The organism is Oceanimonas sp. GK1 (genome assembly GCF_000243075.1).
Classification (GTDB): Bacteria; Pseudomonadota; Gammaproteobacteria; order Enterobacterales; family Aeromonadaceae; genus Oceanimonas.
Map to the genome: position 1 here is coordinate 2501881 of NC_016745.1, position 55867 is coordinate 2557747.

At 60.3% G+C, this 55867-nt stretch carries 55 protein-coding genes, 1 pseudogene and 1 riboswitch (1 of these 57 cut by a window edge); of the genes and pseudogenes, 20 read left to right on the top strand and 36 right to left on the bottom strand.

The window, feature by feature from the left end; translation table 11 throughout:
- Nucleotides 1-504 precede the first annotated feature (504 nt).
- The 6 genes from GU3_RS11805 (at nucleotide 505) to GU3_RS11830 (ending at nucleotide 4745) form a co-directional block, all read left to right on the top strand.
- Complete coding sequence (locus GU3_RS11805) at nucleotides 505-1377, top strand: tetratricopeptide repeat protein (RefSeq protein WP_014292769.1); 873 nt, start codon at nucleotides 505-507, stop codon at nucleotides 1375-1377.
- A 132-nt stretch (nucleotides 1378-1509) separates the two neighbouring features.
- The gene (maoP, locus tag GU3_RS11810; protein WP_014292770.1) at nucleotides 1510-1848 is read left to right on the top strand and encodes a DUF413 domain-containing protein; all 339 of its coding nucleotides are present in this window, start codon (nucleotides 1510-1512) and stop codon (nucleotides 1846-1848) included.
- A gap of 112 nt (nucleotides 1849-1960) precedes the next feature.
- Nucleotides 1961-3376, top strand: a complete 1416-nt coding sequence (gene sbcB, locus GU3_RS11815) for an exodeoxyribonuclease I (RefSeq protein WP_014292771.1) — start codon at nucleotides 1961-1963, stop codon at nucleotides 3374-3376.
- A 9-nt stretch (nucleotides 3377-3385) separates the two neighbouring features.
- A complete protein-coding gene (locus tag GU3_RS11820) occupies nucleotides 3386-3724 on the top strand; it encodes a CidA/LrgA family protein (RefSeq protein WP_014292772.1) in 339 nt (112 codons plus the stop codon).
- A complete protein-coding gene (locus GU3_RS11825; protein ID WP_014292773.1) occupies nucleotides 3721-4410 on the top strand; it encodes an LrgB family protein in 690 nt (229 codons plus the stop codon). The genes GU3_RS11820 and GU3_RS11825 overlap by 4 nt, the downstream gene beginning before the upstream one ends.
- A gap of 95 nt (nucleotides 4411-4505) precedes the next feature.
- Entirely contained in the window at nucleotides 4506-4745 is a 240-nt protein-coding gene (locus tag GU3_RS11830; RefSeq protein WP_014292774.1) for a hypothetical protein, read from the top strand.
- Nucleotides 4746-4826: 81 nt separating this feature from the next.
- Here the strand turns inward: GU3_RS11830 and recR are convergent, their stop codons facing one another.
- The 5 genes from recR to GU3_RS11855 form a co-directional block, all read right to left on the bottom strand.
- Entirely contained in the window at nucleotides 4827-5432 is a 606-nt protein-coding gene (gene recR, locus GU3_RS11835; protein ID WP_014292775.1) for a recombination mediator RecR, read from the bottom strand.
- Nucleotides 5433-5621: 189 nt separating this feature from the next.
- Nucleotides 5622-5951 (bottom strand): YbaB/EbfC family nucleoid-associated protein, encoded by a 330-nt coding sequence (locus tag GU3_RS11840; RefSeq protein WP_014292776.1) that lies wholly within the window; start codon nucleotides 5949-5951, stop codon nucleotides 5622-5624.
- A 13-nt stretch (nucleotides 5952-5964) separates the two neighbouring features.
- Nucleotides 5965-8247, bottom strand: a complete 2283-nt coding sequence (dnaX, locus tag GU3_RS11845) for a DNA polymerase III subunit gamma/tau (protein ID WP_014292777.1) — start codon at nucleotides 8245-8247, stop codon at nucleotides 5965-5967.
- Between the two features lie 4 nt (nucleotides 8248-8251).
- Entirely contained in the window at nucleotides 8252-8797 is a 546-nt protein-coding gene (gene apt / locus GU3_RS11850; protein ID WP_014292778.1) for an adenine phosphoribosyltransferase, read from the bottom strand.
- Between the two features lie 67 nt (nucleotides 8798-8864).
- Complete coding sequence (locus GU3_RS11855) at nucleotides 8865-9257, bottom strand: YbaN family protein (protein WP_014292779.1); 393 nt, start codon at nucleotides 9255-9257, stop codon at nucleotides 8865-8867.
- Nucleotides 9258-9417: 160 nt separating this feature from the next.
- Between GU3_RS11855 and GU3_RS11860 the strand changes: the two genes are divergently transcribed.
- Nucleotides 9418-10359 (top strand): tRNA-dihydrouridine synthase, encoded by a 942-nt coding sequence (locus GU3_RS11860; RefSeq protein ID WP_014292780.1) that lies wholly within the window; start codon nucleotides 9418-9420, stop codon nucleotides 10357-10359.
- Nucleotides 10360-10411: 52 nt separating this feature from the next.
- Here the strand turns inward: GU3_RS11860 and GU3_RS11865 are convergent.
- A protein-coding gene (locus tag GU3_RS11865) for an IS3 family transposase (protein ID WP_148265849.1) occupies nucleotides 10412-11589 on the bottom strand; the annotation gives its coding sequence in 2 pieces (ribosomal slippage) (nucleotides 10412-11298 and nucleotides 11298-11589; 1179 coding nt in all).
- A gap of 494 nt (nucleotides 11590-12083) precedes the next feature.
- Complete coding sequence (locus tag GU3_RS11875; RefSeq protein ID WP_014292781.1) at nucleotides 12084-13097, bottom strand: IS110 family transposase; 1014 nt, start codon at nucleotides 13095-13097, stop codon at nucleotides 12084-12086.
- On the opposite strand from GU3_RS11875, the gene GU3_RS11880 reads away from it, so the two are divergent.
- Both GU3_RS11880 and GU3_RS11885 read left to right on the top strand, forming a co-directional pair.
- Nucleotides 13090-13356 (top strand): hypothetical protein, encoded by a 267-nt coding sequence (locus GU3_RS11880; protein ID WP_041543179.1) that lies wholly within the window; start codon nucleotides 13090-13092, stop codon nucleotides 13354-13356. The two genes, GU3_RS11875 and GU3_RS11880, sit on opposite strands and share 8 nt — an antisense overlap.
- A 2-nt stretch (nucleotides 13357-13358) precedes the next feature.
- Nucleotides 13359-13730, top strand: a complete 372-nt coding sequence (locus GU3_RS11885; protein WP_014292782.1) for a conjugal transfer protein TraR — start codon at nucleotides 13359-13361, stop codon at nucleotides 13728-13730.
- A 123-nt stretch (nucleotides 13731-13853) separates the two neighbouring features.
- On the opposite strand, the gene GU3_RS11890 is transcribed toward GU3_RS11885, so the two are convergent.
- Nucleotides 13854-14915: a porin gene (locus GU3_RS11890; protein ID WP_014292783.1), complete on the bottom strand. Its 1062-nt coding sequence runs from the start codon at nucleotides 14913-14915 to the stop codon at nucleotides 13854-13856.
- Nucleotides 14916-15170: 255 nt separating this feature from the next.
- Here GU3_RS11890 and dinG point away from each other — a divergent pair, with 255 nt between their 5' ends.
- Both dinG and GU3_RS11900 read left to right on the top strand, forming a co-directional pair.
- Nucleotides 15171-17225, top strand: coding sequence for an ATP-dependent DNA helicase DinG (gene dinG / locus GU3_RS11895; RefSeq protein ID WP_014292784.1), 2055 nt, complete (start codon nucleotides 15171-15173; stop codon nucleotides 17223-17225).
- A 110-nt stretch (nucleotides 17226-17335) separates the two neighbouring features.
- Nucleotides 17336-17971, top strand: coding sequence for a DUF2057 domain-containing protein (locus tag GU3_RS11900; protein WP_014292785.1), 636 nt, complete (start codon nucleotides 17336-17338; stop codon nucleotides 17969-17971).
- A 155-nt stretch (nucleotides 17972-18126) separates the two neighbouring features.
- Here the strand turns inward: GU3_RS11900 and GU3_RS16830 are convergent, their stop codons facing one another.
- The 5 genes from GU3_RS16830 to GU3_RS11920 form a co-directional block, all read right to left on the bottom strand.
- Nucleotides 18127-18576, bottom strand: a complete 450-nt coding sequence (locus GU3_RS16830; RefSeq protein ID WP_014292786.1) for a transposase — start codon at nucleotides 18574-18576, stop codon at nucleotides 18127-18129.
- A gap of 201 nt (nucleotides 18577-18777) precedes the next feature.
- Entirely contained in the window at nucleotides 18778-19314 is a 537-nt protein-coding gene (locus tag GU3_RS11905; protein WP_014292787.1) for a DUF924 family protein, read from the bottom strand.
- 54 nt (nucleotides 19315-19368) lie between these two features.
- Entirely contained in the window at nucleotides 19369-20733 is a 1365-nt protein-coding gene (locus GU3_RS11910; RefSeq protein WP_014292788.1) for a YjiH family protein, read from the bottom strand.
- A 262-nt stretch (nucleotides 20734-20995) separates the two neighbouring features.
- Nucleotides 20996-21646 (bottom strand): thiopurine S-methyltransferase, encoded by a 651-nt coding sequence (locus GU3_RS11915; RefSeq protein ID WP_014292789.1) that lies wholly within the window; start codon nucleotides 21644-21646, stop codon nucleotides 20996-20998.
- Between the two features lie 56 nt (nucleotides 21647-21702).
- Nucleotides 21703-21897, bottom strand: coding sequence for a DUF4250 domain-containing protein (locus GU3_RS11920; protein ID WP_014292790.1), 195 nt, complete (start codon nucleotides 21895-21897; stop codon nucleotides 21703-21705).
- A 139-nt stretch (nucleotides 21898-22036) separates the two neighbouring features.
- On the opposite strand from GU3_RS11920, the gene GU3_RS11925 reads away from it, so the two are divergent.
- On the top strand, nucleotides 22037-22429 hold the full coding sequence (locus GU3_RS11925; protein ID WP_014292791.1) for a hypothetical protein: 393 nt from the start codon (nucleotides 22037-22039) through the stop codon (nucleotides 22427-22429).
- 74 nt (nucleotides 22430-22503) lie between these two features.
- Here the strand turns inward: GU3_RS11925 and hemH are convergent, their stop codons facing one another.
- The 3 genes from hemH to htpG all read right to left on the bottom strand — a co-directional run bounded on the left by hemH (nucleotide 22504) and on the right by htpG (nucleotide 26315).
- On the bottom strand, nucleotides 22504-23472 hold the full coding sequence (hemH, locus tag GU3_RS11930; protein WP_041543182.1) for a ferrochelatase: 969 nt from the start codon (nucleotides 23470-23472) through the stop codon (nucleotides 22504-22506).
- A 68-nt stretch (nucleotides 23473-23540) separates the two neighbouring features.
- Nucleotides 23541-24185: an adenylate kinase gene (gene adk / locus GU3_RS11935; protein WP_014292793.1), complete on the bottom strand. Its 645-nt coding sequence runs from the start codon at nucleotides 24183-24185 to the stop codon at nucleotides 23541-23543.
- Nucleotides 24186-24398: 213 nt separating this feature from the next.
- On the bottom strand, nucleotides 24399-26315 hold the full coding sequence (gene htpG / locus GU3_RS11940; protein WP_014292794.1) for a molecular chaperone HtpG: 1917 nt from the start codon (nucleotides 26313-26315) through the stop codon (nucleotides 24399-24401).
- 186 nt (nucleotides 26316-26501) lie between these two features.
- Between htpG and GU3_RS11950 the strand changes: the two are divergent.
- Nucleotides 26502-27680 (top strand): annotated as a pseudogene (locus GU3_RS11950) (IS3 family transposase).
- A 50-nt stretch (nucleotides 27681-27730) separates the two neighbouring features.
- Here the strand turns inward: GU3_RS11950 and fadJ are convergent.
- Entirely contained in the window at nucleotides 27731-29839 is a 2109-nt protein-coding gene (gene fadJ, locus GU3_RS11955) for a fatty acid oxidation complex subunit alpha FadJ (protein ID WP_014292795.1), read from the bottom strand.
- Nucleotides 29836-31149, bottom strand: a complete 1314-nt coding sequence (fadI, locus tag GU3_RS11960; RefSeq protein ID WP_014292796.1) for an acetyl-CoA C-acyltransferase FadI — start codon at nucleotides 31147-31149, stop codon at nucleotides 29836-29838. Before fadI ends, fadJ begins: the two co-directional genes overlap by 4 nt.
- Nucleotides 31150-31376: 227 nt before the next feature.
- On the opposite strand from fadI, the gene GU3_RS11965 reads away from it, so the two are divergent.
- From GU3_RS11965 to GU3_RS11985, 5 genes are all read left to right on the top strand, one after another.
- A complete protein-coding gene (locus tag GU3_RS11965) occupies nucleotides 31377-31892 on the top strand; it encodes a sigma-70 family RNA polymerase sigma factor (protein WP_014292797.1) in 516 nt (171 codons plus the stop codon).
- Nucleotides 31885-32610 (top strand): DUF3379 domain-containing protein, encoded by a 726-nt coding sequence (locus GU3_RS11970; protein ID WP_014292798.1) that lies wholly within the window; start codon nucleotides 31885-31887, stop codon nucleotides 32608-32610. The genes GU3_RS11965 and GU3_RS11970 overlap by 8 nt, the downstream gene beginning before the upstream one ends.
- Before the next feature lie 161 nt (nucleotides 32611-32771).
- Complete coding sequence (gene putP, locus GU3_RS11975; RefSeq protein WP_014292799.1) at nucleotides 32772-34235, top strand: sodium/proline symporter PutP; 1464 nt, start codon at nucleotides 32772-32774, stop codon at nucleotides 34233-34235.
- A gap of 170 nt (nucleotides 34236-34405) precedes the next feature.
- Nucleotides 34406-35683 (top strand): outer membrane protein transport protein, encoded by a 1278-nt coding sequence (locus tag GU3_RS11980; RefSeq protein WP_014292800.1) that lies wholly within the window; start codon nucleotides 34406-34408, stop codon nucleotides 35681-35683.
- A 134-nt stretch (nucleotides 35684-35817) separates the two neighbouring features.
- The gene (locus GU3_RS11985; RefSeq protein ID WP_014292801.1) at nucleotides 35818-37044 is read left to right on the top strand and encodes an EAL and HDOD domain-containing protein; all 1227 of its coding nucleotides are present in this window, start codon (nucleotides 35818-35820) and stop codon (nucleotides 37042-37044) included.
- A 98-nt stretch (nucleotides 37045-37142) separates the two neighbouring features.
- Here GU3_RS11985 and GU3_RS11990 read toward each other — a convergent pair whose 3' ends face one another.
- Entirely contained in the window at nucleotides 37143-38693 is a 1551-nt protein-coding gene (locus tag GU3_RS11990) for a Na+/H+ antiporter NhaC family protein (RefSeq protein WP_041543184.1), read from the bottom strand.
- 70 nt (nucleotides 38694-38763) lie between these two features.
- Nucleotides 38764-38937, bottom strand: a riboswitch (Lysine riboswitch).
- A 370-nt stretch (nucleotides 38938-39307) separates the two neighbouring features.
- On the opposite strand from GU3_RS11990, the gene GU3_RS11995 reads away from it, so the two are divergent.
- A complete protein-coding gene (locus GU3_RS11995) occupies nucleotides 39308-39715 on the top strand; it encodes an H-NS family nucleoid-associated regulatory protein (protein WP_014292803.1) in 408 nt (135 codons plus the stop codon).
- A gap of 173 nt (nucleotides 39716-39888) precedes the next feature.
- Here GU3_RS11995 and GU3_RS12000 read toward each other — a convergent pair whose 3' ends face one another.
- The 7 genes from GU3_RS12000 to cmk form a co-directional block, all read right to left on the bottom strand.
- Nucleotides 39889-40137 (bottom strand): DUF3820 family protein, encoded by a 249-nt coding sequence (locus GU3_RS12000; protein WP_014292804.1) that lies wholly within the window; start codon nucleotides 40135-40137, stop codon nucleotides 39889-39891.
- Nucleotides 40130-40843 (bottom strand): orotidine-5'-phosphate decarboxylase, encoded by a 714-nt coding sequence (gene pyrF, locus GU3_RS12005; protein ID WP_014292805.1) that lies wholly within the window; start codon nucleotides 40841-40843, stop codon nucleotides 40130-40132. Before pyrF ends, GU3_RS12000 begins: the two co-directional genes overlap by 8 nt.
- Nucleotides 40844-40944: 101 nt before the next feature.
- The gene (gene lapB / locus GU3_RS12010; RefSeq protein ID WP_014292806.1) at nucleotides 40945-42114 is read right to left on the bottom strand and encodes a lipopolysaccharide assembly protein LapB; all 1170 of its coding nucleotides are present in this window, start codon (nucleotides 42112-42114) and stop codon (nucleotides 40945-40947) included.
- A gap of 8 nt (nucleotides 42115-42122) precedes the next feature.
- The gene (locus GU3_RS12015) at nucleotides 42123-42410 is read right to left on the bottom strand and encodes a LapA family protein (RefSeq protein WP_014292807.1); all 288 of its coding nucleotides are present in this window, start codon (nucleotides 42408-42410) and stop codon (nucleotides 42123-42125) included.
- Nucleotides 42411-42500: 90 nt separating this feature from the next.
- Nucleotides 42501-42782, bottom strand: coding sequence for an integration host factor subunit beta (ihfB, locus tag GU3_RS12020; RefSeq protein WP_014292808.1), 282 nt, complete (start codon nucleotides 42780-42782; stop codon nucleotides 42501-42503).
- A 65-nt stretch (nucleotides 42783-42847) separates the two neighbouring features.
- Entirely contained in the window at nucleotides 42848-44518 is a 1671-nt protein-coding gene (gene rpsA, locus GU3_RS12025) for a 30S ribosomal protein S1 (protein ID WP_014292809.1), read from the bottom strand.
- A gap of 112 nt (nucleotides 44519-44630) precedes the next feature.
- On the bottom strand, nucleotides 44631-45311 hold the full coding sequence (cmk, locus tag GU3_RS12030) for a (d)CMP kinase (protein WP_014292810.1): 681 nt from the start codon (nucleotides 45309-45311) through the stop codon (nucleotides 44631-44633).
- 204 nt (nucleotides 45312-45515) lie between these two features.
- On the opposite strand from cmk, the gene ribA reads away from it, so the two are divergent.
- Nucleotides 45516-46115, top strand: a complete 600-nt coding sequence (gene ribA, locus GU3_RS12035) for a GTP cyclohydrolase II (RefSeq protein ID WP_014292811.1) — start codon at nucleotides 45516-45518, stop codon at nucleotides 46113-46115.
- Nucleotides 46116-46140: 25 nt separating this feature from the next.
- On the opposite strand, the gene GU3_RS12040 is transcribed toward ribA, so the two are convergent.
- From GU3_RS12040 to hypB, 10 genes are all read right to left on the bottom strand, one after another.
- Nucleotides 46141-46425 (bottom strand): acyl carrier protein, encoded by a 285-nt coding sequence (locus GU3_RS12040; protein WP_014292812.1) that lies wholly within the window; start codon nucleotides 46423-46425, stop codon nucleotides 46141-46143.
- On the bottom strand, nucleotides 46422-47561 hold the full coding sequence (locus tag GU3_RS12045) for a dihydrolipoamide acetyltransferase family protein (RefSeq protein ID WP_014292813.1): 1140 nt from the start codon (nucleotides 47559-47561) through the stop codon (nucleotides 46422-46424). Before GU3_RS12045 ends, GU3_RS12040 begins: the two co-directional genes overlap by 4 nt.
- A complete protein-coding gene (locus tag GU3_RS12050) occupies nucleotides 47558-48541 on the bottom strand; it encodes an alpha-ketoacid dehydrogenase subunit beta (RefSeq protein WP_014292814.1) in 984 nt (327 codons plus the stop codon). Before GU3_RS12050 ends, GU3_RS12045 begins: the two co-directional genes overlap by 4 nt.
- Complete coding sequence (gene pdhA, locus GU3_RS12055) at nucleotides 48538-49536, bottom strand: pyruvate dehydrogenase (acetyl-transferring) E1 component subunit alpha (RefSeq protein ID WP_014292815.1); 999 nt, start codon at nucleotides 49534-49536, stop codon at nucleotides 48538-48540. Before pdhA ends, GU3_RS12050 begins: the two co-directional genes overlap by 4 nt.
- On the bottom strand, nucleotides 49514-51298 hold the full coding sequence (acsA, locus tag GU3_RS12060) for an acetate--CoA ligase (protein WP_014292816.1): 1785 nt from the start codon (nucleotides 51296-51298) through the stop codon (nucleotides 49514-49516). Before acsA ends, pdhA begins: the two co-directional genes overlap by 23 nt.
- A gap of 99 nt (nucleotides 51299-51397) precedes the next feature.
- Nucleotides 51398-52702: a Ni/Fe hydrogenase subunit alpha gene (locus GU3_RS12065; protein WP_014292817.1), complete on the bottom strand. Its 1305-nt coding sequence runs from the start codon at nucleotides 52700-52702 to the stop codon at nucleotides 51398-51400.
- Nucleotides 52699-53496, bottom strand: a complete 798-nt coding sequence (locus GU3_RS12070) for a sulfhydrogenase subunit delta (protein ID WP_014292818.1) — start codon at nucleotides 53494-53496, stop codon at nucleotides 52699-52701. Before GU3_RS12070 ends, GU3_RS12065 begins: the two co-directional genes overlap by 4 nt.
- A 112-nt stretch (nucleotides 53497-53608) precedes the next feature.
- Nucleotides 53609-54427: an FAD/NAD(P)-binding protein gene (locus GU3_RS12075; protein ID WP_014292819.1), complete on the bottom strand. Its 819-nt coding sequence runs from the start codon at nucleotides 54425-54427 to the stop codon at nucleotides 53609-53611.
- On the bottom strand, nucleotides 54420-55532 hold the full coding sequence (locus GU3_RS12080) for a sulfite reductase subunit A (RefSeq protein ID WP_014292820.1): 1113 nt from the start codon (nucleotides 55530-55532) through the stop codon (nucleotides 54420-54422). Before GU3_RS12080 ends, GU3_RS12075 begins: the two co-directional genes overlap by 8 nt.
- On the bottom strand, nucleotides 55529-55867 hold the final stretch of the coding sequence (gene hypB / locus GU3_RS12085) for a hydrogenase nickel incorporation protein HypB (RefSeq protein ID WP_014292821.1). Its footprint extends 414 nt past the window's final position; 339 of the gene's 753 nt are visible here — the last part of the coding sequence; the start codon falls outside the window, past its right edge; it ends in the stop codon at nucleotides 55529-55531. Before hypB ends, GU3_RS12080 begins: the two co-directional genes overlap by 4 nt.

Below are 55867 nucleotides of genomic sequence, written 5' to 3' on the forward strand. Positions count from 1 at the left end.
GCAAGGCGAACTGTGTGAATTTAATTTGAACCACATACATTATTACCGCAACCGGGCATGGGGATCCCGCCCGGCAGACAGGCCCCCTCATTCCCTTTAATCCCCTGCCACCAAAGGCCTGAACGGCACCCACCCCTGCAAAGGGGAATGCCGACCAGCGGCACATTGCACCGCGATAAATTTTGTCACACCATGGTATTAACAGGGCCACCAAAACACTCGCCGCAGGCCCTCCATTCTCTTTTCACCGCTCGTCACCAACCCGCAACCTCACCCGGCACCACCCCTCCACCTGACTTTCCACCGAGCCACACCCACGCCCCAGCATTACTCACAACCCGAATCAATCAACATCATGACCACAGCACCGACAAACTCATTAGATCACTAAACAGAAGACTAAGATCCTTTTCAGGGCGATAATTTGAAAGCGAACGATTGGCGGGGTATCCTTGACGCCCTTGTTCACGTTTCGCTCACCCTTGGCATTCCCACGGTACCCTCATGCTCAAACACCTTACCGCCCTGCTGTTATTGTGCTTTTCCTGGCCGCTGCTCGCCGCCGAGCCCGCTCCCGAGCCAGGCGAGGCCACCGAAGAAGTGCGTACCCGGCTCACGCCCTTTATGGAGCGGTACATGCTCGACGAGCTGAAGGCGCTGCGCACCGAAATGGCCCAGTTCCGCGTCAACGTAAAGGAAGAGGTGGTACAAAAGGAGCTGGGCGTGGCCGACAAGGCCATGAGCTACGCCAATATCACGGTGACCTATTTTTTCTACCTGCTGGCGGGGGCGGCCTCGGTGCTGGCCATAGTAGGCTGGCAGTCGCTGCGCGAGCTTAAGAAATCGGCCCGGGAGTACGTGGAAACCCAGATGAAGCAGATCACTGACAACTACGAACGCAAGCTGCGACAGATTGAGCGTGAACTGCAGAGAAAAACCAAAGTCATCGCGGAAAACTACCGGGAAATTGAACGATTCCAGGAAGTACACGGGCTCTGGCTGCGCGCCAGCCAGGAGCAGAGTCCCCAGGCCAAGATGGAAATTTACGATCAGATCCTGCACATCAAGCCCGGTGATCTCGATGCCCTGACCCACAAGGCCGATGCGGCCCTGATGATGAACGAACGCCAGTGGGCCCTGAGCCTGTGCAACCGGGTGATGCAGGTGGATCCGCAAAACGCCCATGCGCTCTATCAGCGCGCCTGCGCCAATGCCGGCATGGGTCACGAGGAGCAGGCCCTGAGCGATCTGGAGCTGGCGGTAGCCAACAACGTACACCTGCGCCATGTGGCGGCGGAAGACGAAGAATTCGAGCCCCTGCGCCAGCACCCGCGGTTCCTGGAGCTGACCACGGATGCACTCGAGCCGGCCCAGTAACTTGTCGGGGATTGTTCACTAAAAGCTCATAAAACAAATTTGCACAACTCGTGAAAAAAATTGATTTTGCGTGCCGGGCCCCAGTGCCATACTTTCCGCGAATATCAATGCCACGTTAGAGTGAGAGTGCATATGAGCTTTGAGTCAGCCAAGCCGTTTCAGGACTTTACCCACTTCCCGCGCGGGCTGCGCCGCTGTGGCGAGTTCACCGTGACCGAAGCCCAGCTGCTTGAACAATGCGGCCATGCCATGCTGGGACTGTATACCGGCCAGCGGGCACCGATGACCGATGAGGAGCAGCGCTTTGTGGAGCAGGTGCAGCAGCAGGCCGCCCCCGAACTTCGCCACGCCAAGGTATGGATGAAGTACCTCAAGGTGATCGGACCGCGCCGGGTGCACCGCCTGTGCTCTCCCATGAGCGGCGGCAACAGTGAAGACGACTACGAGCCGGTGGAAGACACCGCCGACTGATGCCAGAAGGCCGGAGCTGCTCCGGCCTTTTTGTTTTCCCGGTCATTCACTTGGGTTCCCCGCCCGAGTCACGCATAATGAACGGCAAACACAGCCAAGTGCATAAAGAACGATGAGCGAGCAGAGCCTGCCCACCTTTTACTTCTACGACTTCGAGACCGCCGGTGTCAGTCCGGCGAAAGACAGACCGGTGCAGTTTGCCGGCATTCGTACCGACGCCGACTTCAACGAGCTGGGCGAGCCGCAGATGTTTTACTGCCGGCTGCCCGCCGACTACCTGCCCTCGCCCGAGGCGACGCTTATCACCGGCATCACGCCGCAAAAGGCCCAGCAGGACGGCCTGTGCGAGGCGGACTTTATCGCCCGCATTCATGAGCAGTTCAGCCAGCCACAAACCTGCATACTGGGCTACAACAACATTCGCTTCGACGACGAAGTCACCCGTTACGCCCTGTACCGCAACTTTCATGATCCCTACGCCTGGAGCTGGCAGCAGGGTAATTCCCGCTGGGATCTGCTCGACGTGGTGCGCGCCTTTTACGCCCTGCGCCCCGAGGGCATTCAGTGGCCGGAAGACGAGGACGGCCGGCCCAGCTTTCGGCTGGAGCGGCTCACTCAGGCCAATGGCATCGATCACGGCCAGGCGCACGATGCCCTGGCCGACGTCCGCGCCACCATTGCCCTGGCCCGGCTGCTGAAACAGGCCCAGCCCCGGCTGTTTGACTATCTGTTTGAGCTGCGCCGCAAACACAAGGTCAAGGCGCTGATCGACATCATCAACAGCAAACCCCTGGTGCACGTGTCGGGCATGTTCTCCCCCTGGCAGGGCTGTGCCAGCTGGGTGGCGCCCCTGGCCTGGCATCCGGAAAACGCCAACGCGGTGATTTGCGTGGATCTGGCGAAAGACCTCTCGCCCCTGGTGGAGCTCGACGCCGACACCCTGCGCCAGCGCCTGTACACCAAAAAAAGCGAGCTGGGCGAGCTGCCGCCGGTACCGCTGAAACTGGTGCACATCAACAAGTGCCCGGTGTTGGCCAAGGCGGCGGCCCTGTCCGAGCAGCGGGCCGACGAGCTGGGCATCGACCGGGCGCAATGCCGGAAAAGCCTGGATTTGCTGAGAAAGCACCCGGAAATACGGGAAAAGGTCGAAGAAATCTATCAGCAGGACGGCGGGTTTGAGGCCGATGACGACGTCGACACCGCCCTTTACCGCGGCTTTTTCAGCGAGGCCGACAAGGCCGCCATGGCCCTGGTACGCAGCAGCCAGCCCGAAGCCCTGGCGGAGCTGCCGCTGCAGTTTACCGACGCCCGGCTGCCGGAGCTGCTGTTCCGCTACCGGGCGCGCAACTATCCCCACACCCTGAGCGAGCAGGAATGGCAACGCTGGCGCCTGCACTGTCAGGATAAACTCTCGGCTCATGCCGAGGCCTATATGCACCGGCTGGAGCAGCTGGTGGTCGAGCATCAGGATGATGACACCCGGCTGGCCCTGCTACAGGCAGTGGCCCGTTACGTACAGTCCCTGTAAGATTTCCGTATGAAACTGATTCGTGATTTTGCGGTGATCCTGGCCTGCCTGCTGGCGGGCAAGGCCATTGCCGCCCTGCTGCCCTTTGCCTTTCCTGCCAGTATCATCGGCCTGTTGCTGTTGTTCAGTCTGCTCAGCTCGGGACTGGTGCGGCTGGCGTGGATCTTTGCCGGCGGCCAGCTCATTTTGCGCCACATGGCCCTGCTGTTTATTCCGGTGGCCGCCGGCCTGCTGAGTTATGTGGACGTGCTGAGCGCCGGTCTTGGCTTTATTCTGGTGGCCGCCACCACCGGGCTGGTGCTGACCCTGCTGCTGGTGGGCTGGCTGTATCAGAGGCTGGTGTCATGATGCTCTGGCTGGCCATTCCCCTGACCGTGCTGTTTTACCTGCTCACCCGCAAACTGGCGCGCCGGCTGCACAGCCCCCTGGTCAACCCCATTATGATACCGGCGCTGCTGGTCATTGGCCTATTGCTCGCCACCGGCCAGGATCCCGCCGCCTACCAGGCCGGCACCAAGCCCCTCAGCCTGCTGCTGGAGCTGGCGGTGGTGGCCTTTGCCCTGCCGCTGTATCAGCAGGCCGCCAAAATTCGCAGCCAGCTAATGCCCATTTTGCTGTGCTGCAGCCTGTCGGTGTTGATCTCGGTGGGTACCACCCTGCTGATTGGCAGCGTCATTCATGCCAGCCCCGAGCTGCTGGCGTCGGTGGCCACCAAGTCCATTACCACGCCGCTGGCGATGAGCGTGAGCGAAGCCATGGGCGGCATTCCCGCCATTGCCGCCGGCCTGGTGATCATCGTCGGCATGATGGGGGCCATTATCGGGTTTCCGCTGATGCGGCGGGCGGGTATTCATCATCCTGAAGCCCAGGGGCTGGCCATGGGCGCCGGGGCCCACGCCATCGGTACCGGCGCCGCCGCCGAAGTGGGCACCACGCAAGGGGCTTTTTCCTCCCTAGCCATGGTAGTGTGCGGCGTGGTCACCGCCCTGCTGGCCCCGCCGCTGTTTCATCTTTACCTGTGGCTAATGAGCTGACTGCGACCTTTGGCTAATGGCCGGGCCCGCAGGCGCCCGGCTACACTGCCAGCAACAAGCCGTTAACACGCGGAGCCACAAGGGAGTGCAAGGGAATGAAGCTCTGGCTTAACATCGTTGAACCGCTGCTGCTGCTGGCAGGGCTAGTGCTGGTACTGGTGGGTTGCTGGCGTTATGGTCGGCGCAAAAAAGACTGGCTGGCGCTGCCGCGCATTGTGTTTAACCGGGCGAAGGATCTCACCCTGCAGGAATACCGCTGGTTGCGCTACGGCGGCATCTTGCTGTTTGCCGGTGTATTGGTGCGCATTGCCAGCCTGACGTTTTATCCGGTTTGACCCTCTCCCGGCCTCCCCCTGAACAGGGGCACTGTCTGCTCCCTCCCCTTTTTAAGGGGAGGGTTGGGGTGGGGTTTGCCTTCAGTCGCTGAACGCCTTGCGGCCCATAAAGGAATGGCTGAGGGTGTTGCCGTCCACCAGTTCCAGCTCGCCGCCGATGGGCACACCGTGGGCGATGCGGCTGACCGCCACGCCCTGGCTGCGGGCGATGTCGGCAATAAAGTAGGCGGTAGCTTCCCCTTCCACCGTGGGGTTGGTGGCCAGGATTAGCTCGTCAAAATGCTCGGCTTCCAGCCAGCCTTCCAGCACGTCCAGCCCCAGATCTTCCGGCCCCACGCCGTCCAGTGGCGACAAATGCCCCATCAGCACGAAATAACGGCCCTGATACTGGCCGGTCTGCTCAATGGCCACCACGTCGGCGGGGCTTTCCACCACGCACAGCTGGCCCGAGACCGCCCGCTTGGGGCTGGCGCAAATGGCACAGACCGCTTCTTCGGTAAAGGTACGGCACTGGCGGCAGTGGCCGATGTTATCGAGTGCCTGCTCCAGCACATGGGCCAGTTTGCGGCCACCGGCACGCTGGCGCTCCAGCAGCGCAAAGGCCATGCGCTGGGCCGACTTGGGCCCCACGCCCGGCAACACCTGCAGGCTTTTGATTAATTCATCCAGTAACGGACTGAAACGCATGGAAAAATCTCGGGAAGGTATTCGGAGCTCTGTGAAGCCCTTAGTCAGTGCGTTATCGGCACCATCTTTTGAAGCGCCTATGGCGCTCATGCAGGCTGGCAGCCTGCGCTCCACAGAATCGAAGCCTTTTGGGAGCGCGGGGGCTGCCTTCCCTCCTATTGCCGCTGAAGCGACAACGAGCCTGGAGGCTTAAAACGGCATCTTGAAGCCCGGGGGCAACTGCATGCCGCCGGTCAGCTCGCCCATGCGGGACTTGTTCTGCTCTTCAATACGGCGCACGGCGTCGTTGACGGCGGCGGCCAGCAGATCTTCCAGCAGCTCCTTGTCGTCTTCCAGCAGGCTGTCGTCCAGCTCAACCCGGCGTACCGAGTGGCTGCCGGTCATGGTGACCTTTACCAGGCCGGCACCGGCCTCACCCACCACTTCCATCTGGGCCAGCTCTTCCTGCAGCTTCTGCATTTTTTCCTGCATCTGCTGGGCCTGTTTCATGATATTGCCAAGTCCACCTTTACCAAACATAGGTTGTCACTCTTTATTGATGGGTTGATACATTCGCCATGGGCTCGATGCTGTCGGCATCCAGCTCGGCGGCAAAGCGCGCGATAAGGAATTGTACCGCATCATCGGCCTCAATTTCATCTTTGGCGCGCGCCCGGGCCGCCGCATACAACTGCTGCTCCACCTCGGCCGGGGTCTGGCCCCGCTCCCCCAGGGCCACGGCCAGGGTGATAGCGCGGCCCGCGTGCTCGGCCAGCATGGCTTGCAGCTCTTCCCGGGTCTTGTCATTCAGCAGGTGCTTGTGCGCGGGGCGCAGCCACAGCTGCCACTGGTCGCCATGTTGCTCCAGGGTGCTGTGCATGGCCAGCTGACGCAGCAGACCGCCCACCGGCAGTTTCGATACCAGCCGGGCCCAGTCGTCTTCGGCCTGGGGCAGCAGTTGCGAGGGTCTCAGCGGCTCGGGGCCGTCGGTGATTTTCCAGTTTGCCCGCGGCACCGAAGGCGATACCGCCGGTGGGGCGGGATCGGCCTTGGGTGGTGCGCGACCTGCTGCCGTTCGAGCGGGAGCGGGCGCCGGCTTAACGGGCCGTGACGGGGCGGCGGGCGGCGGTGCACTTTCCGACTCCCAGGGCGGGGCGTCGCTGTCGTCCCAGGCCATGTCGCTGTAGGCGTCCAGGGGCGGCAGCTCGTTGTGCTGCTCCGCTGCCGGCGTCTCGAATACCGGCGGTGTCCGCCGGGGCTCGGGGCTCGCCTCGGGTGCAGGCGCAACCGGACGCTCGGCCGCCGCAACGGCCATCGCCGGCCGCGCCGGCGCGGTGCGGACTTTGGGCTCGGGGGGCGCAGCGGTGTCAGTGCGCTCCTGGCTCAGCAGCCGGTTACGGGTTTGCAACAAGCGGCGAATACGCGCCGCCTGCTCGGCGGCTTCGTCCACCAGGGGCGCGGCGTGAGTCTGCGCTTCGGGGACGACGGCCTGCGGACTGGCCGCCTGCGCCGCCACAGGCGCAGCGTCAGGCTCGACCACTGGTGGCACCGGGGCCGGCTCACTGACGGGGCTGTCCATCTCCTTGCCCATGCGCGCCGCTTCCTGCCAGATCTGTGCCTGCTCCTGCTCCAGCCGGGCGGTCATGGCCTCATCGCTTTCTGCCTGCATGACTGCCGCCGGCGTGGCTGCAGGCTCAGGCTTTTTTGCGGGGGCCGGCTCCGGCCGGGGGGCGGCAATCGTCGGCGCGCTGGCGGCGGCGCTCTGAGGCACAAAGGCCAGGGTGCGCAGCAGGGTCATTTCCAGCGCCGAGCGGCCGTCGGGGGCAAAGGGCAAGTCCTTTCGCCCCTGCAGGCAAATCTGGTAATAGAGCTGAATTTGATCCGGGCTCACCAGGGGCGCGAGGCGGTTCAGCTCATCGGCATGGGGCACGCCCTGGGCCGGCACCACCTGGGCCAGGGCCAGCTGGTGCCAGAAGGCAATCAGCTCCTTGTGCACGTGGTCATAATCGGGCCCCAGGCTGGCCAGCTCCGCCACCCGGGCCAGCAGGGCGGCGCCGTCGCCGGCCAGCACCGCCTCCACCAACGCCAGCAACTGCTCCCGGTTAAGGTTGCCGAGCATGCGCTCCACTTCCGCCAGGGCCAGCCGGCCATTGCCAAAGGCCAGGGCCTGATCGGTCAGGCTCAGGGCATCCCGCAGGCTGCCGTCGGCGGCCCGGGCCAGGGCCGCGGTGGCCTCGGGCGCAAAGTCGAGCCGCTCCTGCTGCAAAATGTGCTGCAACTGGCCGTCGATCAGCCCCGGCTCCAGGCTCTTGAGATGAAACTGCAGGCAGCGGGACAAAATGGTGATCGGCAGCTTTTGCGGATCCGTGGTGGCCAGCAAAAACTTCACATGGGGCGGCGGCTCTTCCAGGGTTTTGAGCAGGGCGTTAAAGCTGTGGCGGGACAGCATGTGCACCTCGTCGATGAGGTACACCTTGAACCGGCCCCGGGCCGGCTGGTATTGCACGTTGTCGAGCAGCTCGCGGGTGTCTTCCACCTTGGTGCGGCTGGCGGCGTCAATTTCCAGCAGGTCAACAAAGCGCCCCTGCTCAATTTCCTGGCAGCTGGCGCACTGGCCGCAAGGGTCAGCGGTCACACCGGTTTCACAGTTAAGCGCCTTGGCCAGCAGCCGGGCGATGGAGGTTTTGCCCACGCCGCGGGTGCCGCTGAACAAATAAGCATGATGTAGCCGGCCCTGGGCCAGGGCATTCACCAGCGCGGTCAGCACATGCTGCTGCCCCACCACCTCGCCAAAGCGGCGCGGGCGCCACTTGCGGGCCAGAACCTGATAAGTCATCCGCTTAATGGCCGTCAAATTCAACCAGGCTGGTGACCTTCACGCCCAGCTTGTTCAGCCGCTGCATGCCGCCCAGGGCCGGCAGGCCAATCACAAAGGCGGCATCCTGCACCTCGCCGCCACAGCGGCGCACCAGCTTGACCGCCGCTTCCACGGTGCCGCCGGTGGCCAGCAGATCGTCGATGATCAGCACCTTTTCACCGGGCACAATGGAGTCGGCATGAATTTGCAGCTTGTCGGACCCGTATTCCAGCTCATAAGACACTTCCACCACTTCCCGGGGCAGCTTGCCCGGCTTGCGCGCCGGCACAAACCCTACCCCCAGGGCCGCCGCCACCGGCGCCCCAAAGATAAAGCCCCGCGCCTCGGTGCCCAGCACCTTGCGCACGCCGGAGTGGCGGTAATGCTCCACCAGGGTTTCTATGGTCAGGCGAAAGGCCTCGCCGTTTTCCACCAGGCCGGTGATATCACGAAACACAATGCCGGGCTTGGGGTAATCGGGAATGGAAACGATGCTGTTTGCAATCAGCTTGAGGGTGTCTTGTTTCATTGAAGTCTGGCTGCCTCGTCGGGCCCGGCCAAAAGGCGGGCATGGCATTGAATTAAGGTGTGAAATCTTAGGGCCTCGACTGCTCCATTGCAACCACGGGGCGCTCGGGCACCACCGGCAGCCGGCACATCCACCACGCCAGCGCCATAAAGGTGCACAGCAGCAGGCCACGCACCCACCACAGGGGCACCAGGTAGATGGACAGGGCAAAGCTTGCCGCCATCAGCCACAGCGCCCGCCGGCGCACCGGCAAGCGCAGGCCGCCATGGGTTTGCCAGTCCTGGATCATGCCGCCAAACCAGCGATGGTTCACCAGCCAGCGGTGCACCCGGGGAGACGACTTGCCAAAGCAAAACGCCGACAGCAGCACAAAGGGCGTGGTGGGCAGCACCGGCAAAAAGGCGCCGAGCAGCCCCAGCCCCAGTGAAATACCGCCAAGCAATGCAAACAACAGACGCATGGCGCTCTCCTGCACGTCGAAAACCGTTACGCGCACTATAGCAAAACTCGCCCACAAAAACCGGACCGGCCTGGCCGTGCCCTCATCAATATGGACACCGGCTTCACGCTTTGGGCCCTAGCCTGTACACTGCCCGCTTTTATTTGCCGTAGTCATTGCCATGCGCCTGATCCTGGCCCCGATGGAAGGGGTGCTCGACCATTTAATGCGGGATCTGCTGACCCGCCTCAACCCCTTTGACCTGTGCGTGACCGAGTTCGTGCGGGTGGTGGACATGCGCCTGCCCCCCCGAGTGTTTTACCGGCTCTGCCCCGAACTGCACCAGGGCTGTAACACTCCGGCGGGCACCCCGGTGCGCATTCAGCTGCTGGGCCAGGCGCCGGAGTGGCTGGCGGAAAACGCCGATCAGGCCTGCCGGCTGGGGGCGACAGGCATTGACCTCAACTTTGGCTGCCCGGCCAAAACCGTGAACAAACACAGAGGCGGCGCCGCCCTGCTGGCCGACAGCGAGCAGCTTTACCGCATCGGCCGGGCCGTGCGCGCCGCCGTGCCCGCCCATTTGCCGGTGAGCGCCAAAATTCGCCTGGGGCTGGAGGCGCGGGACAGCTACCTGGAAAACAGCCAGGCCCTGGCGGAAGCCGGCATCAGCGAGCTGGCGGTGCATGCCCGCAGTAAAAAAGACGGCTACCGGCCGCCGGCTTACTGGCCACTGGTGGCGGAAATACAAAAACGACTGGCCATTCCGGTGATCGTCAACGGCGAGATCTGGAACGCCGGGCAAGCGGCCCAGGCCCGGGCCCAGAGCGGCTGCGCCGATGTGATGCTCGGCCGGGGAGCCCTGGCCCTGCCCAACCTGGCCGCCACCATCAAGACCGGCGCCGCTCCCCTGCCCTGGCGCGAGGTGATTGCACTGCTGCTGGATTATTCGGCGCTGGAAGTGGAAGGCAACAAGGCCATCTATTACCCCAATCGCATCAAGCAATGGCTGAATTATCTCAAGCTACAGTACCCCGAGGCCCGGGAGCTGTTCGCCGCCATTCGAATCCTCAAGCACACCAGTGAAATCCGGGCGGTGCTGGAGGGCGTTAGGCGTGAGGCGTGAGGCGTGAGGCGTTATTTTGGATGGAGTGGCCCCGATAAAGTAGACACTTAAGTTAAGCGGCAGCTGCGTAGGCATTGGGAGTTATTCCTCCCAGCGCCATGTGGCGCCGCACTTTCGGGTAATACTCGTCCGTATAATACCGGACTTCATCTGCCATTTCGTCTCTTCCGAGCATTCCTAATGGATGTGTCCATTCCTTCTTGAGCAGCGCGAAGAAGCTTTCCGAACAGGCGTTATCCCAGCAGTTACCTCGCCGAGACATGCTGATGGTGATTCCCCGTGTAGTGAGCCATCTCATCACCTCTTCGCTGCGATACTGACTCCCCTGGTCAGAGTGGAACAACAACTGTGTCCCATCTGGCCGCTGATGTTGCCATGCCTGCTCAAGGGCCTCCAGCACCAGCTGGGCGCTATTGATGGCACCCATGGCTCGGCTCACCACGCGACGTGTACCCAGGTCCAGGACTACTGCGATGTAGAGCCAGCCTTCGTGGCACCGGATTTGAGTAATATCTGATACCCAGACTCGATTTGCCGCACCAACCGAGAAGCGGCGATTCAGCAAGTTCGGTAGCACAGGCAAGAATGATGTCGGCTTTTGATACCCTGCTTTAAGAGCCGTGCATGAATGGTAACCAGCGTCTCTCAGCAAGCGCTGAACCTGGTTCTTGCCGCAGCAGAACCCGGCATCCCGTGCTTCCAGCCACAGCTTGCGATAACCCGGCACATTCTTCTGTTGCCTGGCTCGCTCGAGCAGGAAGGTTTTCAGAGTTTGTCGCTTGATGACACGTTCTCCCGGAGCATGCTGACGTGCTCGCCAACGATAATATCCCGCTCGTGACACATTGAGTACTTCACACATTATCGAGACCCGCCAGCGTTGACTTCGGTGAGCCTCGATAAAGGCAAACCTTACTTGCTGTGCTTGGCGAAGTACTCTTGCGCCTTTTTTAGGATTTCGTTCTCCAGCTCTTTTCGTTCAAGCAGCTTCTTCAGTCGAGCATTTTCACGCTCCAGATCCTGCAAACTTTTTTCTGGTCCGATGTTTTCAACTGCTTTGTCAGATGATTTCTTGGTCATGATCCACTCTCTGCGCCAGCGACTCAATTGGTTAGGATGGATCCCGAGTCTGCCAGCAAGCTGAGCTTGTGTCTCTGTGGTGGATAGCGAGGCCTCGACGGCCTCACGTTTGAATGCATCGCTAAAGTGACGGTGGGGTTTGTACTTCATAACACCTTCTCATTAAATGAAGGTGTCTACTTTTTTCGGGCCAGTCCATGGAGCGCGGGCGGCGCGTCGCGGCCAGCCTGGTCGCAACTTGCCGCAACGCGGCAACCTTGGCACGCTATCCCGCGAATCAGCAGTGCGGCTGCACTTCACGACACGCTTCAAGTACCTCCCTGTAACGCTCGAAAATGCCATATATGGACACCTCGCTTTTCGCAAGTGGGGTTTCCGTGTTTTGGCGACCAGGATTAACTGCACCCGTATATTCGGCCTGTCTTGATGAGGGAGTCATTGGCTCACTCTGGCCCTAATGAGAACCGCGCCCTTGCTGCCTATCGTCCCTACGGAGTTCAGACTCCTGACATTTTCTCGGCGTTTGCAAGGGCCGGTTTAACCTGTTGCCTCATTCACGTTTTCCACATCGCGTTTCGTCGGGGTGATAACCTCTTGTTTTCCTTCCTGCCAAACGAGGGTTAATTCGGTTTCTTTAGGTCAGCTCAGGCTGCCCGATAGCGCTCCTGCCGGAACAGCATGACCCAGATAATCCGTGCCAGCTTGTTGGCCGTGGCCACCGCAGCGCGTTGCTTGCCTCTGCGCTCGGCCAGCTGTTTGACCCACAGCGATAACCGGTCGGTGGCCTTGTTCAGGTGCCGGATAATCGACCAGGCACCTTGTATCAACAGCTTGCGCAAGTACCCATTACCACGCTTGGTGATACTGCCCAGCTTTTGTTTGCCGCCACTGGAATGCTCTTTCGGTACCAGCCCCAGGTTGGCAGAAAAGTGCCGGGCATTGCGGTACTGACTGCCGTTGCCGACAAAGGCGACCATGGCGGTCGCGGTCACCGCGCCTACACCTCGAATGTCAGTGAGTCGGGCGCAGGCCTCGTTATCGCGACATTGCTGTTCGATGTCTTTATCCAGGCACCGAATAGCCTCATCCAGTTGCTGCCATTCTTCCAGGATGTCACAACAATAGGTCCGAGCCCGTGGCGTCAGTTCGTTACTAGCATCCTCCAACAGCAAGGGCATGGCTTGCTTTAACGTCTCTTTACCGCCAGCCAGAACGATGCCGTACTCATTGAGCAAGCCCCGTAACTGATTAATCAACCGGGTTCGCTCGCCGATGCGGCGCTCTCGCAGCCGGTGTACCAGGCTGATGTCGGTCTGCTCCAGCGTGCGCGGCGGTACAAACGTCATGTTGGGGCGCCGTGCCGCCTCACAGATAGCAAAGGCATCATTACGGTCGTTCTTGTTCCCCTTGACGAAGGGTTTCACATGCTGGGGCGGCAGCAACATCACTGGGTGACCCCGCTGCTGCAGGGCTCTGCCCCAGTAATTGGAGCCGCTGCAGGCTTCCATCGCAATGGGCACCTGAGGGTACTGACTAAGCAGCTCCAGTACCTTGTGACGGGTCACGCTGCGATTGAATACCGCCTTGCCAGCTTGATTAACACCACAAATCTGAATCACATTCTTTGCCAAATCGAGACCAATGAGCGTAATGTTCATAGTGGACACCTTTTGTGGTTATTTGAGCTTCAACCCAAATATGGCGCATTACGACGCTGCTTACCCAAGAGGTGTCCATCTCATCATCCATGGCATTTTATGGTCGACTCCGGCAATCCCCACTGCAGCTTCGAAAAACATCGGCGTTGTCTGCCAGCGCCGGGCCACTTACGGCTTAAAGCTTTCTGTTGACTTGCATCATGATGTTAACAACTGGCCAACCCTATACTGGCCGGCATACTTCATTCAACGGATGTGATCATGAGCAGCAACATCACCGAGCAAGAGCTGGAGCAACGACTGCTGGCGGTGGCGGAAGACCGCCGTCACCACTTTTTGTGCGCGCTGCGGGAGCTGGATGCCGGGCTCGCCACCCGGCTGCAACACCTGCCCCCGGATGAATGGGCCGACCATTCAGCCCTGGCGGCCTGGCCGCAGCTGCTGCCGCAGCTGAAAGCCCTGCGCCAGGCGGACGCCGCCCTGTGCCAGTGGCAACTGGGGCTGTACGGCCTGTGCAGCGACTGTGAAGCCGAGCTGACGCCGGCGCAATTGCTGGCCGACCCCTGCCGCCAGCGCTGCGACCACTGCGAAGCGAAATACCGAAAAGCCCAGCACGGCAGCTGGACGCTGTGAGGCGTGGACGTGGGACGTGAGGGGTGAGGGGTGAGGAGAAGTGGACCGCAGAAAGCCTGAAACACAGGCATTAAAAAGCCGGCTTTCGCCGGCTTTTTGCTTCTAAATCAGATGTTTAGCTGCTTAGAAGTTGTACTGAATACCAACGCCGTAAAGGTCGTCTTTCTTGGCGCCAGAAGTATCCACTTCGGAGTCAGAGATTACGTACTCAGCATACAGTTTGGTCTTGGAGGTCAGGTCATACTGAACACCCAGAGTAATGTCGTCGATGCTGTCGTATTCTTCAGTGGCACCGGCGGCATCGAACTCTTCCTTGGAGTACTGAGCCATCAGGGTCCAGGCGTCTACATTGTACTGAGCGTGCAGTTCGTAGGCGGTACCTTCATCGTCGCCGGCAGCAGTACCGGTGTCACGCTGACGGTCGGAGTACAGGGCAGCGAAATAGAAGCCGTCCAGGGTGTAGTGAACACCGGCGTACCAGACGTCCTGATCGATGTTTTGTGAAGTCAGACCAGTTTTTTCATAACCATTCTGCTGCTCATAAGCGGCAACCAGGCCCAGGCCGAAGGGGAAGGTGTAACCGGCAGATACGGCCCACTGGTTCTCAGCGACATCACCATTAGCTTGGTTTGCAAAATCAGTTCTGTCGTCATCGGCAAAAGCGTAGGCGGCACGCAGATCAACACCATTGGCGGCATAGGTGGCCATGATCTGGTCATCGGCTTTGTCGCTGATGGAAAACTCACTGCCGTAGGTGATGCCGGCACCGAAGATGTTGAATACATCAGTCAAGTAGATGGCTTGTGCCAGCGGATCCACGCTGCGGCCAAAGGTCAGCTCGGTAGTATCCATAAAGCGGAAGCCGGCCCAGGCGTAACGGGCATCAAACTTGGAGTCGTCACTCGCTTCAGCAGCAACCTGCCATTCCAGCTTACCAATCAGGTCTACATCGTTATTCAGGGCATAACTCATGTTGACACCCAGACGAGCAGAACCATCGGTACCGAAACTTTCAGATTTTACTTCTTTACCGTTGGAGTCATTCTGGTGGTCAAGCTCACCACCGTCGAACTGAACGCGGCCGTAGATATCTACCTGGGCGCCTTCGTCGGAGTATACGGTCACAGCGCTGGCAGAGGTAGCGAACAGCGCAGGGATGGTCAGTGCAAGAATCGTTTTTTTCATGATTTTATTTGCCTACTGTAATTAAACACTAAGTCCTTGTTATTCCCTGTGTTAGCAACGCTAGCGTTACTATGGCGAGCAGCCTATCACCGGGTTTTTTACCTTGCAACAAAATCGCGGGAACTTTTTATGACAATAACGCTCGCCTGATAATCAACTGTGATCCGTGCCGCTTTTTCACCCTTGTTTATTGCAAGTGGCATATAACCGTCTACCGGGTATACTTGTGGCCGCATTTTATCCCGGACATTTGCCATGCCCAGCGCCGATTACCGCACCCTTGTGCGGGCCAATTACCGCCAGTTAAGCCAGTCCATTCAGGGGTTTAGGCCCAGGCGGGAGCAAAACTTCCTGGTGGCGGAAATCGGCAAGGTGCTGCTGGGCCACTACGACGCCGCCCGCCGCATTCTGGTGGCCGAGGCCGGCACCGGCATCGGCAAGTCGCTGGCCTATTTGCAGGCCGCCATTCCCTGGGCCCGGCTGAATAATAAAAAGGTGGTGATCTCCACCGCCACCTTGGCCCTGCAGGAGCAACTGGTCAATAAAGATCTTCCGCTGTTCCAGCCCCACTGCCAGCCTGCCTTTACCTTTACCCTGGCCAAGGGCCGGGCCCGCTATTGCTGCCGGCAACGCTTGCAGGCGCTGGTGCAGGGTAACGGTCAGATCGGCATGTTTGAGGCGGTCGATGCACTCACTCCGGCGCAGCAGGAACAACTGACCGAGCTGTGGCAGGCACTGGTCGAAGGCCGCTGGGCCGGCGATCGCGACAGCTGGGCCGAGCCCATCAACGATGCGCTGTGGCAACAACTGCACACCGAGCGCCACAGCTGTCAGCCTCAGCTGGGCCATGGCCACTGCCCCTTTCACCTGGCCCGGGCCGAGCTCGACAAGGTAGATGTAATCGTGGTCAATCACGCCCTGTTGCTGGCTGACCTGGCCATGGGCGGCGGCATTATTCTGCCCGAGCCGGAAAGCTGCGTGTATGTGCTGGACGAGGCCCACCACATCGCCCACATTGCCCGGGAGCAGGGCTCGGCAAAATTGTCGCTGCGCGCGGCCCGGCGCAATCTGGAGCAGTTCAACAAGCAGGTGCCAACCCTGGCCGCGGTACTCAAGGATGACGGCCACAACGCCGTTAACCGTACCCAGCAGGCGTTGCAGCAGCTTATTCCTTCCCTCGGCGAGCTGTATAAACAGTTGCAGGCGGCCCAGCGCCGGGGCGAGCTAACTCCCGATGAACAGGGCTGCTCGCGCTTTGCCGCCGGCGAGTTGCCGGAGCTGCTGAGCCACTCCCTGACCGCGCTCAAGGATGAACACAAGCAACTGGCCCAGGGCTTGAGCCGGCTGCAAAGTGCCCTTGCGGAGGCCCTCAAACAGCAACCGGGCAACAGCGCGGTGTCGGGCGCCATGGCGTCCGTCAGCCTGCAACAACTGCACGCCGACGAGGCGTTGGGGTTGTGCGAGCTGATGCTGAAAGCAGTGGGCCCCAAGCAAACACCGCCGGCGCGCTGGCTGGTGCAGGGCAAGCACGACACCACATTGTGCGCCACGCCGCTGGCGGTGGGCCATTTGCTGGAGCAATGGTGCTGGTCCCGGGCGGCGGCGGTGATCATGGTGTCGGCCACTTTTACTGCGCTCAACGACTTCAGCTATTTTCGCCGCTCGGTGGGCCTGCGCGCCGACGACGGCAGCCAGTATCTGCGGCTGAACTCGCCCTTTGACTACCCGGCATCGCGGCTGATAATCCCGCCCCTGCCCCTGGAGCCCCAGGAGGCGGGGTTTGATGAGCTGCTGGTGGAGGAAATTCCCCGCTGGCTAAAGGATGAACAGGCCAGCCTGGTGCTGTTTTCTTCCTACCGGCAGATGAACGCCGTGGCCAAGGCCCTGCGCGGCCAGGGCCATTCCCTGCTGGTGCAGGGGGAAGCGGGCCGCCAGGCATTGCTGGAGCTGCACCGCATGAAGTGCGACGGCGGCCAGCCCAGCGTGCTGTTTGGTACCGGCAGTTTTGCCGAAGGGCTGGATTTGCCCGGCCATTACCTCACCAACCTGATTATCACCAAGCTGCCCTTTGCGGTGCCCACCTCACCGGTGGAGGAAGCCATGGCCGAGTGGATAAGCTTAAGCGGCGGTAACCCTTTTATGCAGCTCACCGTGCCCGAGGCCTCGCGCAAGCTCATTCAGGCCTGCGGCCGGCTGCTGCGCACCGAAACCGACCGGGGCCGCATTGTGCTGCTGGACCGGCGCCTGCTGACCCGCCGCTACGGCCCGGCGCTGCTCAATGCCCTGCCCCCCTTTACCCGGGAAACGTGAGCACGGGGCGGGTTTGCCAATTGCGTCCGGTTTTATAAATTGTCACAATCGACCGGTTTAATGCATAACGTGATGCCCGCAACGGGCAAATGGCTCAGGAGCCCTTATCTATGAAACTGCGTGTTACCCTTGCCGCCCTGGCCGCGGCTGGTCTGTGTTTTGGCGCCACCGCCGCCACCTTTGAAGCCGAGCAGCCCTATCAGATTTTTCTGGTGAACGGCGAAAAAACCGCCAACACCATTACCAAAAACATTCATAAGGTCACCCTGAACGAGGGCAAGAACCAGCTGGCCATCGGTTACACCAACGACTATTCCAACCGCTCCGAAGTACGGGTGCTGAACGGTGAGCCGGTGATCATCGAGCTGGATAACGTGCCCGCCGATGCCGAGCTGACCATTGAATATAACAAGCCGCTCAACTACCAGCTGGCCAGGCAGTTTCTGCGTGAGCAGGCAGCGCAGCTGACCGTGGTGGACAAGCGCACCGGCCAGCCCGTTGACGCCGAACTCTCCACTATTCCCATGCCCGCCGGCCTGGACACCGCCGGTGGTATTCAGCAGCACCTGAAGGAAAGCCGCCAGGCCTTTAACGGCCGCACCGAGGCCGCCGTGGCCGCCGCCCAGGAAAAATTCGGCGACGCCGTGGTAGACGCCGATGCCATGGAAATGCTGCAGCACTGGTGGAACGCCGCCGATGCCGACACCCGCCGCGCCTTCCAGATCTGGGCCATTCAGCAGCAGTAACATGTGAACGTGGCGACTATGGCCCAAGACCCGGGCTGTAGGCGCCGCTTTAGCCGGCGCGTTTGTCAGTTAACGGCCTGCGATGCAGGCCCTGCCTGCTGAAGCGGCAGCTACCCCAACCCGGATGACCGTAGGTGCCGGCTACAAATATCGCGTTATACCCAGACTGCATCCCATAACGGATAATCCCCCACCCGCTTCACCAGACCCGCCCTTAATGGATTGGCAATAATGTATCTGGCAATTTGCTGTACATCTTCTTCCTGCCTGATGGCATGGTCATAAAACCCTCTCTGCCAACAGGCACCGGTTCGCCTCAGATAACAATTAACAATCCTGGCCGAACGTCCCTTGAAGGTATGCACTACTCCTGACAGTGAGGCTGAATGATTTAACTGAAATAACCAATGCAGGTGATCGGGCATCAATACCCAGGCCATTGAGTGAGCGAGTTGCTGTCTTTCAAGGTGACACAGTGTCTTCACCACCTGACGACCAGCCCAATAATTGTCGAAAAACGGATAACGACGCCAAGTGCAGATAGTCACATGATAAATCTGCCCTTCTAATGAACATCTGCCAGCCAATGCATCTTGATAAGTCATGAAAACAGTGTAACTCAAAGGCTATCCGCTCAAGTCTGGAACCGGGCTGTAGGCGCCGTTTTAGCCAGCGCATTTGTCAGTCAACGACCGCGTCAACGGCCTGCAACGCAGGCCCTGCCGGCTGAAGCGGCAGCTACCCTAACCCGGATGACCGTAGGTGCCGGCTACAAATATCAGGCTACACCCAGGCGCAACTACCCATTAAAACCCCGAGCCCGGCTGTTTCAAAAATGCCTGCTCTTCAGGGGTGGAGGGGCGGCCAAGAATGGCGTTGCGGTGGGGGTAGCGGCCAAAGCGCTCAATAATATTGCGATGGCGATGCTCGAAGTCCAGGTTGTCGGCCAGCCCCAGCCGCTCAAACAGGATCAGGGCCTGGTCGTGAATCTTGAGGGATTCGCTGTGCATAAAGGGCATGTACAGAAACAGCCGCTGCTCGCGGCTGAGTGCACGCTCGGCATCCTGGCTGATGGCCTCCTGAGTCAGTGCCAGGGCCATGCCATCGGCGGCAAACGACGCCGGCCGCCCCCGGTGAATGTTGCGGGAAAACTGGTCGAGCACAATGATCTCGGCCAGCCTCCCTGGCGCGCGACTGCGCCATTCAAACAACTCCCCCCGGCAGGCCCGCTCATGCAGGCCGCCAAACCGTTCGGCAATGGCCGTATCCAGCGCCGCATCCTTATGCCACCACTGGGCGGGAGTCAGCTCTTCAAACCAGAACTGCAGTACCGACTGATACATGGGCTTCTCCTGTCCACTGTTGGTGTGGCAACAGTATAGAAGAGCCCACGCCCATCAGAATACCCAGTGGGCCACCAGGGCGATCACCGGCAGGGTGACCAGGGTGCGCATCAGGAAGATCACAAACAGCTCAACAATGTTCACCGGGATCTTGCTGCCCAGCAGCAGGGCACCCACTTCCGACATGTAAATCAGCTGAGTCACCGACAGGGCGGCAATCACAAAGCGAGTCAGTTCGCTCTCGATGGAGGTGGCCAGAATGGCCGGAATGAACATGTCGGCAAAGCCCACCACCATGGTCTGGGACGCGGCCGCGGCCTCGGGAATCTGCAGCAGCTCCAGCAGCGGCACAAAGGGCATGCCCAGCCAGGCAAACAGCGGCGTGGTTTCCGCCACTATCAGCGCCAGGGTGCCAAAGGCCATGACCACCGGCAGCACGCCCAGCAGCATGTCGAGGGCATTGTGCACCCCGGCGCGCGCCACCTGAGCCAGGCTTTCCACCTTGCCGGCCCGGGCCAGCGCAAGCGTCAGGCCATGCCCCAGGCGGGAATAGCCCGGCGGCGTGGCCTCGGCATTGGCCGGGCGCGGCTCGCCATTGATAAAGGTGTCTTTTTTCCAGCACAGGGGCGGCAACCGCGGCACCACTATGGCCGCCACCACCCCCGCCAGACACACGGCACCGTAAAAGGGCAGGAACATGTGCTCCAGCTTCACCTGGGCCAGCACCACCAGGCTGAAGGTAATGGACACCGCCGAAAAGGTGGTGCCGATCACCGCCGCTTCCCGCTGGGTATAATGATGCCCTTCATACTGCTTGCTGGTCAGCAGAATGCCCACGCTGCCGTCCCCCAGCCAGGAAGCCATGCAGTCCACCGCCGAACGTCCTGGCAGACGAAACAGCGGCCGCATAATACCGGTCAGCAGGGTGCCCACCAGCTCCAGTAGACCGAAGTCAAGCAACAGCGGCAGCAACAGGCCGGCAAAAATAAACACGGCAAACAGCACCGGCAGCAGATCGTTCAGCACCAGGCCGCCGGTATCGCCGCTGTAAAGCAGTTCGGGCCCTGCCTGAAAGTGCACCAGCAGCACAAACACCGCGCCCAGCAGCCGGCTGGCGAGCCATACCGGACGCACATTGAACAGGGTGTTGAGAAAGGCATGGTTCAGCAGCCAGGCCGGCCTGAGCAGGCTGCCGAGCAGCGACAGCAACGCCGACAGGGTAATCAACCCGGTCACCATGGCGGGCAGTTGCTCCCCCAGGGCGCCCTGCACGCTCTTGGCCAGCACCGCTATCATGATGGTGATATTGCCCTGCCAGGCAACCGGGGTCATAAACAGCAAAATGCCCGCCAGCGAAGGCAGCAGAAACATCAGCCAGTTACGGGTGCCACCGGCTTGCCCCGTCAGCGTTTTTTCCATGAATACTCCTTTGCGCCGGCCCCGGGGCCGGCGGCATCAATACCGTTATCGTGTGCCGGCTGTCCCGCCCTTGCAAAGTGCATAAAAGAGCAGGAAACAGCGCATAATGCCGCACCGGATAAGGTGCGCGATGAATAGTTATTTTACAGGCAAAGATTTTGCACTGAAATACACAATTGGAATATTACACTGAAGAAACAGGAAAAAACCGGAGCTACACCCAAATTATTTAACCAATGCGAAAACACCCGGTAACATTTTGTCAGCGGCGAGTCAGCAAAAAGCACCATTCATCAAAAAAAGTACACTCCCCCGCCGCCACCCGGCGGTTGCGCGCTCCTTCTTCAAGATGCGCCAGCAAAGCCACCTCGAAACAAGGTTCGAACAGGGTGCGCACTTCGGCCTCATTCACCGCAAAAGGCGGCGACGGCGCTTGCGCATCGTGATCAACCGTGACCAGCAACACACGGCCACCGGGGTTGTTCAGGCGGGCCAGCAAGGCGGCATAGGCGGGCCGCATGGTGGCGGGCAGAGCAATCAGGGCCGCCCGATCATAGGCGAGGTCAAACTGCCTCCCAAGGGCATCGGCATGAAAAAAGTCCCCTTCGTAGAGGCGGAAGGGCTCGTGCTGCCAGCACACAAAGAGGCCGCTGGGCTCGCGCTTCGGCGTAAGCTTTGCCTCGGCAAAAAAGTCTGCTATCGCCAGCGGCGACAGCTCAAACCCGGCCACGGCATGGCCCTGCTCCGCCAGCCAGTACATATCCCGGCTTTTGCCGCACAAAGGCACCAGTACCTCGGTGTTTGGCGGCGCGCCGGTATGCTGCCAGCAGGCCCGCAGGTGGGGGTTAATCTCCCGCTGGTGAAAACCGATGCGGGCGCTCTGCCAGCGCTGATGCCAGAAATGTGGTTCCATGATGCCTCCTCACATCAAAAAGCCGGACCATGACAGCCCGGCTTTCCCTTTTCAAGTCATGCCGCCCTAAACTGATTGCTCTGGCTGTCGTAGCGGTAGCCGATTTGCGCCATGCGCGCGCTCAGCCAGCCCCTGTCGAGCTCGTAGCGGGACAGCAAGGCGTCCAGGCTGTCGCATTCAATGCGCAACTTTTCATTGAGAATGCTCAGTACCATGTGGGTGTCCATGCGTTCCAGTTGTGCTCTGTCCATGTTGCTCTCCTGCAGGTAACAGGCCGGTGATCTGCCGGCCCGATCAGAATACTGTAAATTTAACCAGTTAAATATTGACCAGCCCGCCTCAAGTGAATACTGTATATATAAACAGTATCACCACAGGCAGGGCCGACCCATGATGAACCTTTCGCTAATCCGCAAGCAGGCACTGATCTCCCGGCAGGACTCCCTGCCCCACTGCGCCGCCTCCTTCGCCCATAATGCGCCCCAGGCCGGACTGCTGGCCCGCCTGGCCGCCCTCAGCCACGGCAACACCGGCTGGATCCTGATCGCCAACGCCCCGGGCCGGCTGTGCCGCCGCACCCTGGCCGCCGCCGGCATTAATCCCGCCCGCATTGTGGATGCGCACCGCCTGAACCCGGGCCAGTTGCAGCGGGCCCTGTCGAGCCCGGCCATCGCCGCCGTGGTGTGCTGGCAACAGCAAGATGAAACCTTTTCGCCCCAGCGGCAAGCCGGCGGCCGTCTTTTTGTGATCGGGCCGGCAGTGCCAGCCAGCCCGCTGCACTGACTCTTCGGCCCATAAAAAAACCGGCGCTGCTATTAAAGCAACGCCGGTTTTTCAGGTTTTAACCCCTGTCAGGCTTACACCAGCTCGCGACACACCAGATCCACCAGCATGCGAATGTGGGCGGGGTTGTCGTTCAGGGCAGGAATATAATGGTATTGCTCTCCCCCGGCCTTGATGAAAATCTCCTGATTTTGCTCGGCAATCTCTTCCAGGGTTTCCAGGCAGTCGGCGGAAAAGGCCGGGCAGATCACGTCCAGCTTTTTAATGCCTTCACCGGGCAACTGCTCCATGGTTTTGTCGGTATAGGGCTTGAGCCACTCTTCCCGGCCAAACCGCGACTGAAAGGTGGTGCGCCACTGGTGCGGCTCCAGCCCCAGCTCAGCCGCCAGCAGCTCGGAGGTGCGGTGGCACTGCTGGCCGTAAGGGTCGCCCTCATTCTCATAGCGTTTGGGAATGCCGTGGTAAGACAATAACAACATGTCCCCCCGCCCATGCTCCTGCCAGTGGGCCCGCACCGAGTCGGCCAGGGCGCCGATGTAGCCGCTGAAGTCGTGATAATCGTGCACAAAGCGCAGGGCCGGCACCAGCCGCTCCTGCTTCATCAGCTTGGCCCAGGCATCGAACACCGAGGCGGTGGTGCTGACCGAATACTGCGGATACAGCGGCAGCACTATCACCCTGTCCACGCCCTGATCTTTAAGCTGCTGCCAGGCCGAGCCGATGGACGGCTCGCCATAGCTCATGCCGAGCACCACCGGCACATCAATGCCTTCATCCTGCAACGCCTGTTGCAGCGCCGCCTGCTGGCGACGGCTTATCACCATCAAGGGCGAGCCTTCCGGCCACCAGATGGACTGATAGAGCTTGGCCACCCTGGGCGAGCGGAACGGCAGGATAATGCCATGGAGCAGCGGGCACCACAGCGAGCGGGGCACATCCACGACTCTGTGGTCGTGCAGAAACTGACTGAGAAAGGCCTTTACCGCCGCCGACGTCGGCGCGGAAGGCGTCCCCAGGTTGACCAGCAAAACGCCTGTTTTCACTTTGTTACCTGTCCTTCACAAACAACAAAAAGCCGGACCTGTTCGGGCCCGGCTTGAACCATGCCGGCTTACGCCAGAATGTCGGTCAGCTCGCGGCTGACGGCGTCCACCGACTGGGTACCATCCACCTTATGGTGCTGGGTACGGCCGGCTTCGGCTTCTTTCTTGTAGTAGTCGATAAGCGGCGCGGTCTGCTCGTGATACACCGCCAGACGCTTGCGTACGGTGCTTTCTTCGTCGTCGGCGCGGATCACCAGGTCTTCACCGGTCACGTCGTCCTTGCCTTCCACCTTGGGCGGGTTATACACCAGGTGATAAACCCGGCCGGAGCCCGGATGCACCCGGCGACCGCTCATGCGCTTGACGATTTCCTCGTCGGGCACGGCGAATTCCAGCACAAAGTCCACCTCCACACCGGCTTCCTTCATGGCATCGGCCTGGGGAATGGTGCGGGGGAAGCCGTCGAGCAAAAAGCCCTTGGCGCAGTCGTCCTGGCTGATGCGCTCCTTGACCAGACCGATAATGAGGTCGTCAGACACCAGCTGGCCCTGATCCATCACTTCCTTGGCCTTCAGGCCCAGGGGAGTGCCGGCCTTGATAGCGGCTCGCAGCATGTCGCCAGTCGAGATTTGCGGAATACCGAACTTCTCCATGATGAACTGAGCTTGCGTTCCCTTACCCGCGCCCGGAGCACCCAGCAAAACGATGCGCATAACAGCGTCCTCTTTTTGATTAGTCATTCACAATTGGGGGCTGATTGTGTCATGACACCGAGATGGGGACAAGTAACAGCACGGCCAGTTAGACCTATTGATGATATAAGCAGCGAAAAAAAGAAGGGGGCACAAACAAAAACTCCCCCGGTAAAGGGGGAGTTGATTTCATCCCTTCCCCTTGTCAGGGAAGGGTCAGGGTGGGGCTGTGAATTAGCCCAGCAGCAGGCGGTTAACCCGGGCCACGAAGGCGGCGGGGTCTTTCAGGCCGCCCTGCTCGGCGAGCTGGGCCTGCTCCAGCAGCAGCTGGGACCACTCGTTGAACTGCTCACCCTCGCCCAAGCTTTCGAGCTTTTTCACCAGACTGTGGTCGGGGTTGAGCTCCAGAATATACTTTTGCTCCGGCACCGGCTGGCCGGCGGCGCGCATCAGCTTGATCATCTGGGTGCTCATGTCGTGCTCACCGGCCACCACGCAGGAGGGCGTGCTGGTCAGGCGGTGAGTCAGGCGCACTTCCTTCACCTCGTCGCCCAGGGCGATTTTCACCCGCTCCAGCAGCGGTGCCAGGGCTTCCTTGGCTTCTTCCTGGGCCTTTTTGGTCTCTTCGTCGTCAAGCTCGCCCAGGTCCAGCTCACCCTTGGTGACCGACACAAACTGCTTGTCTTTATAGTCGCTGAGGTGGTTCATCAGCCACTCGTCCACCCGCTCCCACATCAGCAGCACTTCAATGCCCTTCTTCTTGAAGATTTCCAGGTGCGGGCTGTGGCTGGCGGCGGCGTAGCTGTCGGCGGTGATGTAGTAGATCTTGTCCTGGCCGTCCTTCATCCGCGCGATGTAGTCATCCAGCGACACGGTCTGGGCGTCAGAGTCGGCGTGGGTGCTGGCAAAGCGCAGCAGGCCGGCAATCTGCTCCCGGTTGGCGTAGTCTTCCGCCGGGCCTTCCTTCAGCACGTTGCCGAACTCTTTCCAGAAGCCCTGGTATTTGTCGGCTTCGTTCTTCGCCATCTGCTCCAGCATGGACAGCACCCGCTTGGTGCAGGCCTTGCGCAGCTGGGCGGTAACCTTGTTGTCCTGCAGGATCTCCCGGGACACGTTGAGGGGCAGATCGTTGGAGTCGAGCACGCCCTTCACAAAGCGCAGGTAGGTGGGCATGAACTGCTCGGCGTCGTCCATGATGAACACCCGCTGCACATACAGCTTGAGGCCGTGCTTCTGCTCCCGGTTCCACATGTCCCAGGGCGCCTTGGCGGGCACATAGAGCAGGCTGGTGTATTCCTGGTTGCCTTCCACCTTGTTGTGGCTCCAGGCCAGGGCGTCCTGCCAGTCGTGGGAGATGTGCTTGTAGAACTCCTGATATTCCTCGTCGCTCACCTCGCCCTTGGCGCGGGTCCACAGGGCGGTGGCCTTGTTGACCTGCTCCCACTCGCCCTCGGTGGCCGGTGACGTGACATTGCCGTCTTCGTCGGTCTGCTCCGGCTCGCCGTCCTTCCACATTTCCACGGCAATGCTGATGTGATCGGAATATTTGCCCACGATGCTGCGCAGGCGCCAGTCGTCGAGAAATTCCAGCTCACTGTCGCGCAGGTGCAGGATCACGTCGGTACCACGACCGGTTTTCTCGATGTCGGCCACGGTAAAGCTGCCGTCACCGTCCGATTCCCAGCGCACGCCGCGATCACTGCTTTCACCGGCGGCCCGGCTCAGCACGGTGACCTTGTCGGCCACGATAAAGGCGGAGTAAAAGCCCACCCCGAACTGACCGATGAGCTGGGAGTCCTTGGCCTGATCGCCGGACAACTGGCTGAAAAAGGCCTTGGTGCCCGACTTGGCAATGGTGCCCAGGTGCTCAATCACCTCGTCCCGGGTCATGCCGATGCCGTTGTCGGAAATGGTCAGGGTCTTGTTGTCCTTGTCGATAACCAGGCGCACCCGCAGGTTGCCGTCATTCTCGAACAGATCACTGTTGGACAGGGCCTTGAAGCGCAGCTTGTCGGCAGCATCGGCGGCGTTCGACACCAATTCGCGCAGAAAAACCTCTTTGTTGGAGTAGAGGCTGTGCGCCATCAGGCTGAGCAGCTGTTTGACTTCGGTTTGAAAACCATGAGTTTCGGTATGCACGGCTTCGGTCATCTTGATGTTCCTTGCTTGGTTTAACCTACAGCGAGAAAGATGGGGGTGGATGCTGGAGTTTCAAGAGACGAGGGGAAAAAAGCGTGAGGAGTGAGGGGTGAGGAACGTTATACGTAAAACGTGAGACGCCTCCCTCCTTGGACTGGCCCGAAAAAAGTAGACACCTTCATTTAATGAGAAGGTGTTATGAAGTACAAACCCCACCGTCACTTTAGCGATGCATTCAAACGTGAGGCCGTCGAGGCCTCGCTATCCACCACAGAGACACAAGCTCAGCTTGCTGGCAGACTCGGGATCCATCCTAACCAATTGAGTCGCTGGCGCAGAGAGTGGATCATGACCAAGAAATCATCTGACAAAGCAGTTGAAAACATCGGACCAGAAAAAAGTTTGCAGGATCTGGAGCGTGAAAATGCTCGACTGAAGAAGCTGCTTGAACGAAAAGAGCTGGAGAACGAAATCCTAAAAAAGGCGCAAGAGTACTTCGCCAAGCACAGCAAGTAAGGTTTGCCTTTATCGAGGCTCACCGAAGTCAACGCTGGCGGGTCTCGATAATGTGTGAAGTACTCAATGTGTCACGAGCGGGATATTATCGTTGGCGAGCACGTCAGCATGCTCCGGGAGAACGTGTCATCAAGCGACAAACTCTGAAAACCTTCCTGCTCGAGCGAGCCAGGCAACAGAAAGAATGTGCCGGGTTATCGCAAGCTGTGGCTGGAAGCACGGGATGCCGGGTTCTGCTGCGGCAAGAACCAGGTTCAGCGCTTGCTGAGAGACGCTGGTTACCATTCATGCACGGCTCTTAAAACAGGGTATCAAAAGCCGACATCATTCTTGCCTGTGCTACCGAACTTGCTGAATCGCCGCTTCTCGGTTGGTGCGGCAAATCGAGTCTGGGTATCAGATATTACTCAAATCCGGTGCCACGAAGGCTGGCTCTACATCGCAGTAGTCCTGGACCTGGGTACACGTCGCGTGGTGAGCCGAGCCATGGGTGCCATCAATAGCGCCCAGCTGGTGCTGGAGGCCCTTGAGCAGGCATGGCAACATCAGCGGCCAGATGGGACACAGTTGTTGTTCCACTCTGACCAGGGGAGTCAGTATCGCAGCGAAGAGGTGATGAGATGGCTCACTACACGGGGAATCACCATCAGCATGTCTCGGCGAGGTAACTGCTGGGATAACGCCTGTTCGGAAAGCTTCTTCGCGCTGCTCAAGAAGGAATGGACACATCCATTAGGAATGCTCGGAAGAGACGAAATGGCAGATGAAGTCCGGTATTATACGGACGAGTATTACCCGAAAGTGCGGCGCCACATGGCGCTGGGAGGAATAACTCCCAATGCCTACGCAGCTGCCGCTTAACTTAAGTGTCTACTTTATCGGGGCCACTCCATCCTCACCCCTTACTGGCGTCAGTAATAGCTGCGCCCTTCTTTTGCCATTTGCCGCAGCGGCCCGCAGGGGGCAAAACGCTGGCCGTATTTGCGGGCGTACTCTTCCAGGTTGGCCACCACCCGGTCGATGCCCTGCTGGTGCATATAATGAAAGGGCCCACCGGTAAAGGGCGGAAAGCCAATGCCGAACACGGCACCCACGTCGCCATCCCGAGTGGATGCCACCACCCCCTCATCCAGCGCCAGCGCCGCTTCGTTAAGCATGGCAAGCACGCAGCGCTCGGCCAGGTCCTGGGCTGGCAACCGAGCCTGGGGTGTGATGCCCAGTAATCGATACATCTCGGGATCGGCGGGCTTGCCTTTTTTGTTAAAGGCGTAGAAGCCCCGGCCGTTTTTCTTGCCCAGGCGCTGGTCGTCCAGCAGCTTGCTGAAGGCAGCCGGCGCCTTGAACCGCTCCCCCAACTCGTTTTCAAGTACCGGCGCGATGTGGGCGGCCACGTCGATGCCCACTTCGTCCAGCAGAGTAATGGGCCCCACCGGAAAACCGTAGTCCACCAGCGCCCGGTCAATGGCCTCGATGGGTTCGCCTTCCAGCAGCAGCCGGGCCGCTTCATTAAGGTAAGGCGCAAGAATGCGGTTCACGTAAAAACCGGCACTGTCTTTGACCACTATGGGGGTTTTGCCCTGAGCACGGGCCAGCTTCAGCGCCGTGGCCACGGTTTCCGGACTGGTGCCGGCGTGGGGAATGACTTCCGCCAGGGGCATTTTTTCCACCGGACTGAAATAGTGCAGCCCCACCACCCGCTCGGGGTGCTCGGCGCCTTTCGCAATCTGGTGAATGGGCAGCGACGAAGTGTTGCTGGCAAACACCGTGTGCTCGGGGCAATGGCGCTGCACCTCTCTCACCATGCGGCGTTTCACCTCAAGATCCTCAAACACCGCTTCCACCACCAGATCGGCCCGCTCAAAACCGCGATAGTCCAGGGTACCGGTGAGCCGGGCCAGTTGCTGGTTCATTCCGGGCTGGCTCAACTGCTTTTTCGTGACCTTGTTACTGAGCAGGCGGTGCGCCATGGCCATGGCCTGGTTAATGCCTTTGTGGCCAATGTCCTTGATACGCACCGGCAAGCCGGCCCTGGTGGCGGTCACAAAGGCAATGCCACCGCCCATCAGGCCGCCACCCAGCACCCCCACCCGGTTTACCGGGCCAGGCTCGGCGCCGTCATAACGGGTTTCCTTTTTCATCTCGGTGGTGGCAAAAAACAGGTGGCGCAGGGCCGCCGACTCCGGCGTCATCACCAGCTTGCCAAAGGCGGCGGCTTCGGCCTTCAATCCCTCGGCCATGCCGCGCTGGTAACCGGTACGCACCACCTCCAGCAGTGCTTCCGGCGCCGGATAGTTGCCCCGGGTCTTGTGACGCAGGGTGCCGAGCGCCCGGTCGAACACCAGTTTGCGCCCCAGGGGATTGCCTTGCAGCAGCCGGGTTTTAACATCGGGTTTGCGGGTACGGCCCGGTTTGCCCTGTTTCGCCATGGCCACGGCGGTATCGAGCAAAATGCTGTGCGGCACCATGTCGTTGACCAAGCCGGCTTTGAGCGCCTGTTTGGGCCTTAACTGCTTGCCGGTGAGCATCATGTCCAGCGCCCGCACCAGCCCCACTTGCCGGGGCAATCGCTGAGTGCCGCCGGAGCCGGGAATCAGCCCCAGCTGTACCTCGGGCAGGCCCAGGCGGGTAATGTCGTCCTCGCTGCACACCCGGCCATGGCAGGCCAGCGCCAGCTCCAGGCCGCCGCCCAGGCAGGGGCCATGAATGGCGGCAATCAGCGGCAGCTCAAGCGCTTCAAGCTCGTTGAACAGGGCCTGCCCGGCCCGGGCCAGGGCCTCGGCCTGCTCCGCCGTGGTGCAGTCATTCAGCATGTGCACGTCGGCGCCGGCAATAAAGGAGTCGGGTTTGCCGGAGCGCAGCACCAGCCCGGTAATGGCGGCATTCTGCCGAATCTCGGCCAGCAGGGCGCGAAGCTCGCCGGCAAAACTGGCGCGCAGGGTATTCATGCGCTCGCCGGGCACGTCCATGGTGATGATGCCAATGCCGTCGTCAATGCGCAGGGTAAAGGTATGTTCGCTCATTGGGCTGCCTCCAGTACCATGGCCACGCCCAGGCCGCCGGCGGCGCAGGCGGTGGTGAGCGCCAGGCCACCGCCCCGGCGGTTCAGCTCGTTCAGGGTTTGGGTGATCATGCGTGCACCGGTGGCGGCAAAGGGATGGCCATAGGCCAGCGAGCCCCCCAGCACGTTGAATTTGCTCATGTCCACACTGCCGATGGGCGCGCTCTGCCCCAGCTCCTGCTCGGCAAAGCTCCGGCTGTCAAAACAGTGCAGGTTGGCCAGGGTTTGGGCGGCAAAGGCCTCGTGCATGTCGATAAGATCCATGTCGGCCAGGGAACAACCGGCCCGGGCCAGTGCCCTCGGCGTGGCGTAACTCGGCCCCAACAGCATGTTGTGGCGCACCTCAATGGCGGCATAGGCATGGCTGCGCAAATAGCCCAGCGGTGTTACCCCCAGCGCCCTGGCCCGGCTTTCGGTCATCATCAGAATGGCGGCGGCACCGTCGGTCAGTGCCGTGCTGTTACCGGCAGTCACGCTGCCATGATGCCTGTCAAACACCGGTTTCAGGCGGGCATAGTCACTCGGGCTCGCCTCGGCGCGCAGGGTGTTGTCCCGCTCAACGGGAGCACGAAAGGGCGGCACATAGGCGGTCATGACCTCGTCATGCAGCCGGCCCTGCTCCCAGGCCTGGGCCGCCAGCTGATGGGAGCGGTGGGCGAATTCGTCCTGCTCCCGGCGGGAAATGCCGTAACTTTTGGCCATTTGCTCGGCGGTCTGGCCCATGGTGAGCCCGGTGGAGTATTCCGCAATGGCCGGCGGCACCGGCGCCAGGTCTTTCAGGCGCAGCCGGCGTACGATGGCCAGCTTTTGTTTCCAGCTTTTGGCCTTGCTGAGCGCCAGCAGCGCATCGGCGAGCCGGCGGGACACCCCGATGGGCAGCACCGAGGAGGAGTCGGCCCCGCCGGCAATGCCTACCTCCACCCGACCCGCCTGCATCGACTCGGCCAGGCTGGAGACCGCCTGAAAACTGGTGGCACAGGCCCGAGTCACACTGTAGGCGTCGGTGCTCACCGGCAGTTCGGTGCCCAGCACAATTTCCCGGGCAATATTGGGGGCACTGGGCATCTGGATCACCTGGCCAAACACCAGTTGCTCAATGTCGCTGGCCGCCAGCGGTGCGCGGGCCAGCAGCTCGGCCACCACCATGCGGCCCAGATCCAGCGCGGCTATGCCGTTGAACAGGGTGGCTTGGCGGGCAAAGGGCGTGCGCAGCCCGGTCACGATGGCAATGCGATCCCCGTGGCGGGTAGTAAGGAGGGAAGTCGACGACATGGGCGCTCCTTGTCCGTGGTAGCTGGAGGTTCGACCTCACAGCATAGTAGCAACGGCGATGGCGGTTTCAAACAGGCACGTTGCGCGTTACCGATCGCCGCCGTACACAAGTTGGTCGCACCGGGGAGCAACAGTGGTTAGACTGAACTACAGGCACCCACATGGGGTAAGTGATGATTTCCGTATTCAAGCGAAAGCAACAAGGGCAGCGCTCGGTCTCTAGAGACATGATGATAAAACAAAAACGTTACGAGGCTCTGGTGTATGCCTTGCATGGCGATTTGTTCCGCTATGCCTTCTGGCTGTGCCATGACCGGCAGGTGGCTGAAGACCTGGTGCAGGAGACCTTTCTGCGGGCCTGGAAGGCGCTCGACAGCCTGAAGGAAGAAAAGGCCGCCAAGGCTTGGTTGATCACCATTTTGCGCCGGGAAAACGCCCGCCGGTTTGAGCGAAAACAGTTCGATCTGGTGGATATCGAAACCACGGCGGTGCCGGATCGCAAGTCGCCGGGGCTTGAACAGAACATGGAAAACGAGTGGCTGCGCCGGCACATTGCCGGGCTGGCCCCTGAATATCGTGAGCCGCTGCTGCTGCAGGTCATCGGCGGCTTTAGTGGAGAAGAAATAGCCGGAATACTGGACTTGAACAAGAATACCGTGATGACCCGCCTCTTCCGCGCACGCAACCAGCTGAAAGAGGCCCTGGAAAGAGACAAGACTGCAAGAGGTCTCAGCAATGGATGATCTGGAATTCCGCCGCCGGGCCTATGCGGATCCCGATGACAAAAGCCCCGAGTTTTTGACCGCTTCTTCTGCCAGCCCCGGCAACCGTCAGTTTCTGGACGACATGAAGGCGTTTAACCACAAACTCTCCTGCGCCCTGGAAGAGCCGGTGCCGGCCACCCTGCCCGACAAGCTTATGCTGTCCCACCTGCTGCGCCAGCCCGACAGCGATGCGCCCGGCTGGCGGCACCTGGCCGTGGCAGCCTCGGTGGCCTTTGCTCTGGGCTTTGCCACCCGCTTTGTCACCTTCTCCCCTCAGGCGGTGGCCGAACTGCCGTCGGTGGCGCAGGTGGCCATGCACCATGTGCTGCAGGAAATGCCGTTTACTCACTATATCGATGAAGAAGTCAGCCTGACCACGGTCAACGCCAAGCTGCGTCCTTACGGCACCCGGCTGCACGACATGACCGAGGTCGGCAAGATTTATTATGCCAACCATTGCATGTTTGCCGGCGGCCCGGCGGCCCATCTCGTTATTCAGGGAGAGCACGACCGGGTACATGTATTTCTGGTGCCCATGGAGCGCGCCATGCAACTGCAGGAACGCTTTACCGAAGACAACCTGCATGGCGAGGTCATGACCATGAGCTATAACCGCCTGGTGGTGGTCAGCGATCGCCAGGAAAACGTGCACCGCATGGCGGAAAAGATCAAGGCATCAATGGAAAAGGCCATTTAATCCCTCCTTCCGGGGGAGCCCTGGCTCCCCCTCACAGTTTTCCACCCCCGTTCCATTAAGCGCCATACTACTATAAGAGTTGTACCCGCTTTTGGTGTAACATTTGAGCCCCTTGCTCACACGGACGCCATTAATGCTGTTTGCAACAACAGGAACGCGCTATGACCATTGAACTCCCTATTTTAATTACCTTTGTCGGCTATCTGGTGCTGACCATGCTGATCGGCGTGGTGGCCTACAAGGCCACCAGCTCGCTGAGCGATTATATTCTGGGCGGTCGCCGCCTGGGGCCGGGCGTGGCCGCCCTCAGTGTGGGGGCGTCGGACATGAGCGGCTGGCTGCTGCTGGGCCTGCCCGGCGCCGTGTATCTGCACGGCATCAACCAGGCCTGGATTGGCATTGGCCTGGTGATCGGCGCCTGGCTCAACTGGCTGTTTGTGGCCAAACGGCTGCGGGTATATACCGAACAGGCCAACGACTCCCTGACCCTGCCCGACTTTCTGGAAAACCGGCTGGATGACAAAAGCGGGCTGATTCGCGTGATCTCGGCCCTCACCATACTGGTGTTTTTCGTCTTCTACACCTCTTCCGGCCTGGTGGGCGGTGCCATTCTGTTTGAGAAGGTCTTTGGCCTGCCTTACCTCACCGCCCTCTTTGTGGGTGGCGCGGTGATCGTGGCCTACACCTTTATGGGGGGCTTTCTGGCGGTGTCCTGGACCGACTTTTTCCAGGGTATTCTGATGCTGCTGGCGCTGATCATCATGCCCTGGGCGGTGATGAACGAGCTGGGCGGCATGGGGCAGACCATGGCGACGCTGGACGGCATGGGCGAGCACAAGCTCGATCTGTTCCATGATTTCTCGCTGCTGAGCGGTCTCAGCCTGCTGGCCTGGGGCCTGGGTTATTTTGGTCAGCCCCATATTCTGGCGCGTTTTATGGCTATTGATTCGCCCCGCTCGGTGCCGCTGTCGCGCCGTATCGCCATGAGCTGGATGATACTGTCGCTGATTGGCGCCCTGGGTGTGGGGCTGGCCGGCGCCGTGTATTTCAGCGGTGCTCCGCTGGAAAACCCGGAAACCGTATTCCTGGCCCTGGCCAATGCCGTGTTCAACCCCTGGGTGGCCGGCTTCCTGATCGCCGCCATCATGTCCGCCATCATGAGTACCATCGACTCCCAGCTGCTGGTGTGCTCCTCCGCCCTGACCGAAGACTTCTACAAGCGCTGGCTGCGTCCCAAGGCCAGCGACTACGAGCTGGTGTGGGTCGGCCGTCTTGCCGTGCTGGCGGTGGCTATCTTCGCCATGGTGGTTGCCATGGATCCGCAAACCACGGTGCTGGGCCTGGTGAGTTATGCCTGGGCCGGCTTTGGCGCTGCCTTTGGTCCGGTGATCATCCTGTCGGTATTCTGGCCACGCCTCACCCGTAACGGCACCCTGGCCGGCATCATTCTCGGGGCACTGACGGTCATCGGCTGGAAACAGCTGGAAGGCGGCCTGTTCGACCTGTACGAAATCGTCCCCGGCTTTGTGGTCTGTGCCTTGGCCTGTATTCTGGTCAGCCGCGCCGACAAGGAGCCGTCCAAAACCATCACCCTGGGTTTCCGGCGTATGGAATCCGAGCTTTAAGGTTTGATTTTTCTCACAAAAGGGGCCTTCCGGCCCCTTTTTTATAAACGCCCGTTTTACTTTTTTATGACTTATTGACTACGCTGGCCACTGGTAGGCGCTGTTTGCTTCCGCCGGCCGCGTTGTGTTGTCGCGCCCCCTTTGTTCACCCTACACAGCGAGAGTGCATTATGAGCAAAAAGACGTTGACACTGTCGGTGCTGGCCACCTCGGCCGCCATGGCCACCGGCCTTGCCCACTCGGCGGCCTTTCAGCTGGCGGAGCAGAGCACCAGCGGCCTGGGCCGGGCCTACGCCGGCGAAGGCGCGGCCGCCGACAATGCCGCGGTGCTGGGCCGCAACCCGGCCGCCATGACGTTATTTCACCGTCCGGCGCTGTCGGCGGGGGCGGTGTATGTGAACCCGGAAATTGATGTGGAAGGCAAGCCCACGCAGCAACAGGCTGCGGGTGCCAGTCAGGCAGGCTTGCCCACCCAGTCTAATGATATTGCCGACGATGCGGTCGTGCCCTTTTTCTATTATGTGCAGCCCATTAATGCACAATGGGCCGCCGGCATTGGCGCCTTTACCAATTACGGTCTGTCTACCAGCTATCAGGATAATCACTACGCCGGGCCGGTGGCGGGTAAAACCGCCCTGACCACCCTTAACCTCAACCCCAATATTGCCTATCGAATGAATCGGCATCTGTCGCTGGGGGCGGGGTTTAATGCGGTGTATGCGGATGCGGAGTTGATAAGGCATAAAGGGATTGCCAGCCTTCAACCGCCACCCCAAGGATTTGGCGGTAATGCCACCGACGAAGTAGCCCGCTTGGTAGGCGATGACTGGGGTTATGGCTGGAATATCGGCCTGCTGCTGGAGGCGGACGAACATAATCGCTGGGCGCTGACTTACCGTTCTGAAATCGACCTCACAATGGCGGGAGACTATTCAGGTATTAATACAGGCGGTCAACCAACACCGGCTACTCTTGACCTGACACTGCCCGCCATTGCGGAACTGTCAGGCTTCCATCAGGTTAATCCCGAATGGGCTTTGCACTATGGTCTGATGTGGACCGAATGGAGCAGCTTTGAAGAGCTGAAAGCGATCAGTAATGACCCCCGTTGTACCCCTGACTGCTTTCAGAAAGATGAAAAGTTCAAAAACAGCTGGCGGGTCAGCGCCGGGGTTACGCATTTGATGAACGATCAATGGATCCTACGCGGTGGCCTGGCCTACGACCAGTCACCGGTGCCGGCGGCAACCCGCAGCATTTCCATTCCGGACGTGGATCGCACCTGGTACACCCTGGGCGCCACCTTTGCGGTGAACCAAGCGCTGAGCCTGGATGCCGCCCTGGCGTTTCTGCATGGTGGCCAGGTGGAGGTGAACGAAACCCCCTATCAATTTACTTCCGGCGGCGACGCCTGGCTGCTGGGCCTGCAGATGAACTATCAATTCTGAATGCCGTCAACACTCCCTTTTTGTCGATAAAAACGCCAACCGGCGTTTTTATTTTTTAATGTGGCTGTATGAAACTTGGTCTAGCCCAGTTGCTTCCTGTATATTACGGCGTTCGGTTTTATTGTGGTGTTTTCATGGACAATTACAGTTTTGTCGCGCGCCAGGCCATTCTTGATGAAAATGGTAACCCGCTGGGCTATGAACTGCTGTTTCGGCTTGGCCTTGAAAATCGTTTTCCTGATATCTGTGCCGAACAGGCCACCCGCAGACTGATTGCCGAGCAATTTCTCAGTGAGAAAATCGACGATCTGGTCGGCGCTGCCATGTGTTTTGTCAATTTTCCCGAAACCTTGCTGGAAGAAGGGCTGGCCGAAGGGCTAAGGCAGCACAACCTGGTGATTGAAATCCTTGAAGACGCCAAACCCACCCTGCGGTTGCTGAACCGGGTAAAACAGCTCCATGCCATGGGCATCAAGGTGGCGCTGGACGATCATATTCCGGGAGACGACTGGTACGAATTTCTGCCGTATCTCCACTTTATCAAACTGGATTTACGTCAGTTGCCCCTGGCGCAATGCCGCCAGCTCATTGAACAGTATTCCCGCTTTGAGGCGCTGCGTTTTATCGCGGAAAAGGTGGAAACCCGGGAAGAATTTGAAGCGGCGCGCCGGGCCGGATTTCATTATTTTCAGGGTTATTACTTTCAGCAGCCCCAGGTCATCAGACGCCGGCTGCTGACCACCGATGAAACCACCGCCTTTGAACTGCTGGCCGCGGTCAGCGAGCAGAATATCAACTACGACCGCCTGACCGGGCTGTTCAGCCGGGATCTGCCGCTGACCTATAATCTGTTGCGTTACGTCAACAGCCTGCACCTGGGTTACAAACGCCGCAGCATCGAAAACCTGCGTAATGCCATCGTGTACCTGGGTCAGGAGCAGCTCAAACGGTTTACCGCCATGGTGATGACCGCCTATATCGGCAAAAAGAAAAATCGCGAGCTGTACCGGCTGTCCATTGTGCGCGCCCGCTGGTGCGAACTGCTGGCTGGGCACATCAACCAGGACATGGCCGACGACGCCTTTATGTGCGGCCTGTTTTCTCTGCTGGATGTGTTGCTGGAGCGGCCACTGGCGGACATTCTGCCCCAGTTGCCGGTGTCGGACTCGGTACGCCAGGCCCTGGAAAGCGGCAAGGGCCAGCTGGGCTTTTTGCTTGGCATGGTGCGTGAACATGAGCAGGCCGACTGGGCCAGGCTGCAACGGCGGCTCGACTTCCTGGGCATGAAACCCGAGATCAATGCCCGCTGCTATGAAGAGGCCGTCTGCTGGAGCAATCGCATTGATGCCAACCGGCCCTAACCCCGTATTGTCACACCGGCGCCAGGCGCAACACGGCGCCTGGGTATAAACCAGCACGGCCACCCCAGGGTGGCCGTTTTTTGATGCTCACAGGCTACTCAGCGCCGGGTCAGTGCCCAGAATCCCAGCACCAGGGCAAAGACCATGGCCGCCGCCATAAAGCCCGCCAGCAGGCTGCCGGTCACCCCCAGGGCCAGAAATCCCGCAATGCTGACCACGGCCATGGACAGGGCATAGGGCAGCTGGGTCATCACATGATCGATGTGATGGCAGGACGCCCCGGTGGAGGAAAGAATGGTGGTATCGGAAATCGGCGAGCAATGATCGCCAAACACGGCACCGGCCATCACCGCCGCCATGCCCGGCAGCAGCATCTGGGCATCAATGGCCATAGTCATGTCGGCGGCAATGGGCAGCATGACCCCAAAGGTGCCCCAGCTGGTGCCGGTGGCAAAAGCCATGATGCCCGCCAGTACAAACAGCATGGCCGGCAGCAGGTAAAGCGGCAGGTTTTGCTGCACCAGAGACGCCAGGTACTTGCCGGTGGCCAGCTCGCTGATAAGGCCGGCGATGGTCCAGGCAAACAGCAGAATATAGATGGCCGGCAACATGCCCTTGAGACCCACCTTGAGGGTATGCAGCCAGTCGCGACCCGAAGTACGCTCGCGCACCAAGGCAATGGCGCAGATCACCAGTCCGGCCAGGCCACCAGCCACCAGCGCCCGGCCCACGTTGGTATTTTCCAGCGCGCCCAGCAGGGTAAAGGGCTGTCCGGCCTCGCTCAGCGCCAGGGCGCCGGTCCACAGCAGACCGGCCACGGTGACCAGCGTCAGCCCGCCAATGGCCAGCAGCAAATCCGATACCCGGCCGCCGGATACCTCGTGATCGTGTACACCGGGTGGCGTGCCCTTGGCAGTATCAAACAGCTCCCCTTCCAGGGCCCGGGTCTCGTGATGTTTCATTGGCCCCAGATCCCACTTTCCGCGAATCACCAGGATCACCATCAGCAGGGTAAAAATGGCGTAAAAATTCATGGCGCCCATGGTCATAAAGGCCGCCAGCGGGCTTTGTCCGGTCAGGCCGAAGCCAGCCAGAATGCCGCCGATCAGCGCAATAATATAAGCTCCCCAGGACGACACCGGCATCAATACGCAAATGGGGGCAGCGGTGGAGTCCAGCAAATAGGCCAGCTTGGCCCGGGAAATGCCAAAACGATCGGTCACCGGCCGGCAAATGGTGCCCACCGACAGGCTGTGGAAATAATCGTCAATAAAAAAAACAAACACCAGCAGACCTGTCATGGCCTTGGCCTGACGGCGGCTTTTAATTTTCGCCTGGGCCCACTCGGCAAAGGCATGAGTCGCGCCGGCGCGGCTCAGCATGCTGATAATGCAGCCCAGCAACAACAGGAACAGCAATATATTGACGTTCCATTCGTTCAGCTCCCCCTCACTCCAGAGCAGGGAAAACACCTTGCTTGCCACATGGGAAAGCGCTGCCAGTGGATTGAATTGCTGTAATAGCAAGGCCGCCAACACAATGCCCAGCCCCAGGGATAACAGCACTCGACGGGTAACAATGGCCAGCAGAATGGCCAGCACGGGAGGTAACAACGACCAGACACTTTGAATAAACGGATGAGCTTCCACAGCGGCCCCTGAATGTTGAGTAATAAAAAACCACCAGGAGCAGGAAACCGAGCTGTCTCGTCCTATCTTTCCCAGCAGTAGCGCATCACGATCAGCTATCGTGACAGTATCAGCCTTTTCAGCACTGATCCCAGCAGCCGGTTCTCGATAAAAACCGCCACTTCGGCAACGCCTCCTTTCAACCGGGGTCAACGGCATCACCCTGTTCCGGTCTACTGATAAGCGCTGCGCCTCTACGCAGGTAAGTTGGCGGATTTTACTGCCTAAATATGAAAGATCAACAGAACCTGCTACTTTGTGAGCGAATTGTTATAAGAAATGGTGTGTTTTTCTTATATAATGATAAAGATTTCCTTCAACTCGGCTTAAGGCTAACATCTTGTGCTGCTTACCCTCTCGCTCTCTGTGCTGCCCTGCTGATTCCATAGATTTAATATGATTCTCAGGCAGAGAATACCTTTGCATATTGCAATAGATATAAAATCCATTTTGAAAAGTTCCCGTACAATATGGATTGAAATGGAAAAGATAAAATCAATTTACTTGCAACAATGCACTTCTGACGGTAAATTTAAACCATTAGAACGATTACAAAGATACTACAGGTGAACAAGATGACCGATTTTTTGAAAACCCTGCTCAATATTCGCAGCCTGCGCGCCGCCGCCCGCGAACTGACCATGGAGCAGCTGGAAGAAGCCCTGAGCAAACTGACTATAGTGGTAGATGAGCGCCGCGAATCCGAAGCAGAAGAACGCGCCAAGGCGGAAGAAAAAGAGCGCAAGCTCAAGGAATACGCCAATATGCTGGCTGCCGACGGCATTGATATCAGTGAACTGGCCGGCGTGGTTGAGCCGGCCAAGAAAGCCTCTGCGCCGCGCAGCAAGCGTCCTGCCAAATACGCCTACACCGATGACAACGGTGAATATAAAACCTGGACCGGCCAGGGCCGTCAGCCCGCCGTGATCAAAAAAGCCATCGAAAATGGCGGCTCCCTGGAGCAATTTCTGATCAACCAGTAATACAACACGAGTTGTCAAAACGGGGCCAAATGGCCCCGTTTTTTATTACCGAAAATAGGGATGACAACCCTGTTCCTAATGCCCTTAGCGTATATTGCGCCGGAATATGGCGCAGGGCGCGTTTCCATCATCCCGCTATCGCTGCCTTCACCGCCATAAATACGCCCAGGCCATCATCCCTGTTGCTCAGGGCGCACCCACCCATAAAGAGCCTGATCCAGGCCATTGTGTTTCAGTTCGTAAATAAGCGCCAGCTCGGCGCCCAGGGCGCCTTCGGGCCAGCCTTTGCGTTCCATCCAGCACAGGTAGGCCAGGGGCAGCCGCAACAGCGGCTGGCCGCGGTATTTACCATAGGGCATGGGTTTGCGAATAATGCGAAGCAACCCGGCCTGATCCAGGCCGGGCAGAACCGACTCAGCCATGCAGGCTGGCATTGATGGCCGCCAAGGCGGCGGCGGGATCCGCGGCCTGGGTAATGGGGCGACCAATCACCAGGTAGTCACTGCCCGCTTTCAGCGCCAGCTCCGGCGTCATGATACGGCGCTGATCGCCGGCCTCACTGCCCGCCGGGCGAATACCCGGGGTCACCAGTTTAAAATCCGGGCCCAACTCGCTTTTCAGCAAGCTGGCTTCCTGGGCGGAGCACACCACACCGTCGAGCCCTGCCTGCTGGGTCAGCCGCGCCAGTGCCAGCACCTGCTCGGCCGGCGAGCGCAGCACGCCGGTCTGGGTTAACTCTTCGGCGGTCATGCTGGTGAGCACGGTCACCGCAATCAGCAGGGGGGCTCGGTCACCGTAGGGTGCCAGAGCCGCCTTGGCCGCTTCCATCATGCGGCTGCCACCGCTGGCATGCACATTGACCATCCACACCCCCAGCTCGGCAGCGGCGGCCACGGCCTTGGCTACCGTGTTGGGGATATCGTGGAATTTGAGGTCCAGGAACACATCAAACCCCTGAGCCACCAGGTGGCGCACGAAGTCGGGGCCAAACAGGGTGAACATTTCCTTGCCCACTTTGAGCCGGCACTGGGTCGGACTCATTTGAGCTACCAGGGCGCGAGCCTGCTGCTCATCGGCAAAATCGAGGGCGATCAGTACCTTGGGATCGCCATTGTGTGATGTTTGCATGGATTACCTTTTCTTTTTTGTGAGGGGTGAGGAGTCAGAGGTGAGGAGAAAAACCCGGTGTTTCTCTCCCCTCACTCCTCACGCTTCACCCCTGTCGTAATTTATTCCCCGTCCAGTCCCCGTACCGGCTTGATGGTGCCCCACTGTTTACAGGACGGACACTGCCAGAACAGACTGCGGGCCGAAAATCCGCACTGGCCACAGCGATGGCTGGGTTTGGCCTTGATCTGCTCGGCCACCAGCGCCTTGAGCATCTCAAGGCTGGCTCTGGCCCTGCCATGCTCGGCATTGGCGGCGTGGTAGGACATCAGCCGGTAAAACCCCTTCATGGTAGGAGTCCGTTGCAAATGAGCAAGCACCAGTTGCTCGGCGCTGACCTGCCCTTCCCTGGCCGCCACCCGCTCCGCCAGCATCAACACCGCGGTAGCGCCACTGTCCGCCGCCACCCACTGCTCCAGCAGGCTGGTAAAGGCGTCGTCCTGCCCCAGCTGATGATAACAGTGCTGCAGGTCCGCCAGCACTTCGCTGACAAAGCCCCTATCCTGCTCAAACACTTGCTGCAGGCAAGCGGCGGCCTGGCTCCACTGGCCGGCCGCCATGTGCATGGCGCCCAGCCGCATGCTGGCGCGCACGCAGCCGGGATCGGCCTTGAGCGCCTTTTTCAAATCGGTTATGGCGCCCCTGGCATCCTGGCGCTGCCATTTCTGCTCGGCCAGCTCGCAGTAAAAATGTCCCATGGGCACCAACGCCTTGCTGCCCTGGCGTTTCTTGAGGCGGGTGGCCACCGCAATGGCCTGCTCCCAGTCCCGCAACTGCTGATAGAGGGTCATCAGCAGCTCCAGGGCATCCTGCTCGTAGTCGGGATCGTCTTTCAGCTCGCTCAGGATCTGTTCGGCCCGGTCCAGCAGGCCGGCGGCAAAAAAATCCCGGGCCAGCTCCAGCATGGCCAGGTGGCGTTGCTCCAGGGACAGGTTGGGCCGGGCAATGAGATTCTGATGAATGCGGATGGCCCTGTCCACCTCACCGCGGGTGCGGAACAGGTTGCCCAGTGCCAGGTGGGTTTCAATGGTTTCGCTGTCGACCTGCAACAGCTGAATAAAGAGGTCCACCGCCTTGTCGGGCTCGTCGGAAAGCAAAAAATTCAACCCGGCAACATATTGCCGGGAGAATTGACTGGATTGTTTCTGCACGTCCTGGCGAACGCCTCTGCGGCCCATATACCAGCCATAGGCCGCTGCCACCGGAAGCAGCAGAAACAACAATTCCAGCATGAAATTCGTCAGTCCTTAACCGGCAGCGCCCTGAGCTCTTCCAGTTCCCGTTGCTGACGTTCCACCTTTTTATTCAGTCCCTTGTTGGTCATTTTAAGGCGCAGCATGACCAGGCCGAATACCAGCCAGCCAATCAGAAAGCCGGCCACAAACACCACCGCCAGCAGGGAAGAAAGACGGTAATCTCCCTGGGCCAGCAAATAGTTAACGTGCACCAGCTGGTCGTTCTGGGAGCCCAGGGTCAGACCCACCGCAAAAAGGATCGCCAGAATTATCAGGCCAAAAACAATTTTCACCTTACCCTCTCAACATCCTGATTTTAGAGTAATTGGCATTATCCCGAAAAAGCCCGGGCTTCGCCAGCGCAGCCACCGGGAAAAGTGAGCTCACGCCGGGTTTACCCGCTCACGCAGCTCCTTGCCCGGTTTGAAATGGGGAACGTATTTCCCGTTGAGTTCCACCTTTTCACCGGTCTTGGGATTGCGGCCCAGGCGGGGAGCCCGATAATGCAGGGAGAAACTGCCGAAACCGCGAATTTCAATACGGTCACCCGATTGCAGCGTTGACGCCATTTGCTCCAGAATTTCCTTGATGGCGTTTTCCACTTCCTTGGCAGAAAGATGAGCATATTGCTCGGTCAGTCGTTCAATCAGGTCGGATTTTGTCATGATTCAGTCTCCGGAACACAAAACAAAAAGGGGCCATGAGGCCCCTTGTTTCAATACGGTCAGGCTTATTCGCCTTTTGCCGCCTTGAATGCTTCTGCCATGGCACTCAGACCAACAACTTCGTCTTGCTGGTTCAGGGTGTCGATAGCGGCCTTCTCTTCAGCTTCGTCCTTCGCGCGGATGGACAGGCTGACGGTGCGGTTCTTGCGATCGATGCCCATGAAGCGAGCTTCAACTTCTTCACCAGCGTTCAGCACGGTGGAGGCGTCTTCGATGCGGTCGCGGGAGATGTCGGCAACGCGGATGTAACCTTCCACGCCTTCTTCCAGCTCAACCACAGCGCCCTTGGCGTCAACGGCGGTGATGGTACCCTTAACGATAGCACCTTTCTTGTTGTCAGACAGGTACTTATTGAAAGGATCCTCGTCGATTTGCTTCACGCCCAGGCTGATGCGCTCACGCTCCGGATCGACCTGCAGCACAACGGCTTCGATCTCGTCGCCTTTCTTGAAATCACGAACGGCGTCATCACCGTTGGCGTTCCAGGAAATGTCGGACAGGTGAACCAGACCGTCGATGCCGCCATCCAGACCAATGAAGATACCGAAGTCGGTGATGGACTTGATCTTGCCGGAAACACGGTCGCCCTTGTTGTGGGTTTCTGCAAACAGCTGCCACGGGTTGGACTTGCACTGTTTGAGGCCCAGGGAGATACGACGACGCTCTTCGTCGATGTCCAGCACCATCACGTCTACGTTGTCGCCAACGGAAACCACTTTGGACGGGTGGATGTTCTTGTTGGTCCAGTCCATTTCGGACACGTGAACCAGGCCTTCTACGCCTTCTTCGATTTCAACGAAGCAGCCATAGTCGGTCAGGTTGGTCACGCGGCCGGCCAGACGGGTGCCTTCCGGGTAACGGTTGGCGATATCTACCCACGGATCTTCGCCCAGCTGCTTCAGACCCAGAGACACACGGGTGCGCTCGCGGTCGAACTTCAGCACCTTAACGTTGATTTCGTCGCCAACGTTCACGATCTCGGAAGGATGCTTAACGCGCTTCCAGGCCATGTCGGTGATGTGCAGCAGGCCATCGACGCCGCCCAGATCCACGAAAGCACCGTAGTCGGTCAGGTTCTTGACGATACCCTTGACTTCCTGGCCTTCCTGCAGGTTTTCCAGCAGTTGCTCGCGCTCGGCGCTGTTTTCGGTTTCGATCACGGCACGACGGGAAACCACCACGTTGTTACGCTTCTGGTCCAGCTTGATGACCTTGAACTCAAGCTCTTTGCCTTCCAGGTGAGTGGTGTCGCGAACCGGACGCACGTCTACCAGGGAGCCCGGCAGGAAGGCGCGAATGCTGTTCACTTCCACGGTGAAGCCACCCTTGACCTTGCCGTTGATCACGCCGGTCACGGTTTCTTCGTCTTCGTAGGCCTTTTCCAGCTGCAGCCAGGCTTCGTGACGCTTGGCTTTTTCACGGGACAGCTGAGTCTCACCGAAGCCATCTTCCACGGCATCCAGCGCTACGTCTACTTCATCGCCAACGCTGATTTCCAGCTCGCCCTGGGCGTTTTTGAACTGCTCGGCGGGAATGGCGGACTCGGACTTCAGACCGGCGTCAACCAGCACGATGCCGTTTTCAATGGCAACAACGGTGCCCTTGACGATGGAGCCCGGACGGGTTTCGAGTTCTTTCAGGGACTCTTCAAAGAGTTGAGCAAAAGATTCAGTCATATGATTAATGAATACACACTGTTTGAGTTGAACATCCACGGGGCATTCCGGCACACGTGGGGTGACTAACACATTCCGCCCTTCTTCCCTGAGGGTGGCATTGCCAAATGGCTTAACGACCAAGTTTAACCTTAGTATGACTCAGCACCCTGTCCAGCACGTCTGTTATGGAAAGGCTGGTGGAGTCGATAACCAAGGCGTCATCGGCCGCCTTGAGAGGCGCCACGGCCCGGTTTCTGTCCCGGTCGTCACGTTCCTGTATTTCGCTTAAAAGGCGGTCAAAACTAACATCAAAGCCCTTGTCTTGCAACTGCTTGAGGCGCCGGCGGGCACGCTCTTCGGCGCTGGCGTCGAGAAAGATTTTGACCTCCGCATCCGGGAACACCACGGTGCCCATGTCGCGCCCGTCGGCAATCAGGCCGGGCCGGGCGCGAAAGGCGCGCTGGCGGCGCAGCAGCGCTTCGCGTACCCTGGGAAAGGCCGCCACCTTGCTGGCCGCGTCGGCCACTTCCTGGGTGCGGATGTCCCGGGAAACGTCTTCGCCTTCCAGGATCACGCGGATTTCACCGCCTGCGGTCGGAAACTGCACGTCCAGGTGAGCTGCCAGGGGCATCAGGCCCGCTTCGTCATTCAGAGCCACGTTGTGGTGCAGGGCGGCCAGTGCCAGCACCCGGTAGATGGCGCCGGAATCGAGCAGGTGCCATTCCAGTTGCTCGGCCAACAGCTGGCAGAGGGTTCCCTTGCCGGCACCGCCCGGGCCATCCACAGTGATGACGGGAGCTTGTTCAGACATACATCCTCCAGTTAATCATGAGTCCGGGCACACCGCCTGAAGACGGGCGCCGCGCGGGCGGCATTATAACCAAGTTGTGCCACAAAGACAGGCATTACAAACAATTAACAAATGCCATGGCGCGATTGCGCCTATACCTGCCGGCCCATCCGCTTTACAATAACCGCCATTTTTTATTGATGAATTGACTCAAAGAGGAACGCCATGAGCAGTGTTACCCGAATGGCAAACTCCAAACTGCCTACTCCCTGGGGCACTTTTACCCTGGTCGGGTTTGAAGAAAAGGGCACGGGCAAGGATCATGCCGCCCTGGTCATGGGGGATGTCGGCAACGGTGAGCCGGTGCTGGCACGCATTCATTCCGAGTGCCTGACCGGCGACGCCCTGTTCAGCCTGCGTTGCGACTGTGGCTTTCAGTTACAGGCCGCGCTGGAGCGCATTGCCCGGGAAGGCCGGGGTGTATTGCTGTATGTGCGTCAGGAAGGCCGGGGCATTGGCCTGCTGAACAAGATCCACGCCTACCACCTGCAGGATCAGGGCAAGGACACGGTAGAAGCCAACGTGGAGCTGGGTTTTGCCGCCGACATGCGTGACTACACCATCTGTGCCGACATGCTGCGCAGCCTGGGGGTCAGCGAGCTTCGGCTGATGACCAACAACCCGCGCAAGGTCAAGGCGATGGAGAACTTCGGCATCAAGGTGGCCGAGCGCCTGCCGCTGCAGGAAGGCCGCAATCCCTTCAACGAGCATTACCTCGACACCAAGGCCGGCAAGCTGGGCCACATGCTGAAAGAGCAGGACTGAAAGTCCCTCTCCCCCGCCCCATGAGTCATACCGGCCCCGGGCCGGTATTTTTTTGCCCGGATTTGCCGGTGTGCCGGCTCAGGTAATCCACCATCTGCGACAGCCGAGTGATGCGGGCAAAGTCGGCTTCCGGAATAAGTATCCCCAGCTCCCGGCCCAGCGCCTCAACCAGCCGCAGAAAATCCATCGAGTCCAGATCGAGTGCATCTCTCATGTCTTCGTCCGGGTCCAGCTGTGCGGTATCGGCATCCGGTGCTATGTCCCGAATGTGGCGACAGACCAGCTCGGTCAGCGCTTGCTTGTCTTTCATTCCAGTTGCTCCGGCTGTTGCAATAAGTTGTCTATCCGGTTAAGCAAACGGGCGCCCTCGTGACCGTCACTCACCCTGTGGTCGGCGGCCAGGCTGAAACTGGCCTGGAGCATGGGCACTATGTTCTGCTGCTGTACCCAGGGAGCCAGGCGCACCCGACCCATGCCCAGCAGGGCCACTTGCGGCGGAAAGATCACCCCCTGAATGCGATCCACTCCCCGCTCCCCCAAACTGGACACGGTCACCGTCGCCTCCTGCAGTTCAGCGCTGCGCAGCCCTCCTTCCCGGGCCCGGATCACCTGATCCCGAAGGGCCGCCATCATTTGTGCCGCTCCCAGTAGGTGCGCGTCATGGATGGCCGGCACCACCAGCCCGCCCCGGCGCAGGTGGATGACGTTGCCCAGGTGCACCCGGGGTTCGCTGTAATAGTGACCGTCCCGGTAAAAACCGTTGAAGCGGGAAAACTCGGCCAGTGCTCGAGCCAGGGCACAGTAGACAAGGGCATTGACCAGCACCAGTTGTTCGGCGGGCTTGCCATGATTAAAGGCCGTGCACCAGGCCTGGGCCCGCGCCAGGGCAATATCCTGCTCCAGATAGTAATGGGGGATCTCCCGCTTGGAGCGACTCACCACATCGGCAATGGCCTGGCGCATTCGCGGCTCCGCTTCCTGCGGCTTTGAAGATGACGCCAACGCCTCGATATCCGCCAGCACCAGGGCGCCATCGGGTCCGCTGCCGGGTCCCAGACCACGCCAGTCGATGCCCAGCTGGCCGGCTCGCTGGCGGGCCGCCGGCGAAATGCGAACGGATCTCCCGGCAGCCGCCGGCCTGGTCGGTTCCGGCTCAGGCATATTCGGTACCCTGGGTTCTCTGACCGTTTCCTCCTGTTCGGCATCACCACTCAGGCGCAAGCGAGCGATGGGCTCACCCACCTGCAACGACTCACCTATCGGTGCCAGTAGTGTCTCAACTACGCCTTCGTCAAAGACCTCCAGATCAATCAGCCCCTTCATGGTGTCGATGGTGGCGATCACATCGCCCCGGTGCACCGCATCCCCGGGTTTCACCCGCCATTCCGCCACCGTGCCCTTGGCCATGTCGGATCCGAAGGATGGCATGCTGATGGTTTTGATCATTTTCCCACCACCCTGATGGCGGCAGCCACTATGCCCTCGACCTGGGGGGTGGCCGCCAGCTCCAGATGCCGGGGATAAGGGATCGGTACCTCTCTGCTACACACCCGCTGGGGCGGTGCATCCAGCGACCAGAAGCAATGCTCCGCCACCTGGGCGCAAATCTCGCCGGCCAGGCTGCCGGTGCGCCAGCCTTCGTCCACTACCAGCAGGCGCCGGGTCTTGTTGACCGAGGCAAACAGGGTGTCGCTATCGAGCGGACGCAAACAGCGCAGGTCCACCACCTCGGCGCTGATGCCCCAGCCTTGCAGCAACGCGGCCGCCTCCAGCGCTTTGGGCAGGGAGCCACCGTAGCTGACCAGGCTGAGATCCGTCCCTTGCCGGCGCACCAGTGCCCGGTGCATGTCGGGGCATTCCTCCGCCGTGGGGGCCGGCCCCGTCATGTTGTAGAGCAGCACATGCTCAAACAGCAGCACAGGATCGGGATCCGCCAGGGCCATCGCCAGCATGTAACGGGCATCGGCCAGGGTGGCCGGCGCCAGCACCTTGAGGCCGGGCACGTGGGCATACCAGTTTTCCAGACTGTGGGAATGCTGGGCCGCCAGCTGCCGGCCGGCGCCGCAGGCCATGCGGATCACCAGCGGCACTCCCAGCTGACCACCGGACATATGGCGCAGGGTGGCGGCATTGTTAACGATCTGATCCAGCGCCAGCAGGCTGAAATTGACCGTCATCACTTCCACAATGGGCCGCATGCCACCCAGCGCCGCGCCTATCCCCGCACCGACGAAACCGGACTCGGACAAGGGCGTATCCCGCACCCGCTGCTCGCCAAACTCCTGCAACAGCCCCTTGGTCACCGCATAGCAGCCACCGTAATGGCCCACGTCCTCGCCCATCAGGAATACCCGGGGATCCTGCCGAATGGCTTCCCGTATGGCTTCCCGCACCGCTTCCCGATAGCTGATGTCTGGCATATTCATGCTTCCGGCTCCTGATAGACGCCGCGGCACAGCTCCGACTCGGGCTCAAACGCCGACTGCTCGGCAAAGGAGACAGCCTCATTTAACTCCAATCTGACCGCCTGTTCCAGTTGCTGCCACCGGGCTTCATCCAGCTCACCGCTCTGCTCCAGACGCTGCCTGAGCTGCACAATGGGGCCCTTTTGCTGCCATTGCTCGACTTCTTCCGGAGTACGGTAAAGCTGGGTATCAAACATGGAGTGACCGCGAAAACGGTAGGTCAAACATTCCAGAAAACGAGGCCCGCCCCCCTGACGAATGGCTTCGCAACATTCCCGCGCCGCCGCTTCCACCGCCGCCACCTGCATGCCGTCCACCTCGCGGGCGACCAGGCCATAGCTTTCGGCTTTTTTGAAGATCCGCTGCTCCGACTCGGAGATGGCCAGGGCCGTGCCCATGGCGTAGCGGTTATTTTCACATACAAATAACACCGGCAACCGCCACAGCTGGGCCAGGTTGAGGCTTTCGTGAAATTCCCCTTCCGCCGCCGCCCCTTCACCGAAGAAGCAGCAGGTCACCCGCTTGTGCCCCTGCAGCTTGTCGGCCAATGCCATGCCCACCGCCATCGGCAGGGCGCCGGCGACAATGGCATTGCCACCATAGAAACGTTTGTTCTTGTCGAAAATATGCATGGAGCCGCCCCTCCCCCGGCTGCTGCCCCCGGCTTTGCCGAACATCTCGGCCATCACCGCTTTCATGTCCAGCCCTCGGGCCAGCGCATGGCCGTGCTCCCGGTAGGTGGCGATCACCGCATCTTCCGCCGTCAGCGCCTGCATCACGCCCACCGCCACCGCTTCTTCGCCAATATAGAGATGCAGAAAGCCGCGGATTTTCTCTTCCATATACAGCTCGGCGCAGCGCTCTTCAAAACGGCGAATGCGCAACATCGCCTGCAGCAACTGCAGCAAGTGACGGCTGTCCGGCCCGCTGCCGTCAGCTTCGGCGTGAGTGTTCATAACCGTTGCCCTCATCGCTTTCCAGGGTGGAAATATCGCCCGGTGGCAAGCCCAGCTCGCGGGCCCGCAGCAGGCGGCGCATGATCTTGCCGCTACGGGTCTTGGGCAGATTGTCCTTGATGGCGATCTCCCGGGGCGCCACCGCCGGGCCCAGGCGCTTTCTGGCATGGGCCATCAGGCTTTTCAGCACGTCCTCACCGGCCTCATAACCGGGTTTGAGCGCCACAAAGGCCTTCACCACTTCCCCGGCGACCACATCGGGAATACCAATGACCCCGGCTTCCGCCACCGCCGGGTGCTCGAGCAGCACGCTTTCCACCTCAAAGGGACCGATCAGATGGCCGGAAGACTTGATCAGCTCCTTGCTGCGCCCCACAAACCAGTAATAACCGTCTTCATCCCGCCAGGCCAGATCGCCGCTCAGATACCAGTTGTCCCTGAAGCAGTGGCGGTAACGTTGCTCATCATGCAGATAGCCCCTGAACATGGACGGCCAGCCCGGCCTCAGCGCCAGCTCGCCCACTTGGCCGGGAGCGCTCAGCTCGGTGAGCCGCCCCTGGTCATCCACCCGGACTATGCCCGCCGTGATGCCCGGCAGCGGCTGCCCCATGGAACCCGGCTTCACCGGCTCGGATGCAAAATTGGCCAGCATGATGCCGCCGGTTTCGGTCTGCCACCAGTTGTCGTGAAAAGGCATGCCAAATAGCCGCTTCCCCCAGACCACCGCCTCGGGATTGAGCGGCTCGCCGACGCTGGCCAGAAAACGCAGTGCCCCCAGATCATACCGAGCCGGCAGCTCGTCACCGGCTTTCATCAGCATGCGAATGGCGGTGGGGGCCGTATACCAGACATTGACCTTTTCGTCGGCCAGGATCCGGTACCAGCGCTCGGGATCGAACTCCGCCTCGTCCACGACCAGGGTGACTCGGTTGCACAAGGGGGCAATCACGCCATAACTGGTGCCGGTAACCCAGCCCGGATCCGCCGTGCACCAGTAAATGTCGCCGGGATGCAGATCCAGCGCGCACCAGGCGGAATAACTGTGATGCACCACCGCCTCATGCACATGCAGGGCGCCCTTGGGCAGGCCGGTGGTGCCGCTGGTAAAGTGCAGCAGGGCCGGATCTTCAGGTTGCGTCGGGCAGATGTAAAAGGTTTCGGCGGCCCCCGCCAGAGCGGAGTCCAGATCCAGGCAGCCGGCGGGGCAGTCGCCGTGGCAGTCGTAGAGCAACACATGCTGAAGATAAGGCAGCTCGCTGCGCCAGGGCGCCACTTTCTTTTGATAAAGACGGGCGCTGCTGATCAATACCCTGGCATTGCCAATCTCCATACGGGAACGAATGGGCTCGGGGCCAAAGGCGGAGAACAGCGGGCAAAACACGGCGCCGGCTTTCAGGCTGCCCAGCAAGGCGGCATACAGCTGGGGCGTGCGTCCGCACAGGCTGAACACGGTTTCTCCCTTGACGACGCCCAGGCCGGCCAGCAGGCTGGCAAAGCGGTTGCTGAGCCCCTGCAATTCACGGTAGCTGAAGGTGCGCCGCTCCCCCTGTTTGCTCAGCCAGACAAGCGCGGTCTGCTCGCCCTGCCCGTCCAGCACATGGCAGTCCAGTGCCTCAAAGGCGATGTTGATGTCACCGTCACGACCCTTGAGCCTGGCTCTGGCCTGCTGCCAGTCAAACTGCCGACAGCCTTGCCGGTAGTCCGGCAGATTGGGCCTGAGGCCGGACGGCTCCGGTGTCTTGGTGATGATTTCAAAGCCCATGCGAGCCTCCTGCTTGCCGGTGGCTTTACGGGTGGCAGAGCGGGTGACCGAATGATGCCGCCCTTTGACGCTCTTGAGGCAAGTTTAGCCATAAACCGGCTATTCGCGCCGCAGCCTGAACTGCAGAAAATGGGTGGAGCAGGAAATGCAGGGGTCGTAGTTGCGGATCAGCCGCTCGCAGAACAGTTTGAGCTCCTGATCGCTGTGGTGCAGGCCAAAGCGGGTGACCGAAGCCCTGAGATCCTGCTCGATACGGGCCTGATTCTGACTGGTGGGAGGAATGATGCAGCAGGACAGCACCCGGCCCTGCTCATCCAGCCGGTAATAATGATAAATCATGCCCCTCGGCGCCTCGGTACAGCAACAGCATTCTCCCGCGGTGGGAGTGACCGGCAGGCTGGCATCGCCGTTGGGGCATGGCTGCGCCAGCAATCGGTCGGCCTCGAACAGAGCCCAGTATATTTCCAGTGCCCGTGCTCGAATGCTGGTAAACATGTTGCGGCTGGGAAACGCAAAGCCGCATCCCCGGGCCAGGGCGCGCACCTCGGCAGGCAGCCGCTCAAAACTGTTGTTCATCCGCGCCAGCGGGCCGACCAGGTAATCCTGGCCATCGAGCAGGGAATAGAGCGCGGTGGAATGAGGCTCCTGATGCTCGGCAAAATGTCGGGGGTAGTCGGAATAATCCAGGCTCAGGCCATGGCTGCTGGTGATACGGCCACCATTGATGGCATAACCGTCGGGCTCGGTGAGGCTGACCCAGATAAAGTCGTGGCTGTAATCGGGCAACGTCAGCTCCGCGGTCCAGCGCACCAGTGCCTCGGCGGCGGGCAGCGCCTGCTTCACCAGCCCACGCACTTCATGCCAGCGTTCGTGATCCGGCAGACGGCCAAAGCCCCCCACCTGCAACCCCACCGGGTGTACGGAGCGACCGCCCAGCAGCGCCATCAGGGCATTGCCGGCTTCCTGCAGCAACAGGCCCCGTTTCAGCACCCCAGGGAACACCTTGGCCATGTCGAGGGCATGATCAAACCCGAGAAAGTCGGGTGCCGCCAGAAAGTGAATATGCAGGGCATGGCTTTGCACCCACTCTCCCAGATTCATCAGCAGTCTCAACTGCGCCAGCGGCGGGGGCAGCGCTATGCCGAACAACCGCTCCATCGCCTGAATGGAAGTGAGCTGGTAGGCCATGGGGCAGATGCCGCAGATGCGGGCGTTGAGATCCGGCACCTCCTGATAGCCCCGCCCTTCCAGAAACTTCTCAAACAGCCTGGGCGGCTCGAAAATGGCCAGATGCAACCGGTCGATGCGGTCGCCTCTGGCGTTCAGCTCCAGGCTGCCTTCCCCTTCCAGCCGGGTCACAAAGGGCACCTTGAGAGCGATGCGACGCCTGGCCTTTTTCTTCATTCGTCGACCTCCCGCACATCGATGCGCTGCCAGCGCCGGTACTGCTCGCGAAACGGCGGACTGTGGCTGTGAATGGCGGCAAAGCGCCGGGCAATGTCGTCGGGCAGCAGCCCCAGGCCAGCGAAGCGGTTGGCCAGGCTGTCGCCGTTGAGCTGCTCGGACGGACCAAAACAGCCATAGCAGGCCCGGCCAAAGGCGGGGCAGAGGGCACCACAGCCGGTGCGCACCACCGGCCCCAGACAGGGGGCGCCCCTGGTGACCATGACGCACACCTGCTGGCGGCGCTTGCACTCCATGCACAGCTTTTCAGCCTCGGGTCGGGGCCACACGCCCAGGCGCAACTGACGCAGAAAATGGCGCATCTGCTCCACGGTAATGGGGCAACCCCAGAGTTCAAAGTCCACCTGAATGTGCTCGGCTACCCCGGTGGACGTGGCCAGGGTGGCGATAAAGTCCGGCCGGGCATAAACGGCCGCTTTCCAGCCCGGGCCATCCGCCAGATTGCGCAGGGCCTGAATGCCGCCGCTGGTGGCACAGGCGCCCATGGTCACCACCAGCCTGCTGTTGCGGCGAAGGGTTCGGGCACGTTCGAGATCGTCCGGCGTGGACACACTGCCCTCGACCAAGGCCACATCCACGGTTTTGTCCGGCCCGGTTATGCCCGCCTCGATAAAATGCACAAACTCCACTTCCTCCAATAAATCCAGCAGCGCCGGCCCCTGATTGAGCAAGGCCAGCTGGCAGCCAGAGCAGGAGGTCAGCTTGTGCACCGCCAGGGTCAGCTTGGCCGTCATACGCCCTCCCTGCCCAGCCAGGGCTTGACCTGCGGATAATGAAATACCGGACCGTCCTTGCAGACGACATAGGAATGCCCCAGCTGGCCATCGACACCGGACGAATGCGCCATCACACCCCCTCCTTGCCCAGCCAGCGTTTCACCGTCGGATAATGAAACACCGGACCGTCCTTGCAGACAAAATACGGCCCCAGCTGACAGTGTCCACACAGGCCCCGGCCGCACTGAAAATTGCGTTCCAGGCTCATGTAAACCGCCTCGTCCGCCACTTTTAAGCGCGCCAGCTGTTTAAGGGCCGCCAGCATCATGATCTCGGGCCCGCACATCATGACCGCACAGTGATCAGCATCAAACTCCGCCAGCGCCAGCAATTCGGTCACCAGCCCCAGCCGCCAGTGATGCCGGTGCCGGTGTTCCTCGCTGGCGGCCAGCAATACCTGGCATTCGCCCAGGGTTTGCCAGCGCCGGTACTGCGTCTGCCACAGCAGATCGGCATGATGCTTGACCCCTTGCAGGATCACGATGCGACCGTATTGATCCCGGTTGGCCACCGCATGGTGAATGGCCGCCACCACCGGGGCACAGCCCAGCCCGGCGGTAATAAACACCAGGTCCCGCCCCCGCAGCTGCGCCAGTGGCCAGCCCCGGCCAAAGGGGCCACGCAGGCCCAGCTGCTGGCCGACCTCCAGCGCCACCAGCGGCCGCGTGACCCGGCCCACGGCGCGAATGGTGTGCTGCAACAGCCCCTGATGCCAGCCCATGATGGAAATGGCCACCTCACCGGCGCCAAACAGGTAAAGCATATTGAACTGGCCGTAATCGAAGTCGAACGGTGAGTGCGTGTCCAGCGCCAGACTCAGGGTATGTACTCCCGTCACCTCCATGGTTTTGGCCGCCAGGGTGGCGACCATGGGCACCCCGTCAGCCATGTTTGCCCTCCTGTGATGGCTCCTCCAGCAGGGCCTGGCTCTCTTCCACCAGATCGATGGCCACCGGACACCAGGCAATGCAGCGACCGCAGCCGACACAGCCACTGCGGCCGAATTGCTGCTGCCAGGTGGCCAGCTTGTGCACCAGCCATTGCCGGTAGCGGTGACGGAGTTCATGGCGGATCACCTTGCCGGTGATGTAACTGTGCTGCTCGCTGAAGCAGGAGTCCCAGCGCTGTACCTGCTCGGCCTGCCGATGGCGAATGTCGCCTTCGGTGTCCTGTTTCGAGCAAAAACAGGTAGGGCAGACCGAGGTGCAGTTGCCGCAGGCCAGGCAGCGTTCGGCCACCTGCTGCCAGCGCGGGTGGTCAAGCCGGTCCACCAGCTGCGCCAGTTCGGCTTCGCCGGGCATGACTCGCTGTTGCCGGCGGGCGGCCGCCAGCGCGGTTTTCGCCTCGCTCAGTTGCTTATTCGTCGCCTTGTTCAGCGGCAATTGAGCCGCCATGGTGTCGCCCTTGTCGCTGCCGGTCTGCAACAGGTAGCCCTCTGCCAGCTCGTCGAGCAGAATATCAAAACCGAAACGGGCCTCGGGGCCGTCGCCGGTCGACACACAAAAGCAGGTGTCGGCGCTGCGGCCGCAGTTCACCGCCACAATAAACAGGTGCTCGCGCTGAGCCCGGTAAAAGGCATCGGCATAAGGCCCTTTGATAAAATGCTGATCCTGAATGCGCAGTGCCGCCAGATCGCACCCCCGCAGGCCGATAAACGCGAGCCGTCTGGGCTTTGGCTCCACGGCGCGAAAACGCAGGCCATCGTCGGTGTGCTCGGCCCGCCACAAGGGTTGCTCGGGTAAAAACAGCCAGGGTTTGAGGCCCTGCGGGCCGGTGTTCCAGGCAAAGGCGCGCTCGCCGGCGGTGCGCTGCAGGCGGTAGCTGCCCGCGTCGGCCTGCTCCTGCCAGCCCCAGGGGAGGTCATCGACATGTGCCAGCGGCGCGAACACAATGGCGTCGTCTTTCACTTGCGGGCCAATCACCTCATAACCGGCCTGCACCAGCGCGTGATGCAGCCGGTGCAGGTGCTTTCGCGGCAGAAAACGCCGGCTCATGGCCGCGTGCTCAACAGCCAGTCGTACCAGGCATTCAGCCCCTCGCCGCTCTGGGCCGACAGCACCAGGATCTGAACATGAGGATTCAGCCGGCGCAGGGCACTTTTTATGCTGTCGAGATCCACCTCCAGATAAGGCAGCAGATCGGCCTTGTTGATAATGGCCAGTCCGCAGCCGGCAAACAGATGAGGATATTTTTCCGGTTTGTCGTCGCCGTCGGTCACCGCCATCATGGCGACGCGGTGCTGCTCGCCCAGATCGAACAACGCCGGACACACCAGGTTGCCGACGTTTTCGACCAGCACCAGCGCGCCGTCCGGAGCCGCCAGGGTGGC

Excerpts from the sequence above, each read along its gene's own strand:
- pyrF (WP_014292805.1), bottom strand. The coding sequence starts at position 40,843 with ATGCAAACATCACACAATGGCGATCCCAAGGTACTGATCGCCCTCGAT.
- GU3_RS11840 (WP_014292776.1), bottom strand. The coding sequence starts at position 5,951 with ATGTTTGGTAAAGGTGGACTTGGCAATATCATGAAACAGGCCCAGCAG.
- rpsA (WP_014292809.1), bottom strand. The coding sequence starts at position 44,518 with ATGACTGAATCTTTTGCTCAACTCTTTGAAGAGTCCCTGAAAGAACTC.
- apt (WP_014292778.1), bottom strand. The coding sequence starts at position 8,797 with ATGAAACAAGACACCCTCAAGCTGATTGCAAACAGCATCGTTTCCATT.
- GU3_RS11980 (WP_014292800.1), top strand. The coding sequence starts at position 34,406 with ATGAGCAAAAAGACGTTGACACTGTCGGTGCTGGCCACCTCGGCCGCC.
- cmk (WP_014292810.1), bottom strand. The coding sequence starts at position 45,311 with ATGTCTGAACAAGCTCCCGTCATCACTGTGGATGGCCCGGGCGGTGCC.
- GU3_RS11875 (WP_014292781.1), bottom strand. The coding sequence starts at position 13,097 with ATGAACATTACGCTCATTGGTCTCGATTTGGCAAAGAATGTGATTCAG.
- sbcB (WP_014292771.1), top strand. The coding sequence starts at position 1,961 with ATGAGCGAGCAGAGCCTGCCCACCTTTTACTTCTACGACTTCGAGACC.
- recR (WP_014292775.1), bottom strand. The coding sequence starts at position 5,432 with ATGCGTTTCAGTCCGTTACTGGATGAATTAATCAAAAGCCTGCAGGTG.
- GU3_RS11925 (WP_014292791.1), top strand. The coding sequence starts at position 22,037 with ATGATGAACCTTTCGCTAATCCGCAAGCAGGCACTGATCTCCCGGCAG.
- fadJ (WP_014292795.1), bottom strand. The coding sequence starts at position 29,839 with ATGAGCGAACATACCTTTACCCTGCGCATTGACGACGGCATTGGCATC.
- maoP (WP_014292770.1), top strand. The coding sequence starts at position 1,510 with ATGAGCTTTGAGTCAGCCAAGCCGTTTCAGGACTTTACCCACTTCCCG.
- ribA (WP_014292811.1), top strand. The coding sequence starts at position 45,516 with ATGAGCAGTGTTACCCGAATGGCAAACTCCAAACTGCCTACTCCCTGG.
- GU3_RS11910 (WP_014292788.1), bottom strand. The coding sequence starts at position 20,733 with ATGGAAAAAACGCTGACGGGGCAAGCCGGTGGCACCCGTAACTGGCTG.
- GU3_RS12040 (WP_014292812.1), bottom strand. The coding sequence starts at position 46,425 with ATGAAAGACAAGCAAGCGCTGACCGAGCTGGTCTGTCGCCACATTCGG.
- GU3_RS11920 (WP_014292790.1), bottom strand. The coding sequence starts at position 21,897 with ATGGACAGAGCACAACTGGAACGCATGGACACCCACATGGTACTGAGC.
- adk (WP_014292793.1), bottom strand. The coding sequence starts at position 24,185 with ATGCGCATCGTTTTGCTGGGTGCTCCGGGCGCGGGTAAGGGAACGCAA.
- ihfB (WP_014292808.1), bottom strand. The coding sequence starts at position 42,782 with ATGACAAAATCCGACCTGATTGAACGACTGACCGAGCAATATGCTCAT.
- GU3_RS11855 (WP_014292779.1), bottom strand. The coding sequence starts at position 9,257 with ATGCGTCTGTTGTTTGCATTGCTTGGCGGTATTTCACTGGGGCTGGGG.
- pdhA (WP_014292815.1), bottom strand. The coding sequence starts at position 49,536 with ATGAACACTCACGCCGAAGCTGACGGCAGCGGGCCGGACAGCCGTCAC.
- GU3_RS12070 (WP_014292818.1), bottom strand. The coding sequence starts at position 53,496 with ATGACGGCCAAGCTGACCCTGGCGGTGCACAAGCTGACCTCCTGCTCT.
- GU3_RS12065 (WP_014292817.1), bottom strand. The coding sequence starts at position 52,702 with ATGAAGAAAAAGGCCAGGCGTCGCATCGCTCTCAAGGTGCCCTTTGTG.
- GU3_RS11820 (WP_014292772.1), top strand. The coding sequence starts at position 3,386 with ATGAAACTGATTCGTGATTTTGCGGTGATCCTGGCCTGCCTGCTGGCG.
- dnaX (WP_014292777.1), bottom strand. The coding sequence starts at position 8,247 with ATGACTTATCAGGTTCTGGCCCGCAAGTGGCGCCCGCGCCGCTTTGGC.
- GU3_RS12045 (WP_014292813.1), bottom strand. The coding sequence starts at position 47,561 with ATGATCAAAACCATCAGCATGCCATCCTTCGGATCCGACATGGCCAAG.
- GU3_RS11970 (WP_014292798.1), top strand. The coding sequence starts at position 31,885 with ATGGATGATCTGGAATTCCGCCGCCGGGCCTATGCGGATCCCGATGAC.
- GU3_RS11995 (WP_014292803.1), top strand. The coding sequence starts at position 39,308 with ATGACCGATTTTTTGAAAACCCTGCTCAATATTCGCAGCCTGCGCGCC.
- dinG (WP_014292784.1), top strand. The coding sequence starts at position 15,171 with ATGCCCAGCGCCGATTACCGCACCCTTGTGCGGGCCAATTACCGCCAG.
- GU3_RS11900 (WP_014292785.1), top strand. The coding sequence starts at position 17,336 with ATGAAACTGCGTGTTACCCTTGCCGCCCTGGCCGCGGCTGGTCTGTGT.
- GU3_RS11805 (WP_014292769.1), top strand. The coding sequence starts at position 505 with ATGCTCAAACACCTTACCGCCCTGCTGTTATTGTGCTTTTCCTGGCCG.
- GU3_RS11880 (WP_041543179.1), top strand. The coding sequence starts at position 13,090 with ATGTTCATAGTGGACACCTTTTGTGGTTATTTGAGCTTCAACCCAAAT.
- htpG (WP_014292794.1), bottom strand. The coding sequence starts at position 26,315 with ATGACCGAAGCCGTGCATACCGAAACTCATGGTTTTCAAACCGAAGTC.
- GU3_RS11825 (WP_014292773.1), top strand. The coding sequence starts at position 3,721 with ATGATGCTCTGGCTGGCCATTCCCCTGACCGTGCTGTTTTACCTGCTC.
- GU3_RS16830 (WP_014292786.1), bottom strand. The coding sequence starts at position 18,576 with ATGACTTATCAAGATGCATTGGCTGGCAGATGTTCATTAGAAGGGCAG.
- GU3_RS11905 (WP_014292787.1), bottom strand. The coding sequence starts at position 19,314 with ATGTATCAGTCGGTACTGCAGTTCTGGTTTGAAGAGCTGACTCCCGCC.
- acsA (WP_014292816.1), bottom strand. The coding sequence starts at position 51,298 with ATGGGCTTTGAAATCATCACCAAGACACCGGAGCCGTCCGGCCTCAGG.
- GU3_RS12075 (WP_014292819.1), bottom strand. The coding sequence starts at position 54,427 with ATGGCTGACGGGGTGCCCATGGTCGCCACCCTGGCGGCCAAAACCATG.
- GU3_RS11890 (WP_014292783.1), bottom strand. The coding sequence starts at position 14,915 with ATGAAAAAAACGATTCTTGCACTGACCATCCCTGCGCTGTTCGCTACC.
- lapB (WP_014292806.1), bottom strand. The coding sequence starts at position 42,114 with ATGCTGGAATTGTTGTTTCTGCTGCTTCCGGTGGCAGCGGCCTATGGC.
- GU3_RS12000 (WP_014292804.1), bottom strand. The coding sequence starts at position 40,137 with ATGGCTGAGTCGGTTCTGCCCGGCCTGGATCAGGCCGGGTTGCTTCGC.
- fadI (WP_014292796.1), bottom strand. The coding sequence starts at position 31,149 with ATGTCGTCGACTTCCCTCCTTACTACCCGCCACGGGGATCGCATTGCC.
- GU3_RS11965 (WP_014292797.1), top strand. The coding sequence starts at position 31,377 with ATGATGATAAAACAAAAACGTTACGAGGCTCTGGTGTATGCCTTGCAT.
- putP (WP_014292799.1), top strand. The coding sequence starts at position 32,772 with ATGACCATTGAACTCCCTATTTTAATTACCTTTGTCGGCTATCTGGTG.
- GU3_RS11830 (WP_014292774.1), top strand. The coding sequence starts at position 4,506 with ATGAAGCTCTGGCTTAACATCGTTGAACCGCTGCTGCTGCTGGCAGGG.
- GU3_RS12050 (WP_014292814.1), bottom strand. The coding sequence starts at position 48,541 with ATGAATATGCCAGACATCAGCTATCGGGAAGCGGTGCGGGAAGCCATA.
- GU3_RS12080 (WP_014292820.1), bottom strand. The coding sequence starts at position 55,532 with ATGAGCCGGCGTTTTCTGCCGCGAAAGCACCTGCACCGGCTGCATCAC.
- GU3_RS11885 (WP_014292782.1), top strand. The coding sequence starts at position 13,359 with ATGAGCAGCAACATCACCGAGCAAGAGCTGGAGCAACGACTGCTGGCG.
- GU3_RS11915 (WP_014292789.1), bottom strand. The coding sequence starts at position 21,646 with ATGGAACCACATTTCTGGCATCAGCGCTGGCAGAGCGCCCGCATCGGT.
- GU3_RS11985 (WP_014292801.1), top strand. The coding sequence starts at position 35,818 with ATGGACAATTACAGTTTTGTCGCGCGCCAGGCCATTCTTGATGAAAAT.
- GU3_RS11860 (WP_014292780.1), top strand. The coding sequence starts at position 9,418 with ATGCGCCTGATCCTGGCCCCGATGGAAGGGGTGCTCGACCATTTAATG.